Below are 50,979 nucleotides of genomic sequence, written 5' to 3'. Positions count from 1 at the left end.
CGAGCTGCCCGCACCGATCACGTTCAGCCGATCCGTCCACCTTGCGAGCTACGCCCACCGATCACGTTCAGCCCATCCGTCCACTCTGCGAGCTGCCCGCACCGATCACGACCACCCGATCCGTTCACCCTGTGAACTACCTCCGCTGATCACGCCCAGCCAGTCCGTCCACCTGACGAGCTACCACCCATCACGCCCACCCACCCCGTTCACCTTTACCCAAAGCTCAACCCGGACCGAGCCCTCGCCCGCCTCACGCCGTCGCCGAGGGGCTTGCGGCGCCGGAGGGGCGCTGGGGAAGGAGGGCCTTGCAGGTGGTGTAGGCCTTGGCGGTCTTGGGGTCGGAGGTGTTGAGGTTGCGGAGTGCGCCGAAGCCGCCGCCGGCGCGGTTGGTGGCGCCGGGGGACGCGGTCGGGAGGGTGACGCCGTGGTCCTTGAGGCAGCTGGCGAACGCCTGGAACGCGCTGCTGCCGCCGCCTCCGTCGCCCCCGCGGCCCTGGCCGTTGAACTGCGGCCGCAGCGACTTGCAGGCGTCGAGGGCCTTCTGGGTGGCCGCGTCGGGCGACGCGCCGCCGAAGCCGGGGAAGCCGCCGCCGCGGCCGCCGAAGCCGCCGCTCGGCCGGCCGCTGGGCTGCCCGCTGGGGCGGTCGCTCGGGCCGCCCTGGCCGGGGGAACCGCCGCGGAACGACGGCATGGTGACGCCGTGCTGCTGCAGGCACTGCCGGTACGCCTCCATCGACTGCGCGCCCTTGCCGGACGACGCGGGCGAGCCGGACGCCGTCCCGGAGGGCTTGGCGTCGGCGGAGCCGCCGGACGACGAGGAGGAGCAGGCGGTCAGCAGCAGCGCCCCCGACGCGGCGAGCGCGGCGACGGACACGCCCGCGCGCAGCGCGGCGGAGGGCCGGGTGGGGGTCCAGGTCATGTCCGAAGGTCTCCTCTGGAAGGGCGCCGTGGCCTGGGCCGCGGCGCGGTCAGGCACCGCCGTCCGCCCGCACCGGGCACGGCGGACGCACAGGCGACGCATGGACTGAACCGCACGCACGTGGGGACTGTCGGGGACCGGCCTGTGAGTTCCCGGGGAAACGCCACCCCCGGTGACCCGAGGGGCACCGCCCGCGCGGGTGGTTCGTCGGCGAACGTCCGGTTTTCCCGGCGCACGGGGGCGGCCCGGCGTGCCCCGGCTCCCAGCGAACTCCCAGGGTTCTCCCAGGGGTTCAAAGGCGTGTGCGGCGAGTATGCGCGGCATGAAGGTGCTTCCACGGCGGCGCAGGGCCGTCCTGATCAACTCGGTGCTCGGCGTGGTGGTCCTCGCGGGCGCCGGCGGTGCCTACGCGGCCGTGCACAACGGCGACAAGAGCTCCTCCGCGAGCAGCAGCGGAGCCCGCGTGGCGACCGTCACGAAGGGCACCGTTCTGGCCACGGTGTCGGGCTCGGGGTCGCTGACCTCGCCGAGTGACGCCGGGCTGAACTTCACGACCGGCGGCACCCTCACCGCGGTCTACGTCAAGCCGGGCGACACGGTGAAGAAGGGCCAGGTGCTGGCCAAGGTCGACCCGACGCAGGCGAAGGAGACGCTGCAGCAGGACCAGGCGTCGCTGACCGCCGCTCAGGCGAACCTGACGAAGGTGGAGGAGGGCGAGCTGCCCGCGTCCACCGGCTCCTCGAACTCCGGCTCCTCGGCCTCGGGTTCCGGCGGCTCGTCCGGCCGCGGCACCGTCGCGGCGACGCCCACGCCGACCCCCACCCCGACCGTGGACCCGGCGCAGCTCGCGCAGGCCCAGGCCCAGCTCACCCAGGCGCAGAACGCGGTGGACGCCGCGCAGCGCGCGGTGGACGGCTGCACGCTGACCGCCCCGGTGGCGGGCACGGTCGCCTCGGTGTCCTCCGCGAAGGGCGACTCGGTGTCCGGCACGTCCGGCAGCGGCTCGGGTTCCTCCGGCTCCGGCGGTTCGGGGTCCAGCGGTTCGGGTTCGAGCAGCAGTTCCTCGTCGTCCGGTTCGACGCCGTCCGGCTTCATCGTGCTGACCAACCCGTCGGGGATGCAGGTCAAGGCGGACTTCTCGGAGACCGACGCGCTGAAGATCAAGGCGGGCCAGGCGGCCACGGTCACGCTGAACGCCGAGTCCGGCACGGCCCTCAACGCCAAGGTGCTGTCGATCAGTTCGCTGCCGGTGAGCAGCTCCTCCGGTTCCGGCGGCGGCGGTTCGTCCGGCAGCGCGGTGCAGTACGAGGCGACGCTCACCATCACCAGCAGCACCGCGAACCTGCGGACCGGGCTCAGCGCCAGCATCCAGGTCGTGACCGGTGAGGCGTCCGGCGCGCTGAGCGTGCCGACCGCCGCGGTGTCCGGGACGGGCGCCAACCGCACCGTCCTGGTCGTCAACAAGGACGGCTCCACCACCCGGACCGACGTCACGGTCGGCGTGGAGGGCGACTCCGCGGACCAGATCACCAGCGGCCTCACCGAGGGCCAGCAGGTGCAGATCCCGACGGTCGCCTCCTCCAGCAACGGCGGCTTCCCGAGCGGTTCGTTCCCGGGCGGCATCGGCGGCGGCAGCCGGTTCGGCGGCGCGGGCGGCGGCGGCTTCCGCGGTGTCGGCGGCGGGGGTGGCCGCGGATGAGGCAGCTCCTGAAGGGGCTCGGCCGCGGCGGGGCGGGCGGCCACCGGGCCGCCGGTCCTGCCGCGGCGGCCGCGGAGGAGGAGAGCGTCTGGGGTCCCGCCCCGGTGATCGAGGTGCGGTCGCTGCTGAAGACGTACGGGCACGGCGACGCCGCGGTGCGTGCGCTCGGCGGCCCGCCCGACCCGGTCACCGGCGACTCGCCGGGCGTGGACCTGGTGGTCGAGCAGGGCGACATGATCGCGGTGATGGGCAGCTCTGGCTCCGGCAAGTCCACGCTGATGAACATCCTCGGCTGCCTGGACGTGCCGACCGCCGGCCGCTACCTGCTGGACGGCATCGACGTCGGCGGCCTCGACGAGCACCAGCTCTCGCTGGTCCGCAACCGCAAGATCGGCTTCGTCTTCCAGTCGTTCAACCTGGTGCCGCGCACTCCCGCGCTGGCCCAGGTCGAGCTGCCCCTGGCGTACGCCGGGGTGAAGACGTCCGAGCGGCGGCGGCGGGCGATGGCCGCGCTGGAGCTGGTGGGCCTGGGCGACCGGGTCAATCACCGGCCCAACGAGCTGTCCGGCGGCCAGCAGCAGCGCGTGGCGGTGGCCCGCGCGCTGGTCACCGCCCCGGCGATGCTGCTCGCCGACGAGCCGACCGGCAACCTCGACAGCCACAGCACCGAGGACGTGCTGGCCATCATCGACCGGCTCAACGCCTCGGGCCGCACCGTCGTGATCATCACGCACGAGGACGAGGTCGCCCGGCACGCCAAGCGGGTGCTGCGGCTGGTCGACGGCCAGATCGTCGCCGACATCCGGCAGGCGCCGGTCGACGGCCCGCCGCCGGCGCTGCGCGACCCCGCGGTGTTCGCGGCCCGCGCCCCGCACGCCCTGACGAGCGGAGGCTCCTGACCATGAACCCGTTCGAGACCCTGCGGTTCGCCTTCGGCGGGCTCGCGGCGAACAAGGTGCGGTCCGGGCTGACCATGCTCGGCGTGCTCATCGGCGTGGCCGCGGTGATCATCCTGCTGGCGGTCGGCAACGGCTCGTCGCAGGCGGTCAAGGACTCCATCGAGAAGCTCGGCACCAACGCGCTGACCGTCTCCTCCGGCGGCGGCTTCGGCGGCACGTCGACGGCGACCAGCACCAAGCCGCTGACCGTGGACGACGCCCGGGCGCTGGCCGATCCGGCGTCGGCGCCCGACGTGGAGTCGGTGGCCCCGGAGGTCACCACGTCGCAGAGCGCGCTGTACAACGGCACGTCGCACACCGTGAACCAGGTCGTCGGCACCTACCCGGCGTACTTCAAGGCGTCCAACAGCAAGGTCGCCAAGGGCGACTACTTCAGCGCCGACGACGTGCTCAACTCCCGCAAGGTGGCGGTGATCGGCTCGACCACGGCCACCGACCTGTTCGGGACGGCGAGCCCGGTCGGCAAGAAGATCGTCATCGGCGGCACCCCGTTCACCGTGGTCGGCGTGCTGGAGACCAAGGGCGGCACCGGGTTCCAGGACCCGGACGACACCGTGATCGCGCCGCTGCCGACCGTGCAGAACGCGTTCACCGGCTTCAGCGGCGGGATCAGCCAGATCCTGGTCGAGGCGAAGTCCGCGGGCGCCACCACGCCCGCGCAGAACGAGATCACCGAAGTGCTGATGAGCCAGCACGGCATCAAGGACTCCAGCGCGCTGGACTTCCGGGTCAGCAGCCAGGCGTCCCTGCTGGACACCCAGGCGTCCACGAACAAGACGTTCACCGTCCTGCTCGGCGCGGTCGCCGCGATCTCGCTGCTGGTCGGCGGGATCGGCATCACCAACATCATGCTCGTCACCGTCACCGAGCGGACCCGGGAGATCGGCATCCGCAAGGCGATCGGCGCCCCCAAGGGCGTCATCCTCGGGCAGTTCCTGGCGGAGTCGACGCTGCTGTCGCTGGTCGGCGGCGGGCTCGGGGTGGTGGGCGGGCTCATCGGCTCGCGCTTCACCATCGTCGGCATCAAACCGGTGATCATCCCGGAGTCGGTGGTCGGGGCGTTCGCCATCGCGGTCGCCATCGGCCTGTTCTTCGGCAGCTACCCGGCCAACCGCGCGGCGAGCCTGCGGCCCATCGAGGCCCTGCGGCACGAGTGAGAACGCCGACCGACATGCAGCACAGGCAGCACACGCGAGACACGCGAGAGACGGACAAGGGAGAAGCGGAGATGGCGCGACGCCGAGGCGAGCTGGTCAAGGCAGCCGCCGACACGGATCTGCTGGTCCCGGAAGCCGGCACGGTCGAGATCTTCGAGGGGCCCGGCGAGATCGTGCACGGCCCGGGCGGGGTGCCCGCCCAGCGGCCCGAGGACGTGCTGGCCGAGCCCCCGGACAGCCGGGACATCTCGGCGGAGCTGGCCGCGCCGCCGCGCCGCAAGCTGCCGTGGCTGACGCTGGTGCTCTCGGCGTGCGTGGTGGCGGCGGGGGCCTTCGCGGCCGGTGCGCTGGTGGAGAAGAACCACCTGAACGGCTCGTCCGGTGGGCGCGGCGCGGCCTTCCCGGCGGCAGCCGGCAACCGCACGGCCGGCGGCACGGGCAGCGGGCGGACGTTCGGCGGCTTCGGCGGTGCCGGCGGCACGGGCACCGGCAGGACCGGTGCGGGGACGGGCACGGGCACCGGGACCGGCGCCCAGCCCGGCGGCGGCACCGGGCTGCCCGGCGGCACGAGTGGCACCGGCGGCTCGGGCGTGACCATCGGCACGATCAAGCTGGTCGACGGCAACACCATCTACGTCACCGACGCCCAGGGCAACATCGTCAAGGTCACCACCGGCTCGTCCACCAAGGTCACGGAGAACAAGGACGGCAAGGTCTCCGACCTCCAGCCGGGCCAGAGCGTGACCATCCGCGGCGACGCCAAGTCCAACGGCGACATCGCCGCGACGACCGTCACCCAGGGCTCCGCCGGCGGCTTCGGCGGGTTCGGGGGCTTCGGCGGGGGCGGCACGGGCGGCGGTACCGGCGGGAACTGACACCGCCGGGCTTCACAGCAACAGGCCGTACCGTGCGCAGCGGGGGCCCCGTCCGGTAGCCGGGGCCCCCGCAGCTCTCCGCACACCTCTCCCCACCCGTACGGCCGCACCACCCTCGCAGGCCAGGAGGACGCCATGGACACGCCTGAGGCCAGCCTGCTGGTCGTGGACGACGAACCCAACATCCGCGAACTGCTGTCCGCGTCGCTGCGGTTCGTCGGCTTCAAGGTGGTCTCCGCAGCGACCGGCGCCGACGCGCTGGCCGCCGTCGCCCGCGAGCGGCCCGACCTGGTGGTGCTGGACGTGATGCTGCCGGACATGACCGGCTTCGCCGTCGTGAAGCGGCTGCGCGAGGAGACCGGCACGCACCCGCGGCCCGGCTCCGGCCCCGACGACCGGCTGCCCGTGCTGTTCCTCACCGCCAAGGACGGCGTCGAGGACAAGATCAGCGGTCTGACCGCGGGCGGCGACGACTACGTCACCAAGCCGTTCAGCCTGGAGGAGCTGATCGCCCGGATACGGGCGATCCTGCGCCGCACCGGCGGCCCCACCGGCGACGGCCGGCTGGTCGCGGGCGACCTGGAACTCGACCCGGTCGGCCACCAGGTGACCCGCGGCGGCCGCCCCGTCTCGCTGTCCCCCACCGAGTTCAAGCTGCTCGCCTACCTGATGGCCAACGCCGACCGGGTGGTGTCCAAGCTGCAGATCCTCGACCATGTGTGGGCGTACGACTTCGGCGGCGACCTGAGCATCGTCGAGTCCTACATCTCGTACGTGCGCCGCAAGGTGGACTCCGGGGCCGGCGGCGCGCCCAAGCTCATCCACACCGTGCGGGGCGTCGGCTACGTGCTGCGCCGGCCCGCGCCCGCACAGGGCTGAACCCCGGTGCGGCCCCCCGGCGCCCCGCGCGCCCTGCGCTCCGTGACCCTGTCGAAGGTGCTGTCGCGGCTGCGGTCGCTCAGGTCGCTGCGCCCGTCGGCGCTGTCGCTGCGCTCCCGGCTGGTGCTGCTGTCGCTGGCGCTCGTGCTGCTGGGCCTGGCGGTCAGCGACACCGTCGTGCTGGGCTCGGTGCGCAACCAGATGGTCAGCCGGGTCGACCAGCAGCTGGAGCGGTTCGGCGGGCCGCTCGCCCAGCGCCTGGACACCGAGGGCACGCCCCCGCCGCGCGCCGGCCGGCCCGGCAGCGGCAGCGGCGCGCGGGCCTGGCTGCCCAGCCAGTACGTGGTGGCGTTCGCCGCGCCCGACGGCACCGTCTCCGAGCAGTTCCGGCAGCCCGTCGCGGCCAACGACCCGCGCCCGCTGTGGCCGACGATGGACGCCGCCGCGCTGCGGTCGCACCTGAACAAGCCGTTCGACGTGGCCAGCGACCACGGCGGCGGCAGCTGGCGGGTGCTGATCGTCCCGGTCGGCGGCACGTCGCAGCCGACCGGGCAGGGCCGGACCGGCGCCGTGGCGACGCCGCAGCTGGCCGGCGTCGTGGTCGCCGCGTCCCTCGACGACGTGTCGACCACCACCGACCGGCTGAGCACCGGCTTCCTGCTGATCGGCGCGGTCGTCGCCGCGCTGCTGGGCGTGGCCGGCTGGTTCGCGGTCCGCGCGGGCCTGCGCCCGCTGCGCGGGATCGAGGCGACGGCGGCCGAGATCGCCGCCGGCCGCCCGCTGTCCCACCGCATGCCGCAGGCGTCGCCGCGCACGGAGGCCGGGCGGCTGGGCACCGCGCTGAACAGCATGCTCGCGCAGATCGAGTCGGCGTTCGCGGCGCGCGCCGAGTCCGAGGGCCAGATGCGGCGGTTCGTCGCCGACGCCAGCCACGAGCTGCGCACCCCGCTGGCCGGCATCCGGGGCTTCGCCGAGCTGTACCGGATGGGCGCGCTCGCCGACGACGCGGACGTCACCCGCACCATGGCCAGGATCGAGAGCGAGGCGATCCGCCTCGGCGGCATCGTGGAGGACCTGCTGACCCTGGTGCGGATGGACGAGCAACGCCCGGTGCAGGTGGCGCCGATGGACCTGCGCACTCTGGCCGTCGACGCGCTGCACGACACGACCGCGCTGGACCCGACCCGCAAGGTCACGCTCACCGGCCCCGGTGATCCGGCCGCCCCGCCGGGACCGGCGCCCGTGCTCGGCGACGAGGCCCGGCTGCGCCAGGTCGTCGCCAACCTCGTCGGCAACGCGGTCGCGCACACCCCGCCCGGCACCCCGGTGCGGATCGGCGTCGGCACCCGCGACGGCCACGGCGTCCTGGAGGTCTCCGACGACGGCCCCGGCCTCGCGCCCGAGCAGGCCGCCCGGGTCTTCGAGCGCTTCTACCGTGTCGACGCGTCCCGCAGCCGCCACCAGGGCGGCGGGGCCGGCCTCGGCCTGTCGATCGTGGCCGCCCTGGTCACCGCGCACCACGGCCACGTCGAACTCGACACCCTGCCCGGGAAGGGCGCCACCTTCCGCGTCCGCCTCCCGTCGCCCCGCCGGCCCTGACGGCCCGGCTCCGCCGGGCGGACAACGCATCGCCCCTGCGGGGCGGGAATCCGGGCTGCCTCCGGAGCCATGTTGCCGGGTGCGGCCCCGTTCCCCGATGGAGGGGACGCCCGGCCCGTGCCCTGTCCTCCCATCGTGGCCCGCGCGCCCGGCAAAGAACAAGACTGCGATTTTCCCCGCGAAACGGCCACCATCGAGGCATGACGTCGCCTGCAGAACGCCTCACGCACGTCCGATGGATCGCCGGCGGGACCGGGGCAGGCAAGAGCACCGTCGCCCGGTTGCTGGCCCGGCGCCACGGCCTCGCCGTCTACGACGGCGACCGCGCCGAGCACTCCTGGCTGCCCCGCACCACACCGCAGCGCCACCCGCACCTGTCCGCCGCGCGCAACCGGCCGCCGGGCGCCAACTGGCGGGACCGCACGCCCGAGGAGGTCTTCGCCACCATGGCGAGCCTGCACGGCGAGACGGTCGGCTTCCTCGTCGAGGACCTGCTCGCCCTCGCCGCCGACCGCATCACCCTGGTCGACTACTTCGGGATCCTGCCGCGCCACCTCGCGCCGCTGCTGATCGACCCCGCGCACGCGCTCTTCCTGTTCCCCACCCCCGACTTCCGCCGCCGGGTGCTCACCGCGCGCTATGCCGACCCCGACCGCGCCCGCGCCACCTGGGGCGACCTCGACCCGGCCGCTGTCCTCGCCAAACGCCTGTCCCGCGACGCCCTCTGGGACCAGGAGGTCCGCATCCAGGCCGACCGCCTGGGCCTGACCACCCTCGTCGTCGACGGATCCGTCCCGGCGCCCGCGCTCGCGGACGCCGTAGAACGGCACTTCGGCCTGATCAGATCGAACTGACCGTCTCCACAGGGCCGTTCCCGCCCGGGCCTTCCCTCTCGGGGAACGAGGCCGCCCCTACGGGAAGAACCGTCCCGAACTCGGGTGGTCCTGGGCCGCGTCGACGCACACGTTGGCGCCGCTGATGCCGCTCGCCCGGGGCGAGAGCACGAAGCACGCCGTGTCGGCGACCTCCGCCAGGGTGACCAGGTGCCCGCGGGGGAAGTCCTCCCGGGTGAACCGGGCGAACTCCTCGGGCCGGTTCTCCCGCACCCAGGCCCAGCCGCCCCCCTCGAACTCCACGGATCCTGGGCTCAGCGCGTTCACCCGGATGTTCCTCGGCCCCAACTCCTGTGCCAGCGTGGCCGCCAGATGGATCTCCGCGGCCTTCGCCACCGCGTAGGACGAACGGGGCCCGGCCTTCCAGCCGGTGATCGACGCGATGATCAACGCGGCACCTCCGCCGCGCCGTTCGAAGTGCGGTACGGCGCGGCGGATCGCGTGCGCCGCGTGCCCGGCGTTCAGCGCGAAGGTGTCCGCCCAGTCCCGCGGGGTGGACTCCAGCAGCCCGCCCCCGAACGACCCGCCCGCGTTCGCCACGAGCAGGTCGAGACCCCCGAGCCGCTTGGCCGCCTCGTCCACGGCCCGCCCGAGCTGCTCGGGGTCCTGGACGTCCGCCACCACACCCGGCACCCCGCACGCCGCCAGGCGCTCACGGTCCCGCCCGCACACCACGACCGAGGCACCCTCGGCCACCAGCGCCTCGGCGATCGCCAGCCCGATCCCGTGACTGCCGCCGGTGACGAACGCGGCCTTCCCCTCCAGCCCAAGATCCATGCGGCACACCGTCTCACCGACCCGCCCGCCGTTCAAGATCCGGCATGCCCCGTCCTCCTCGCCGGCCCGAAGCGCGCGCGGCATGATCACAGGCCATGCGGGGGCTACGCCGTTGCCGGCAGGGCCCGTGCGCGCCGCAGCATGTCCGCGTCGTCGAGCGCCACGGAGCCGGCGGTGACGTCCTCGACCAGCCGGCGCGCCCCACCACCGCCCCCACCAGAAACAATCACGCGTGCATTTTCCTCTGGTACACCCGCACACCTCCCGTCCCTCCCTCTAGCCTGACGCTCAGGAACGACCACGGACGGTCGTCAAGTGCGCACGTCTGGTGTGCGGTTGGCGGCTGCCCCGAACCACGACGAGGTGGTACGGCATGACGGAAGAAGGTCGGCTGGCCGGGGAGCCCGAAGAGGACGACGGCATGGAGTTGGACGACGACTCCGCGAACGGCCTGCTGCGCAGCTTCGGCCGCCAGGTCAAGGCCCTCCGCATCCGGGCGGGCATGTCGAAGGCCCAACTCGGCGCCGAACTCAACTACAGCGAGAGCCAGATCGGCTCGATCGAGATCGGCCGCCGCGTGATGCAGTCCGACGCGATCGACCGGTGCGACGAGGTACTGGACGCCGGCGGCGTGCTCGTCGCCATGAAGGAGCCGGTCGAACGGGCGGGCTTCCCCAAGTTCTTCCGCGACGCGCGGAGGTTCGAGGCTTCTGCGATTGAACTCCATGCGTACGACACGCACTTGATCAACGGACTGCTCCAGACCGAGGGTTACATGCGAACCGTGTTCCGGTTGGAGCGCCCTGAACTGGAGGACGACGTCATCGAGCAGCGGGTGGCGGCCCGACTGGCGCGGCAGTCGATCTTCGAGCGAAAGCCCGCTCCCAGCATGAGCTTTGTGATGGAGGAAGCCATTCTGCGACGCACACTCGGCGACCGGGAGATGATGCGCGAGCAGTGGGAGCGGCTGGCAACCGTGGGACTGAAGCGCCACGTTGAGGTCCAGGTCATGCTCACCGACTGCGCGGACCACGCCGGGCTGAACGGTCCGTTCAAGCTCATGGAGACCGACAAACAACGCATCGCCTACGTTGAGGTGCAGAACGTCAGCCGCCTCCATACCGCTCGGAAGCAGGTCCGGGAGCTGGAGCTAAAATATGGGATTATCCGCGCGCAGGCACTGTCGCCCCGCGCCTCGCTGGCCTTCATAGAGCAACTGCTAGGAGAACGATGAGCGTTGACCTGGCCCGGCTGCAGTGGTTCAAGAGCAGCTACAGCGGTGACGACGGCGGGCAGTGCGTCGAAGTAGCCCTCTCCTGGCACAAGTCGAGCTACAGCGGCGGCAACGGCGGGGACTGCGTCGAGGTCGCGACGTGCCCCGGCACGGTCCACGTGCGGGACTCGAAGGACCCGGAGGGCCCCGCCCTTTCCTTCACGGCCGAGGCGTGGACCGCGTTCGTCGGATGGGCGGGCACCTCCACGGAGAAGGGCTGACCTAGAGGTCGGTGATCTCGTCGGCGTAGACGCTGCTGAGGGGCTGCGGGCCCACGTACTGCTGGCAGTTGCAGGTGCCGGGCTCGAAGCGGACCGGCTTGCGGTCGGCGTCCCACGCGGACGGCACCTCGACGACCTCGTGGCACTTGCCCTGCTTGTCGTGCTTGGCGAGGTGGTGGGTGCAGCCGCAGATCGGCTCGGGCGGGCGGTTGGCCGCCTCCAGGGCCCTGCGGTCCTCGCGCTGGGCCTCCAGCAACTGCATCTTCCGCTTGTGGCGGTTGCGGAACGCGCCGCGGACCGTCTCCGTGATCGAGGAGAAGCCGCCCACCGCGAACAGGGCGATCAACCACCACATCCAGCCGCTCATCGGTCGTCTCCCCCTGCTCGTCGCACGTGTTGGCAGGGCCAGGGTAAACCGAGGATCCGCCGTCGCACCCCCAGGCTGCGGCGGCGGACCCTGGTCGGAGGGGCCGTGCGTGCGGGCTACGGCAGGGTGAGGATCTGGTACGAGTCGCCGTAGGTCTTCCACTTCAACGGCGGGTCGAGGTTGAGGTTGCCGGCCTTGAGGAAGACGCGCTGCTCGGTGTCGACGCGGCTGGTGTCGTCGTGCGCGTCCTCGGTCTTCATCGCGGCCTTGCGGGCGTCGAGGAAGGCGTTGAGGTACGTCGTCTCGTTGCCGCCCTGGGCCGGGGTCTTGGCCTTCTTCATCGCGGTCTTGCGGATGCCGCCGAAGCTCACCGGGTCGTCGCCGGGGCCGTGCATCACGATGGCGTCGTAGTAGATGAACTGGCCGAGGGTGCCGAGGCCGTCGGACTTGGCCTGGTTGACGGCGGGGTTGAAGTAGACGGAGTCCCGCTCGTCGTTCTGGGCCTGCTGGAAGACGGAGTCCTTGGCGGCGGTCTTCCACGCGCTGACGAAGGCGCTGCCGAGGCCGGAGTGCGAGTCGGAGCCGTTCACCCGTTCCAGCGCGGGCAGGTACTTGGCGAGGACGTTGCCGGGCTCCATGTCCGTGTAGTGCTGGACGAGTTCGAGCATGTCGCCGGTGCCGGAGCAGAAGCCGATGATGCCGGCGGTGTAGCCGCGGCCGTCGCCGATGTCCTCGATGTACTTGTACTGGGCCTTCCAGTCGAGGGAGGAATTCTCCGCGGAGGAGACCAGCTCCATCGCGATCTCCTTCTTGTGCGGGTCGGCGAGGCCCGCGGACGCCTTCGGGGCGACGGCCGCGGCCGCGTGGCCCGCGTGCGTCGCGCTCGCCGCGTTACCGGTGCCGGCCAGCGCGAGGGAGGCGCCGCCGGCCGCGAGGACGCCGGCCGCGGTGATCATGGCTATCCTGCGGCTGGGCCGGCGCCGGTGCGTCCGGGGCGGCGTGTGGGGGGAAGAGTGCACGTGCGTCTCCGTTTCCGGCCGTCGGTCACACGGCCACTGCGGCGTTGCGTTGCGCGATGCGTTAGGAAAGGTTCCTAACCAACGCGGAGTATTGAAGCACTGTGGGGTCCGCTCGCCAAGACCTCGCGCCACACTGGTCACATGTGCCGAAGCATCAAGACTCTGCGCCCTCCGATGACGCCTGAGGTCCACGACGAGGACATCAGGGCTGCCGCCCTCCAGTACGTCCGGAAGATCTCCGGGTTCCGGGCACCTGCCGCGCACAACCAGGAGGTGTTCGACGCGGCGGTGGACGCGGTGGCGGCGGCGACCTCCGATCTTCTCGCTGGGCTGAGGGTGCGGGGCGCCGCTTCCTGACTCCGTCAACGGTTCCAGGGCGCCCCTGACCCTGGGCCTGGGTTGCCCTCGGCTCCCGGGCTACCTCTCGCTGCGCGTGGCCGCCTGCCGGTCTCGTCGTGGCTGGTGGCGCAGTTCCTCGCGCCCCTTCGGGGTCCGGGCTGCCCCCGGGGGTGCTTTGCCGTCTGCCGCGCCGTCGTGGCTGGTCGCGCAGTTCCTCGCGCCCCTGGCGGTGCACGTTCGGTGGGTGGGGTCGGGGCCGCCACGGGAGTGTCTCCTCGGAACTGTGCGTGCGGCTTCTTCCATCGGCTTGCCCGGGCGTATGCACAGTTCCTGCGGGGACACTCCCGCACCGTCCCCTCCCAGCCCGGCCCCCGTCTGCGGGAGGAATTGACCCGGGCTCCCCTACTCACCGGGCGCACCCCAAGGGGCGCGGGGAACTGCGCGCCCAGCCACAATGCACGTCGCAGACGGCAAACCACCGGGCGGGGCTGCCCGGACCCCGAAGGGGCGCGGGGAACTGCGCGACCAGCCACAACGCACCGGGCACCCGGCAACGCGGGCCCGGGGGCACCCCGAACCCCCGCCCCGGAGGGGCGATGCTCCAGGGGCGCGGGGAACTGCGCGCCCAGCCACGACGCATGTCGCAGACGGCAGCGCAGCCCAGGGGGCACCCCCGGATGCCGAGGGGGCGGGGGGAACTGCGCGAGCGGGCACGGCGAACGGTGGGGCGGGAAGGGGCGCCAGGGGGAGCCGTCAAGGCTCAGGCGTTGTAACCACCATGGGCATCCAGCACCGCGCCCGTGACGTACGAAGCGGCGGGGCTCGCCAGAAAGGCGATCGCCGCGGCGATTTCTTCGGGGCGACCCATGCGCTGCAGAGACAGTGAGCCGACCAGGGTCTTGAGGGTCTCGGGGTCCGGCGTCTTCATGCCGCCCTCCATCAGCCCGGCCTCCACGACGTTGGCCGTGATGTTCCGGGGCCCGAGGTCCCGTGCGACCCCCATGGTGTACCTCTCGATCCCCGACTTGGTCGCCGCGTAGTCGGCGGCGCCCGGGGTGCCGACCCGGGAGCCCAGCCCGGAACTCACCGTGATGATGCGGCCGTTGGCGCGCAGCACTCGGGAGGCGGCCCGGATGACGGCGATCACGCCGAGGTAGTTGGTGGCGTGCATCCGGTCCAGCGCGGCGGTGTCGGCCTCCGGGTCGTCCACCGTGCGGCCCTCCCCGACCGCGATCGCCGCGTTGTTGACGAGGATGTCCAGGCCGCCGAAGTGCGCGACCACGTCGTCGATCAGCGCCGGCGCCCGACTCGTGTCCGCCTGGTCGGACTTGAGGGCGACGGCCTTCGCTCCCCTGCCCTGCACCTCGGCGACGACGGTCTGGGCCTGCTTCTCCGAGCTGACATAGGTGAAGGCGACGTCGGCGCCCTGCTCGGCCAGCAGCCGTACGGTCGCGGCTCCCAGCCCGCGCGACCCCCCGGTCACCAGGGCGACCTTGCCCGTGAGTGGCTTGCTCATTCTTCGCACCTCGTTGGTAGACGCTTCTCGGTAGTCGCAACGCTAATTGTTACGACAGCCCGTTGCAACCTTTGCTGTTACGACTGGGCTGTCGTAACATGAAGCGTTGCGGCTGGGAGGACGGATCATGAGTGCCAACAGCAGGTTGACCATTGCCGCCCACGCGCTGGCCTGGATCGGTCTTTACCAGCGCCAGGGCCATGAGGTCGCCACCTCCGAGCAGATCGCGACCAGCGCGAACACCAATCCCGTGGTGATCAGGCGGCTGCTCGGCGAGCTGCGCAGGGCCGGGCTCGTGGAGTCCCGGCGGGGTGTGGGCGCGGGCTGGTCGCTGGCGCGCGAGCTGGGGTCGATGACCCTGCTCGACGTGTACGAGGCAGTGGAACCCGGCCCGCTGTTCGCGATGCACCGCACCACCCCGGACCAGGGATGCGTGGTGGGTTACGGTATCCAGCCGGCGATGCAGGGCATCTACGAGGACATCGAGGAGACCCTGAGGCGCGAGCTCGCCCGTGTCACGCTCGAGAACGTACTCCAGGACGTCCTCGCGGCCCCTCGCTAGCCGCCCCGTCCCGCCGTCGCGGGGAGGGAGGCCGTTCCCGCGATGAAGTCGGCGCCCACCGGTGACCAGCCACAGCCGGTCCGCACCCGGCGACGCACCCTCGGGGGCAGCCCCGACCCCCGCCCCGGAGGGGCGATGCTCCCAGGAGTGCGGGGAACTCCGCGACCAGCCACCCATGCACGTCGCAGACGGCTAAGCAGGTCCGGGGGACCCCGGATGCCGCCAGGGTGCAAGGGAATTGCGGGGTGCGGGATGGTCGACGGCTGGGTGCCGCAGGGGGCAGGATCAGCGCTGAGGGTGCGGTCGGTGATCGCAGGGGTGGAGGGGGAGTGGGGATGGTTGTCGCGCAGATATGCCTCAGCTGCGTTGAGTTCGGCCTGTGGCTGTCCGTGCTCGGGCAGCTCCGGCGCGGGCTGGACTTTCGCGTGCTACCACTGGCGGTGGTCATGGCCGGAGCGGGGGTGGCGTTGCCGCGGGCCTATCCCGTAGGGAGTCCGACCTACTTCTCCGTCGGGGTGCAGGTCGTCGCCGCGGTCGTCCTGTTCGCGCTGTCGCGGTCCGAGAGCGTGGTCCGGTCAGGGGGTTCCGGGCGGCGGCGGTGGATCTAGTCACCGTCGGACGCCGCCTCGACCCGGCCAGGGGACCACGGCTCCGAAGGGGCCCTAGGACGATGGGCTGAGGGGCTCGCCCGATGTGGTGGGCCCGGGGGTGATGGTCGGATGGCTGCGTGAACGATCTTGCGAACGCACCCGAGCCGGCCGTCCTCAAGCGCCTGGCCGAGGAGAAGAACGTCTGGCTGTGCACCGTGAGGCCGGACGGGTCGGCGCACGTCACGCCGGTCTGGTTCGTCTACGAGGGGTCCCGGTGGTGGATCGGGTCGGACCACGGCTCGGTCAAGGTGAGGAACATCCAGAACGATCCGCGTGTCTCCCTCGCCCTGGAGGACGGCCGGTTCCCCGTCGTCGCCGAGGGGCACGCCTCGGTGATCCGCGAGGGGTTCCCCCGCGAGATCGTGGCCGCCTTCGCGGCGAAGTACGCATGGGACGTCACCGCCCCCACCCGCCCGGGCGGCAGCCGCGTCCTCTTCGAAGTGCGCGTGACTCGCTGGTTGCTGGCCGGCGTGGCCAAGTGACGCCGCCGGCGACGGCCTGACGCCGCCCCCGACCGACCTCCGTGTCAGGGTTCCTTGACATCCATCTGCCTGTCAGGGCACCCTGACAGGCATGGGAGCTGAGGACACACCGGCCTCACTGGCCGGACAGGTCACCAACAAGGACCCCGCCGTGGGACTCCAGGCCGTCGTCGCGCTGCGCCGTCTCCTGGAGGAGCTCGAACGGGTTCACGTCGACAATGCCCGCGACCAGGGCTGGTCGTGGCAGAGCATCGCCACGTCACTGAACGTCAGCAGGCAGTCGGTCCATGAGAAGCATGCGAGCCGGCGCAAGGCCACGGGCAAGGAGGAGTAGAGGTGTTCGAGTTCTTCACCGACCGCGCGAGGCGCGCCGTGGTGCTGTCCCAGGACGAGGCGATCGCCCTCGGGCACGACTTCATCGGTACGGAGCACATCCTCCTCGGCCTCGTCGGCACCGACCGGAGCACGGCTGGGGACGTGCTGCGCGAGCAGGGCGTCGAGCTGACGCGGGCCAGGGAGGAGACCGTACGGATCCTGGAGGCCGCCGGGGTCTCCACCGCGGGCGGGCAGCCCGCGAAGGACGCGCTGGCGTCCCTCGGTATCGACGTCGAGGAGATCCAGCGCCGGGCCGACGACACGTTCGGGCCGGGGGCCTTCCAGTACCCGAGGCCGGCCTACACGCCGGACGCGAAGAAGGCCCTGGAGCAGACCTTGCGGGAGGCGCGGGCGCTGGGGCACGAGAAGTTCGGGACGGAGCACATGCTGTTGGGCTTGCTGGCGGTGGGGGAGGGCCGCGGACTTGAGGTCCTCGCGGCCCTGGAGGTGGATCGCGCCTCCTTGCGTGAGGCGGTACTTGCCCGGGTGGGCCCCGAGGCTCCCTGACTTCGCCCGGGGCGCCTCCCCGTCCAACGGTCCGCCGTGGTTGCTCGCGCAGTTCCCCGCGCCCCTTCGGCAACTGGGCTGCCCCCGGGCGTGCGCTGCCGTCTGCGACGTGCGTCGTGGCTGGGCGCGGAGTTCCCCGCGCTCCTGGAGCATCGCCCCTCCGGGGCGGGGGCCCGGGCTGCCCCCTGGCCCACGTTCCCGGGTGCGGACCTGGTGTGGCTGGGCGCGGAGTTCCCCGCGCTCCTGGAGCATCGCCCCTCCGGGGCGGGGGTTCGGGGTGCCCCCCGGCCGCCGTTGCCGGGTGCGGACCGGCTGTGGCTGGTCGCGCAGTTCCCCGCGCCCCTATGAGTGGCCCCCGCCATATTGCTTCCCGCAGACGGGGGCCGGGCTGGGAGGGGACGGTGCGGGAGTGTCCCCGCAGGAACTGTGCATCCGCCCGGCCCACTTCGCGGAGGGAGCCGCACGCACAGTTCCGAGGAGATACTCCCGTGGCGGCCCCGACCCCACCCACCGAAGGTGCACCGCCAGGGGCGCGAGGAACTGCGCGACCAGCCACAACGGCGCGGCAGACGGCCACGCGCAGCGCGAGGCACCCCGGACGCCGGGGGCGCGACGAGACCAGCAGACGGCCACGCGCAGCGCGAGGCACCCCGGAAGCCGGGGGCAGCCCGGTCAGTGGTGGGCGTGGACCACCGCGTGGCCCCGGCCACGCCCGATCATCCAGCGGTTCACCGGCGTGGTGACCACGAACGCCAGGACCAGGGAAGCGGCCAGGGACACCCAGAAGAGAGCGTCGGCGAGCCCCGCGTCCATCGCCCCGGGTATCCCGACGATCACGGTGTTGTCGATCACTTCCATCACGGCGATGGACACGGTGTCCGCGGCCAGCGCGATCTTCAGCGCCTGCCGGGTGGACAGCCCGGTCCGGAGGACACCCCGCATGGTCAGCGCGTAACCGAACGCGAAGGCCAGCACGATGGACAGCGCGATCGTCGCACCGTTGGTGAGGCCCGCCGCCGTGCCGATGATCATGCCGAGCACCTCGCCGATGGCGCACCCGGTGAGGCAGTGCAGGGTGGCCTGCGCGGCCATCCGCCAGCTCGTCGCCCCGCGCCCGGCGGTATGCCCGTGAGTCGCGTGCCCGGTCGCGTGCCCGGTCGCGTGCCCGGCATGCCCGTGCGCTTCGTGCCCGTGCCCGGCATGCCCAGCGTGACCTGCGTGCTCATGGCCGGCCTGGCCATGTCCCGCTCCGTGCCCGTGGTCCGCGTGACCAACGCTGTGGGTCTCCATGACGCCCCTCCGTATCGTCGAAAAGCTCCGGACGGCTACCCCAACCATATACCCCCCGGGGGTATTCCCGCTCCCTCGATCGGCGCAACCGATCCCGGCGCCCGGTTGCGACCCCCTCCGCGCCGATCTTGACTCGAGTCGACCCATTCCGCCCCGGCGGTCGACCTAAGGAGCCACGCGATGCTGTCTCCCCGCAGCCTGTTCACGGAGATCCTGGACGACGACGACTCCTTCCGGCTCTTCTGCTCGATCGCCGCGAGCGGCGAGTCCCAGGGCGGATGGGAGAACGGGCGGATCTCCGCCCTCGTCCCGGAGTCGCAGCGCGACCTGGCCCCCAAGATCGCCCGGCACGGCGCCGACGAGGACAAGCACGGCCGGATCTTCAACGCCCTGATGCGCAAGCGCGGCCTGGAAGGCGTCCCGGTACCGCCGGACACCGACTACACGATGCTGCTGGAGCGCAACGGCATCGGCCTGGCCCACGCCCGCCTGCGCCAGGACGCCGCGCTGACCGAGGGCGACATCGTCACGTACCTGTCGCACAGCCGGGTGACCGAGCAGCGCGCCTCGGAGCAGATGGCCCTGCTCCTCAAGCACTTCGGCGGCCACCCCGAGATCGGCAAGGCGGTCAAGACGATCGCCCGCGACGAGGACAACCATCTCGCCTACTGCCACGAGGAGTTGCTGCGGCTGGCCGCGCTCGGCCACGGCCGCCGGATCCAGCGGATCCTGCGCGAGTGCGCGATGGCCGAGATCCGGATCTACCGCGACGTGAGCCTGGCGGTCATGACCCACATGGCACGCGTCCTGAACTGGCCCGCGCCCAAGCTCGCCGTGCTCAAGGCCGGCATCCACGGGGTGTACCTGTACGAGCGGGCCTTCGGCTGGCGCCGCATGGTCACCCTGTCCATGCCCGCCCACCGCGACGCGTTGGGCGGCCCCGCCGTCGCCATCGCTTAGGTCAGGGCTTAACCTCTCCCCCTGCGAACTGGCGGTATCGCCCGCCTGGTGCGTCGATAGGACGTAGGGGAAACGGGTGAGAGCCCGGCGGGAGGTGGCGCCAGTGCCCTCTGGCGGCGAGGAGTCCACGCGGTCCGCGGACGGCCCCGGCGCCGTGCCCGGCCCCTTCGACCTGCTGGAAGAGGCCGTCGAGTCGATCGGCACCACGCTCGACGAGCGGACGACCTGCGCCGAGCTGGCCCGCTTCGTGTGCCGGGAGAGTGCGACGCCGCCGCCGTCGACCTGCTCGCCGAGGACGTCCCCGCTCCAGTGCCCGCCCCCGGTCCCGCCCCCGGCGCCAACGGCAGCGCGAACGGCCGGGCCTCCCGCTCCGCCGCGCACCTGCCGCTGACCCGCCTGGCCGCCGCCGGCCGCACCTCGCTGCTGGACCCGTGGCCGCCGCCGGGCCCCGGAACCGGGCGGCCCGCCGCACGGGCGCTGGACGAGGGCCGGCCGGTCACCGTCGCCGCCGACCCCTCCGGCGGCGACCCCCGCAGCGTGACGTCCGTGCCGCTGATCGCCCACTCCCGCATGCACGGCGTGCTGCTCGCGGTGCGCACCGGGCCGCCGTTCACCGACCGGGAGACCGCGGCCCTGCGCTACGCGGCCCGCCTGGCGGCCGTCCACCTCGGCCACGACCGGCGGCACACGGCCGTCCAGAGCACCGCGATGAACCTGCAGCGCGCGCTGCTGGCCGAACCCGGCCGCCCCCACCCCAACCTCGACATCGCCACCCGCTACCTGCCCTCCGGCGGAGGGGTCCTGGTCGGCGGGGACTGGTTCGAGACGGTGCGGCTGCACTTCGGCCGCACCCTGCTGGTGATCGGCGACGTGATGGGCCACGGCCTGGACGCCGCCGCCGACATGAGCGCCTATCGCTCGATGCTGCGGTACGTCGCCTCCACCGACCTCCCGCCGAACCGGGTGCTGCGGCAACTCGACGCGGCCGTCGCCGAGGACGGATCGCGCCGCCCGGCCACCTGCCTGCTGGCGAGGGTGGACCCGGCCCGGGCAAGGATCTCGCTGGTCAGCGCGGGGCACCTGCCGCCGGTGGTGTTCGGGGCGGACGGCACCGGCACGCTGCTCGACCTGCCGGTGGGGCCGCCGCTGGGCACCGGCGTCGGCGGCTACGAGCAGCAGAACCTGAAGCTCGACCCCGGCGAGACGCTCGTCCTCTACACCGACGGGCTGGTGGAGCGGCGCCACGAGGACATCGACGCGTCGCTCGCCCGGCTGGCCGGGCTGCGCCTGCCGCCGGACGCGGAGGTCCCCGAGGTCCTGGACGAGGTGCTGCACCACCTCGACGCCTACCGCGCGGAGGACGACGTCGCCGTCCTCGCCGCACGCATCCAGCGGCGGCCCCACCGCGAGGCGCCGGACCCGCCCGGCCCGCCGGGCGCCGCCGGCCGGGCCGCGGTCCCGAAGCCGCCGCACGGTCCCGGGTCCGCGGCACGGCTCTTCTAGACGCCACCCCCGTGGGCGCCGGGACCGCCGGGCCGACTCGCCGCGGCCGGCGGCCCGTCCCGCGCCACCGCCGCGTCACGCCCCGCCGTTCGTCAGGGCAGCGACGCCAGGACCGCGCCCTGCGCGTCGTACACCGTGACCTGCACGTCGCCGAACGCCACCGGCGATCCCGCGCGCCCGGCGAGGGCCGAGGGGGCCCTGCCGTACCCGGTGGCGTAGCCCGGGCGGCCGGGCAGCGTCACGACCTGCAGCGGGTAGAGGTGCCCGCGGACGGTGACGCTCATCCGCGCGGGCGTGCCGCGGCCGATGTACAGCGGGGTGTACAGCGTGCCGTTCGCGTCCCCCTGGGACTGCAGGCTGACGGAGTCCGCCGCCTGGTTGCCGTCCGCGGTGTTCTTGCAGTCCCAGGTGCCGGAGGTGTCGAGGCAGCGGCGGTGCGCGTCCAGCCGCAGCCGCGTGCCCTTGCCGAGCACGACGACCTCGCCGGGCCGGACCACCTTCACCGCGGGCCAGTCGGCCGGCGGTGAGGCCGCCTGCCGGGAGTCGGGGATCGCGGTGTGCTCGGCCTGGCGCGTCTCGGGCCGGGTGGGCGTGGGGGTGGGCGCCGCGGGCGGCCCCGCCGGCTGCCCGGCCGGGGTCGCGTCGCCCGCGCGGTTCTGCGCCGCGACGATGCCGCCGCCGGCCGCGGCCACCACGGCGGCGGCCGACAGCGCGATCGTCAGCCGTCCGGTCCTGCGCCTGCGGCGGGCGCGCTCCAGCACCGCGCCGCCCGGCCAGGGCGACGGCCTGATGCCGGACGCCGCGTCCTGCAGGGCGTCGCGCAGCCGCTCGACGGCCAGGGCCTGGGCGGCGTCGGCGGCGCCCGGGGTGCCGTCCCCGAACTCGTCGTCCTGGTGCGTGCTCACCGTGCACCCCCTTCCCGTCCGCCCGCGCCGGCGTTGGCGCCCGCGCTCGTGCTCCTGCTGGTGACCGTCCGCTTGACCTCGTGCATGACCTCGCGCTGGGCGGTGGCGCCCCCGCCCGGGTCCGGGCCGGGGCCCGCGTCCGCCGGCGGACGCGGGGCAGCGCCCAGTTCGGCGAGGCCGGGATGCGAGCGGAGGCGGCGCAGGCCGCGGCTGGCCTGGCTCTTGACGTTGCCGACGGTGCAGCCGAGCACGTCGGCGACCTGCTGCTCGCTCAGGTCCTCCCAGTAGCGCAGCACCACCACCGCGCGCTGCCGCGGCGGCAGTTCGGCCAGCGCGGCCATCAGCGCGGCGCGGTCGTCGATCTGGCCGGTGGCGCTGTCCCGGGCCCGCTCCGGCAGCCGCGGCGTCAGCAGCTGGACGACGCGGCGCTTGCGGAACCGGCTGAGGTTGTTGTTGACCAGCGCGCGGTGCAGATAGGCGTCGGGCTCGCCGAGCCGGCTTATCCGCGGCCAGTTCAGGTACACCTTGGCGAGGGTCGCCTGCACCAGGTCCTCGGCCTCGTGGTGGTCGCCCGTGAGCAGGTAGGCGGTGCACACCAGCCGCGACCAGCGGACCGCCGCGTAGGCGGCGAAGTCGGGCGTCTCCTCCGCCGGCGGCGCCTGCGCGTCAGGGCGGTCCCCGGTGCGCACCGGCACGGTGAGCGACCAGCCGTCAGAGCCGGGCAAGGAGCCGGTCCCGCGCGTCGTACGCCACTTCCTCGGCTGTCGGCTGCGGCTGCGGGCCGTCCGGCGGCTTCGGCATGGGGTGCGCCTCCTCGTGTGTCCGGTCTCCAGTGTCCGGGCAGCGTGTGCCCGGGCGGCGACCGGGGTCCCTCCCCCCGGCCCACGGCGCAGGACACGCCTCCCCCCCCGGTATCACTCCCGTTCGGCCCGGGAGGTTGCACGTTCTCCGAAATCCGGGTGCGCGGGCCGCCGGCCCGGGCTGGGTCGGTCGGCGGCGCGCCGTGGCGTCGCGTCGGGGAGGCGGCGCGCGGCGGGAGCCGGACGCGCTGGCCCGGACGGCGGAAGCGGGCGGCCCGCCGGGCCCGATCAGACGGCTTCCGGATGCGGAACGGATACGGTGGGTGTTCAGATACGAACGCATAGTGAGGGGTGTGTGATCTGATGCGCTCCTCCCCCCGTATGACCGAAGGAGAAGTCGTGAAGCTGATGCACAAGACCGCCGCACTGGCCGTGCTGGCCGGCGGAATCATCCTCGCGTCCGGCGGCGCCGCGGTCGCGGACTCCGGTGCGACCGGTGCCGCGGTCGGCTCGCCGGGTGTGCTGTCCGGCAACGTCATCGAGGTCCCGATCGACATCCCGGTCAACGCCTGCGGCGACTCGGTGGATCTGATCGGTCTGCTCAACCCGACGGCCGGCGACACCTGCGTGAACGGCTAGCGGATCGCAGCTGCGTGCGGCCGGGGCTCCCCGTGGCGGGTGCCCCGGCCCGCGTGCGTCCGGCTCAGTCCCGTGCCGGCGGCGGGACGCCGAGGTGGCCGGCGAGGCGGTCGAGGAACGCGCGCTGCCCCTTGACGATCCTCCCCGCGGCCTCGGCCAGGCCGAACCAGGCGACCCTGTCCAGTTCGGGGAACTCCCGCAGCGTGCCGGAGCCCCGCGGCCACTCCATGGTGAACGTGCCGGGCACGACCGCGTCCGGGTCGAGGTCGCCCTCCAGCGCCCACACGGTGACGATCTTCCCGCCGGACTGCCGGACCTCGCCGAGCGGGACCGGAGCCCCGTCCGGCACCGGCAGGCCCAGTTCCTCGCGGAACTCCCGCCGGGCCGCGGCCTCCGGGCCCTCGTCCTCGTCGTACTCGCCCTTGACCACGGACCACGCGGCGGCGTCCCGGCGGGCCCAGAACGGCCCGCCCATGTGCCCGAGGAGCACCTGGGGCCCGCCGTCCTCGCCGCCGATCCCGTCCTCGCCGCCGGGCCGGCGGAACAGCAGGATCCCCGCACTGCGCTTGGCTGCCACGCCCCAAGTGTGCCCGCGGCCACCGATGAGTTCGCCGCGCCGCCCCGGTCTCATGGGGGACGATCACCACAGCCACGAAGGGACCCTCCGATGGCCACCGAGAACCCCCTGCCCGACTTCGGACCGGTGACGCGCGGCATCGTGCTGCTCGCCGCGAACGTCGGCGACGACCGGCTCGCGGGGCCCACGCCGTGCCCGGAGTACCAGGTGCGGAACCTGCTCGGGCACCTGCTCGGCCTGAGCGTCGCGTTCCGGGACGCGGCCCGCAAGGACCTCGGCCCGACCACCGGGACCGACCCGGGAACGCAGCTGCCGGACATCGACGACGACGGCCAGTGGCGGGCGCAGCTGCCCGAGCGGCTGGACGAGGTGGCCGCCGCCTGGCGGGACCCGGCCGCCTGGGAGGGCATGACGCAGGCCGGCGGCTTCACCTTCCCGGCCGCCGACGCGGGCCGGGTGGCGCTGAACGAACTCACCATCCACGGCTGGGACCTGGCCCGTGCCACCGGCCAGCCCTACGCGCCCGACCCGGTGGCCCTGGAGTCCTCGCTGGCGATGCTCGCCCCCGGCGCCCGCGACCGCCCCGCCGACGCGCCCTTCGGCCCCGCCGTGGACATCCCCGAGGGGTCTCCTCTCCTGGACCGCGTCATCGCCCTCAGCGGCCGCAACCCCGCCTGGACCCCCTGACCCGGCCCGCCCCGCTCAGCCCGGGTACGGGCTGAACGTGCGCTCGGGCGGGGTGAGTTCGCAGGAGAGGATCGGCGAGTCGATGTCCCCGGCGAGCAGGCCCGCCGCTCGACATCGGCCCAGTCGGTCGCCGGCGGCGCCTCGGGCGGCGGCGGGGCCAGGCGGAGGAGGCGCGTCAGCGGGGTGGTCACCTGGGGTCGGGCTCGAACGTATGGTCGGGCGGGGTGAGTTCGGAGGAGACGATCGGGGAGTCGATGTCCCCGGCCAGCAGGCCGGCGAGGAAGGCGGTGGCGGTGACGGGGTAGGGCTCCCAGACGTCGGCGTCGCGGTTGAGGACCATGACCGGCCACTTGTCGGGCTCGGTGCCGGGGCGGACCAGCCAGTTGAGGGTGTCGCCGTCCTTGGTGCGGGCCCAGACGACCAGGGTGGTGCCGTCCTCGTCCTCGATCTCCCCGGGGGCCTCCCCGTTCATCTCCCAGATGTCCTCGAGATCCTCGAAGTAGCCGTCGTTCATGGCGATCAGGCCGCGCCCGCCGCCCGCGCCCTCGGGCGCGCGCAGCCGCACGTGGCCGTCGAACTCCCCGGGCCCGTAGGTGTCGACGAGTTCCTTGTAGTCGGCGGGCAGCCCGTGCCCGAGCCGGCGCTCGGCGTCGGGCCAGTCGATCGGGGCCGGCCGGTCCGCGGGCGAGGCGAGCCTGGTCAGCTGCTCCAGGGGTGTGGTCATCAGGTCGGCCTTTCTGCCGCCGTCCGCTCGGTCGACCTCAGGATGGCACAGCGGTCGCCGCCTCCTCAGCGGCAGCTGTTGAGGATCGTGATGGTGTTGATGTCCGGGTTCTTGCGCCAGCCGCGGCGCGTCTTCTGGTCGCTGGAGTACGGGCTGAACTTGAAGCCCTGCGGGCTGGTGGCGTGGATCGTCAGGCCCACCGGGCGGAGGTCGTGAGGTCCCCGGTAGATCGGGGTGACGGTGTACGTCACCACGTGCCCGTGGTCGCGGACCGCCAGCTTGACCTGGTTCTCGTAGTGGCGCATGACCGGCGAGTTCGCGAACTCGTGGAAGGCCACGAAGTTCTCCGGGATGGTGTTGGAGCCGCCCAGCTGCGCGGCCAGCAGGTGCGTGCGCTCCAGGTCGTGGGTGTTGTCCCAGCCGGGCAGGCGGTTCGCGTTGATCTTCGGACCGGTGTTCTGCCCGAGCATGTCCTTGTGGATGACCGCGGTCATCGGGCCGGGCCGGCCGTGGCTGTCCAGCGGGCTGTAGGTGACCCGTCCGCCCCAGGTGACGTCCTTCGGTTCGCCGTTGTCCCAGCCCGGCAGGATCTTGTACTTGGGCTTCTTCAGGCCCAGCGGGTCGATCCACGCGAACGGGTTCGCCACGTAGGTCTGGGCGTTGGGGGCCGGGTCGAGGCCGAGCGGGTCGGGGGAGGCGTAGCGGGCGCTCTGCGGGTCGTAGTGCCGGAAGTAGTTGAAGTTCCAGCCGGTCTCGGCGTCCGCGTACTGCCCGGGGAAGCGCAGCGGGCAGTCGACGGTGTCGGCGTCCGGGTCGGTGACCGGCACGCCCCACAAGGTGGTGCGCTGCTGCCACGCCAACGTGCCGTCGAGCCCGACCAGCTCGGTGGGCCGGCCGGTCATGTCGGTGACGATCGCGTGGAAGCGGGCGCCGGTGCCGTCCCGGTCGTCCCGGTCGTCGTGGTCGAGCTGGGCGAGCGGGCGGTAGGTGCCGGGCAGGTACTCCCAGGTGGTCGTGCGGCCGTCGGCGGTGGTCTGCTCGGCGAGCTGCGTGCCGGCCCAGCTGAAGCGGACCTCCTCGGCGACGGTGCCGTCCGCGGCATGGCGCCGCTTGGCGATGCGACGGCCCGCGGGGTCGTACAGGTAGGTCCAGCGGGTGCCGTCGGGAGTGACCGTGGCGGTCAGCTGGTCGTGCGCGTTCCAGTCGAACGACCGCACCTGGCGCTGCCCGTTGAGCAGCCGGCGGATGCTGCGCACGATGCGGCCCTGTGCGTCGTACGCGTACCGGGTGCGCCCGGCACGCTGGAGCCGGCCGTCGCTGAACTCCCGTGCGGTGTCGTCGGGCCGGTCCAGGGGTGTGGCGGCGCGCGTGAGGTTGCCCAGCGCGTCGTAGGCGTAGTCCTCGGTCCAGCCGCGGGCCCGCACCGCGGTCACCCGGCCGGCCGTGTCGAGGTCGAACGTCCGGGTGCCGGTGGTGAGTTCGTGGAGTTCGGTGAGCAGGTCGTCGGCCCGGTAGCGGTAGCTGCGCTCCTGGACCGGGGCGCCGGGTCCGGCGGGGCCGAGCACCGTCTGGCCGGTGAGGCGCCCGGTGCCGTCCCACTCCTGGGTCAGGGTCACGCCGGGGCCGGCGCTGCGCAGGATCTCGCGGCCCAGCTCGTCGCGGCCGAACTCGGTGCGGTGGCCGCCCAGGCCCATGCTCTGCGGCAGGCCGGTGTCGTCGTAGGTCCAGGTGGAGACGATCCCGGTCGGGGTGGTGCGCGCCACGGGGCGGCCGAGCACGTCGTACGACCACGCGGTGCGGCGGCCGTTGACCGTCTCGGCGAGCACGCGCCCCATCAGGTCGTGCTCGTAAGTGATCTCCGCGTCGGCGTTGGCCGACCGCACCAGGTTGCCGGCCTCGTCGTAGGCGAACGCGGTGGTGCCGTCGGCGTCGGCGAAGGCCACCACGCGGCCGAGCACGTCGCGGGTGAAGACGACGCGCTCGCCGGCGCCGTTGCCGCGTTCGGTGAGCTGGCCCGCCGCGTCGTAGGCGTAGCTGAGGCTGCGCCCGGTGAAGTCGGTCTCGCCGACCAGCCGGCCCGCCGGGTCGTAGGTGTAGGTCCAGCTCTGCCCCTGCGGGTTGGTGACCGCGGTGAGCCGCTGCTCGGTGTCGTGGGTGAAGGCGTACGCGGCGCCGTCAGCGCCGGTGCTGTCCGCGGTCGTGCCGAAGCGGCCCGCGGTCTGCGAGGAGGTCCGGCCGGTGGCGTCGGTGTGGGAGAGCGCGTTGCCCTCGGCGTCGTACGTCCACTCCTCGCGCCGCCCGTCGGAACGCTCCAGCCACAGCACCTGCCCCTCGGTCGTGAAACCGAACCGGACCGTGCCGCCGAGCGCGTCGGTGCTCTCGGCGATCCGGCCGAAGGCGTCGCGGCGCGCGGTGGTGGTCCGGCCGAGCTGGTCGGTCACCGCGACCGGCAGGCCGGCGGCGTCGTGCACCAGCTCCTGCCGGGCGCCGAGCGGGTCGGTGACCGCGACCAGGTCGCCCTCGTCGTCGTAGGTGTAGGAGGTCCTGGCACCCATCGGGTCGGTCGAGGTGAGGACGTTGCCGGCCTCGTCGTACTCGGTGCGCCAGACGCGGCCCACCGGGTCGGTCATCTCCACCGGCCGGCCGTGCCGGTCGTAGGTGAAGGCGCTGCTGGTGCCGTCGGGGTAGGTGACCGAGGTGATGTTGTCGCCCGCGTCGTAGGTGTAGCGGCTGGTGCGGCCGAGCGGGTCGGTCGCCGAGGTGCGCAGCCGGCCGCCGGCGTCCCACTCCTGCACGCCGACCGCGCCGGTCGGGTCGGTGCTGCGCACCAGCCGCAGGGCCTCGTTGAACTCGAAGCGGGAGGTGTTGCCGAGCGCGTCGGTGAAGGTGGTGGTGCGGGTCTCGTCGTCGTAGGCGAAGGTGTTGGACAGGATGCCGTCGCTGCCCTCGGTGCGCACCACGCGTCCCGCGGTGTCGTAGGTGTAGGCGTACGCCGTGCCGTTGCGGTCGGTCCAGCCGGTGATGCGGTGGCTGTCGTCGTAGGTGAACCGGGCGGGCAGGCCGGAGGAGTTGATCACCTCGACCAGGTCGCCGCGCGCGTCGTAGCCGTAGCGGGCGAGCACGGTCGCGGTGCCGGGCCCGTCGGTGTCCAGCAGCCGGAAGCCGGTGATGCGTGGCAGGTCGGGGTGCCGGTCGACGGCCACCCGGTAGCCGCCGTGGTGGGTGATCAGCGCGGGCGCGTCGTCCTCCCCCCAGGCGATCTCGATCCGGCGGCCGTTGCGGTCCTCCACGCCGGTCAGCCGCAGGGTGACGCTGCCTTCCAGACCCGCGTTGCTGCGCGGGTGGTGGAACTCCAGCACCTGCCCGGTCGACGGATTCCTGATCTGCATGGGGTCGTTGGGGACGCCGCTCCACATCAGGCCGAGGTGCGGGCCGGTGTGCGGCAGCACGGCCACGCCCGGCCGCGGCGGCGGGTACTGCAGCCGCATGCCGTCGGCGGCGGCGAACACCACGCCGTCGGCGTCGAGTTGCAGGCGCTGGTCGAGGGTGGAGGCCCAGGTCGGCCCGAACCACACGCCGTTGCGGTACGACGACAGGTGGGTGCGTTCCAGCAGCAGCGGCAGCGCGCCCGGCAGGTACACGTCCGTGACCGGCAGGAGCATGTCGCCCGAAGCGGTGTCGACGGGGTCGCTCAGGCAGTGCCGGTGGTGCCCGGGGACGTCGTCGCCGGGCCCGTGGTGGGAGCGCAGGTCGCCGGCGCTCTGCTCGGCGTCCTTGACCGCGGTCGAGGCCGCCTTGCCGCTCCTGTCGGCCCCGGCCTTGGCGGCGGCCGCCGCGCCGGTGCCGCCGGCCACGTGCGGGTCGTGGTGGTGGCCACCGCTTCCGGGGTGGTGGCCCTTGGCCTTGCCGGCGAGGTCGCCCTCCACCTGGTCGAAGTGGTCGGCGGCCTTGTGCACGTGGTCGGCGATCCGGTGGTGGCCGTGGCCGAGGCCCTTGGGCACCTTCTGCGCGATGTGGTCGATGATCTCGACGACGGGCTTGGCGAGCTTGTTCGCGATGCTCAACGGCTCATCCCGTCTTGAAGGTCAGGCCGCCGACCTCGGAGTAGAAGGCGCGGCCGTGGGAGAGGTTCGCCTCCGCCTGGTCCTTGATGGTGTTGGCGTGGGTCCGCATCATCGCCGTGTCCAGTTTCAGGCCGGGTGCGGGGGCGCCGACGGCGACGTGGGCGACCTCCTCCAGCAGCAGCTGGGAGACGGCGTGTTCGATCCGCTCCTTGAGCGGGCCGATGGTCTTGTCGACGAGGATGCCGAGGACTTCCTGCTCGAAGCGCTTGAGGATGCCGTCCATGAGCTTGTTCTGCAGCTCGATCTCGGCGACCGCGGCGGCCTCGGACAGGCCGAGGGTGAACACCGCGGCGGCCTGGTCGCCGATCAGCTCACCGGCGGCGATGCCGAGTTGGACGATGCACTCGTCCTTCATCCCCTCCACGCCGAGCGCGGCGAGGTCCAGGGCGTCGGCGAGGATGTGGCAGCCCTCGATGAGGGTCTTCATGTGGCCCTGGGTCTGCGAGCCCCACACCTCGGCCAGCGCGGTGTACGACTGGGCCGCGTAGCTCTCCTGGAGGCCGCCGGTCACCACGCCGTGGGTGACGTCGTGCGAGCTCTGGCACGAATCGGCGTACCGGCGGAGGCCCTTGGCCGCGTCGCGCAGCTGGTCCTCGTCGATCTCGGGCCAGTTGAAGCCGAGGATGTTGACGACCTCGGCGAGCCAGTGCGGCAGGTTGATCGACACGGGTCTGCCCCCCATTCCCCTTTGCAGACACGAGCGGACGATGCAGGCACCGTTCGTCCTCAAGACGGTGAATCGGCGCCAACAGGTCTTCAAGAAGCGGTACGTGTCTGGCAAAGCCTGGACATGCCAGGACCCGGCGGGTGAGCGGTCCCCGCCGGGTCCTGTCCGCGGCCTGCGACGGCCGCGGGGTTGCTTACCGGTAGGACCTCAGGAAGTCCTCGGTCGGCGAGCCGACGCCGGTGGCGTTGTCGTAGCCGCGGACGGCGTTGAGCGAGGTGTCCTGGCCGAAGGCGACCAGGCGGACCCGCAGCGAGCCGCTGATGACGCCGAAGTCGGCGACGTTGCTCAGCGGGGTGCTGGTGCGCTGGGCCTGCTTGTCCACCACGTCACGGAACAGCTTGGTGCGGTCGTAGATGCCCGGGTTGGCGAACCCGAGGCCGCGACCGTGCCGCGCCTGGATGATGTCGGCCTGGACCGCGGCGAACTCCGGGCAGGAGACGCTGGTGCCGCCGTAGCCGGCCTCGCTGTAGTCGGCGCCGTCGCTGATGCCGACGAGCACCGAGGTGTACAGGTCGCCGTTCATGGAGACGTCGGGCGTCACGCGCTGGGCGGTCCTGCTGGTCGCCCCGGTCATCAGGGTGTGCGACAGCGAGTTCGGCACGACGCCGCGCTGGTACGCGGGCTGCGCGAAGTCCTCGCTGGTGCCGCCGCCACCGCCGAAGTAGAACGGCGCCGGCACGGCCGGCTCCCAGCTCTTGCCGTCGGCGGAGAGGTTGGAGCGCAGGGTGCCCATGTCGGTCTCGAAGCCGTAGGCGCCCTCCTTGCTCTTCAGGCCGAGCGCGGTGCCGCCGACCGAGGTCACCCACGGGTCGGAGTCCGGCCAGTTGGCCTGGGCACGGGAGGTGTCGGCCTGGCAGTTGGCACCGGTGGCCGCGGCCGTCGGGCTGCTGTCACCGCAGTCGCCCGCGGAGAAGCTGACGCCGATGCCCTCGGACGCGGCCTGCTTGAAGACCTGCTCGTAGGCGGCGATCTCCGAGGCGCTGACGTCCGCGTTGTCCGTGGTGTGCATGATCTCGCCCCACGAGTTCGAGATCACGTCCGCCAGGTGCTTGTCGACGACGGTGCTGATCGCGCCCAGCAGGTCGTCGTCGGTGCAGGAGTTGGCGCCGACGTAGACGACGTTGGCGTCCGGGGCGAGCCCGTGCACCATCTCGACGTCCAGCGCCTCCTCGGGCGCCCAGCCGTCCGGGCCGCCGCACAGGTCCTGGTTCTCCCACTTCGAGGAGTCCACGACCTCCTTGTACTGGCCGGACTTGAACGCCTTGTCACCGTGGTTGACGGCGTACTGGTTGGCGTCCGCCTCCATGGTGGAGCTGCCGTACGCGTCGATGATGGCGACCGTGGCGCCCTTGCCCGTCAGGCCGGAGGCGGTGATGCCGTAGGCCTTGCGCAGCTGCGACGGGTAGAACGAGCACTGGTCGAACGGCACGTCCTTGTTGGTGTAGCCGGCCGGCGCGCCCGTGGCGGTCTTCTGGCCCCAGTAGTCCGAGCACGTCGCGTCGGTGGGCAGGCCCGCGGCGGGCTTGGAGCCCTTGTCCGACGCGGCGTCGGTGCGGTGCGAGTCGGGCTTGGCCACGTTGGTGGCGCCGGTGGTCAGCCCGGTGACGCCGAGGATGGCGGACGACACCTTGGCCGGGACGACCACGTTGCCGGCCGGCGCGTGCCGCAGCTTGCCGGCCACCTTGTACTGGTGGATGCCGGTGCCGAACGCCTTGGTGATCGCGGTGTTGGTGCCGCGGACCTGGATGGCGTGGTCGGTGGTGCTGACGACGGTGAGCCCGGCGTCGCGGGCCCACTTCTGCACGGCGGCGATCTGGTCGGCGGTGGCGCCGAACCGCGCCTGGTACTCGGCCGGGGTCAGGTACTTGCCGTAGCTCGCGCTGGACGGGTCCGAGACGGCGGTCGCGTAGGCGGTGAGCCCCGCGGCGTCCTGGCCGGCCAGGTAGACCGTGCCGGTGACCTCGGTCGAGGACGGCACCGCGCCGGCGTCTGCGGCGGCGGTGGCCCAGGCCGGGTGGCTGCCGGCGATGGTCTTGGCTGCCGCCGCGGGCCCGGAGGCCTGCGACGGGACGGCGAGCAGCAGCGAACCGGAGACCAGGGCCAGCGAGGCCCCTGCGACCACGGCTACGCGGGCCCGCCGAGCACGGGGGTTGCGTATGTCGGTAATGACGACTCCAACGTGAAGGTCGGTGGGATACGTGAGGCGTGGGGGCCGTGTGTCAGCTGTGCAAGGGCGGACACACATGGCGTGCGCTGGGCTGTAGTGTGCCCGCCGCGAGATTCCGGTGGAATAGCCAACTGTCTCCGGGCGATCGGCCTTTACCTAAAGCAGAGACTTCTCCCCGTCCCAACTCCGCCCAGACCCGGGCGAGGTCCACGAGTCCGGCACCACCCCCGGGGGTGCCTCAACTCGTGCGTCAACTCGTGCCCGTTTCCTCCAGTTGATCCGATGCGTGGCGGGCGACCGCGATCTCCGCGTCCACGTCGATGGTGCGGGCGAGCCACCAGTAGAGGGCGCCCGAGACCGGCAGTCCGATGAAGAGGGAGATGTCCGCTCCGTTCAGCGCCTTGGCGGCGACCCCGGTGAAGAGCGTGCCGACCGAGAAGAACGGCACCATCGCGGCGAATCCCGCCAGGTACGCGGTGATCCCGCGCCAGCCCCAACGCCCGTAGATGCCATGCGGGTTGAAGATCTCGGCGATGGCGTAGCGGCCGCGGCGCACCACGTAGTAGTCCATCAGGTTCACCGCGGTCCACGGGATGAACAGGTAGAGCACCAGCAGCAGGAAGTTGTTGAAGTTCTCCAGGAAGTGCGAGGTCGCGGCGAGCGCGCCGGCCAGCGACAGGCCGGCGGTCACCACGAGCGTGGCGAGCCGGGCGCCGAGCGTCGGCCGGACCCGGCGCAGCGAGTCGGCGGCGCTGATCAGGGTGAGCGAACCGCCGTACATGTTCAGCGCGGTGACCGAGACGAGGCCGAGGGCGGCGAAGACCAGCACGACCGCGCCGAAGCCGGTGAACACCTTGTCGCCCGCGGTGTTGATCGACGCGATGGTGTCGAAGCCCTTGCCGGCCCACGCGGCGAGCAGCGCGCCGAGCACCATCAGCCAGGCGCCGCCGAGCGCGGATCCGAAGTAGGTCCAGTAGAAGGTGCGGCGGACGGTGACGTGCGGCGGCAGGTAGCGCGAGTAGTCCGAGACGTAGATCGCCCAGCTGATCTGGTAGCCGGCCACCACGCCGAACTGGGCCAGGAACGGCGTCCAGCGGAACGCGCCGAGGTCGAAGGAGCCGGCCGGGTAGTGCAGGGTGGCCAGCACCCCGACGGTGAAGACGCCGAAGACGGCCAGGAACGTGTAGGTGAGGACCTGTTCGGCACGGTGGATGACGTCGTAGCCGACGAGCGCGACTACCAGGGCGAGCACGGTGACCCCGGCCACCCACCACTTCACCCCGCCGTGGGCGGTGGTGTGCATCGCCTGCCCGGCCAGGATGGTGTTGAAGACGTTGAAGCCGGCGTACTGCACGTAGGCGAACAGCCACACCAGCAGTGCCCCGACGTAGCCGAACTGCGGGCGGGACTGGATCATCTGGGGCAGGCCGAGCTGCGGGCCCTGCGCGGAGTGGAACGCCATGAAGAACGTGCCCAGCACGGTCCCGGCCACGATCGCGATCAGCGACCAGACGAGGTTCCCGCCGCCCTCGACGCCGATCAGCCCCACCGCGAGCGTGGCGATCTGGGCGTTGGACATGAACCACAGCGGGCCGAGGTGCCAGAGCCTGCCGTGGCGTTCGCGCAGCGGGACGTAGTCGATCGAGCGGACCTCGACTCCTGGCCTCCGAGCCTGCGCTGCCGCCACGCCGCCTCCTGTGGGGGGGAGTTGCGCACCCGCCGGAGCGGGATACGCCGGAAGTCACATTGACGCGGTGGTCGCGGCCAAGGATCAACCCCCTGATTGGTCATGGACAGGTCATGGAGAAGTCATGGTCATGCCCGGTGGCAGTGGACGGACCCGCCGGTCACGGGTCATGGTGGGAGATCGCGGGCGCGGCGCAGGCCGCGCAGCACGGACAGGAGAGGCAGCACCACATGCAGACCCGCCGTATCGGAACCGTCCAGGTCAGCGCGATCGGGCTGGGCGGAATGCCCATGTCGATCGAGGGCCGGCCGGACGAGGCGCGCTCGGTCGCGACGATCCACGCGGCCCTGGACGCCGGCGTCACCCTGATCGACACCGCGGACGCCTACCACCTGCTGGCCGGCGAGGTGGGCCACAACGAGACGCTGATCGCCAAGGCGCTCGCCTCCCACCCGCGCGGCACCGACGTGCTGGTCGCCACCAAGGGCGGGCACCTGCGGCCCGGCGACGGCTCGTGGACGCTCGACGGCCGGCCGGAGTACCTCAAGGAGGCGTGCGAGGCGTCGCTGAAGCGGCTCGGCGTCGAGGCGATCGGCCTCTACCAGTTCCACCGGCCCGACCCGTCCGTCCCCTACGCCGAGTCGGTCGGCGCCCTCGCCGAGCTGCTGGACGAGGGCAAGATCGTGATGGCCGGCATCTCGAACGCGAACCCCGGGCAGATCCGCCAGGCCCAGGAGGTCCTCGGCGGGCGGCTGGTGTCGGTGCAGAACCAGTTCTCGCCCGCGTACCGCTCCAGCCAGCCGGAGCTGGAGCTGTGCGACGAGCTGGGCATCGCCTTCCTGCCCTGGAGCCCGCTCGGCGGCATCTCCGGCGCCGGCAGCCTCGGGTCCCGCTTCGCGCCCTTCGCCGAGGTCGCGCAGGCGCACGGGGTGAGCCCGCAGCGGGTGTGCCTGGCGTGGATGCTCGCGCTGTCCCCGGTCGTGGTCCCGATCCCCGGCTCCAGCCGGCCCGAGACCGTCCGCGACTCCGCGCAGGCCCCCGACCTGGTGCTGAGCCGCGAGGAGATCGCGCTGCTCGGCGCCGTCTGACAGGCGACGAGGCACGCCCTCCCGCGGACCTGCGGGAGGGCGCGCCTCGATGTCGCGGCGGGTGCGCTCAGGTGTTGTTGGCCAGGTTGCGCAGCCCGCTCATCGGGCCGTTGAAGTAGTCCTGGTCGCCGGGGAACGTCCCGGAGTCCGCGTGCTGCCAGAAGGTGTAGAACGGCCAGCCGGCCGGGAGCGTGCCGGCGGTCGAGGCGTAGCGGGCGACGAACAGCGGGTCGTGCGCGGCGAACGTCGCGGTGTTGCCGGTGCACGTCGTCCACCAGTTGGTGGTCGTGTAGATCGTCGCCCAGCGGCCGGTCCTGGTGTGGACGCGGTCGATGAACGCCTTGATCCAGCTGCGCATCGCGCTCTGGCTCAGGCCGTAGCAGGCGGCGCCGTCCGGGTACTCGATGTCCAGCAGCGGCGGCAGCGTCTGCCCGTCCTTGGACCAGCCGCCGCCGTGCGAGACGAAGAAGTCGGCCTGCGCGGTGCCGCTGGAGGTGTTCGGGGTGGCGAAGTGGTACGCGCCGCGGATGAAGCCGGCGTAGTACGAGTTGGTGTAGTTCGCGCTGAAGTAGGGGTCCTTGTAGGTGGTGCCCTCGGTGGCCTTGATGTAGGCGAACTTGGCGCCCTTGGCGTAGGCGGCCGGCCAGTCGATGGTGCCCTGCCAGTTGCTGACGTCGAAGCCCGGGGTCTGCGCGACGCGCTGGGAAGGCGTGTTCACCGCCTTGCCGGACCTGCCTTCGTGGGCGGCCACCGAGGAGCCCATCCAGTCGCGTTCCGGGTGGGGCAGCCGCTCGCCGTGCGTGGGCGCGGCGGTCGCGGACGTCGTCCCGGTGATACCGGTCAGCAGAGCCGTCAGGGCGATCAGTACGCCGCCGAGTCTCCGGAGCATGCGGGCCTCCAAGGGGCGGGGGAGCGGGCCAGATATGCGTCATTTGACCAGTTCGTCGGCTTAATGCGGCGGTGGACGCGCGGGCCGACCGGGTGCACTCGCTCGCGTTTGCGCGGGGCCGGTCGGGCCCCGGCGCGGGCCGGCCCGGGTCGCCGGTGCGCGACTGATCGGGCGCCGGTCATCGGCCTGCTCCCGCGCCCGGCAGCGGGCCTGCTCGCGGGCCTGGACAGGCGTGCCGGCGTCGGCCAGGCTTCTCGTCCATGACCGCCGACCCCGAGTCCGACCCCGAGTCCGACCCCGACCCCGAGCCCGCCGGCGCCCCCGCGCCCTCCGTCGGGCCGCCGCTGGCCGAGGCGGTCGGCGCGGTCGCCGACCGCATCGCCGCCCTCCTGCGCTCCTGCGGCGACGGCTCGGCGCCGATCCCGGGCGCGCGGTGGACGGTCGCCGAGGCCGCCGCGCACCTGGCCCTGGCGAACGAGCTGATGGCGGGTCTGGCCGCGGGCCGCGAGCTGCCCTACGGGGACGGCACGCCCGGGGGCCTGGCGGCGGCCAACGACGCGTCCCTGGCCGCGTTCCCCGAGCGGGACCCGGCGATCCTCGCCGAGGCCGTCGTCCGGCACACCGCCGCCTTCACCGAGGCGGCCGCCCTGCGGCCGGCCGGCGAGGAGGTCGTCGGCCCGCTGGGCGTGATGGACTCCGGGGTGCTCGGCAGCTACCTGCTCACCCACATGCTGGGCCACGGCTACGACATCGCCGTCGCCCTGCGCCGCCCGCACATGGTCGACGCCGGGCTGGTCGCCCTTGCCATGCCGTTCCTGCAGTGGGGCATGCCCCGGGTGGTGAACGCGGCGGCCGCCGGGCACAGCGGCTGCTACCTGCTGCGGATACGCGGCGGCGCCCGGTTCGCGGTGACCTTCACCGGCGGCGCGGTGCAGGTGAGCGCGGAACCGCCGCGCCGCCCGGACTGCACGATCCTGCTGGAGCCGGTGACGTTCTTCCTGATCGCGCTCGGGCGGCGCACCACTACCGCCGCCCTGGCCCGCGGCGGCGTCCTGGCATGGGGCCGCCGGCCCTGGCGCGCCCCCGCCTTCCCCGGCCTGTTCACCGCGCCCTGAGCCGGCCGGCCCGGGCGCGGTGCCGGGCGGTCGGCCGAGGTGCGCCCGCGGTCAGCCGACGTGCACCCGCGGCCGGCGCTTGGGGTCGTGCTCGGCCTCGCGCAGCACCTCGCGGGTGACCGGCGCGACCTCGCCGTGGCCGAAGAGGAAGAACCGCATGAAGTTGGCGAACGGGCTGCCCTCGGTCCACTCGAAGTAGATGTGCGGGATGCAGCCGGTGCTGTCCCGCACGTGCAGCAGCATCGCGGCCAGCGCGTTGGGCACCGAGGTGCCCTCCAGGGTCAGGACCCGGTAGCGGCCGTGCAGCACCTCGCCGCGGACGGTGACCGCGGACTCGAAGTCCGAGGCGTCCCGGACGGTGACCTCCACGAAGACGACGTCGTCCTCCGGCAGGAGGTCGTTGTCGGAGCGGATCTGTTGCGCCTTGTCCCGGTACTCGGCCGCGTCCCGGTTGTCGGGCTCGTTGGCGATGAACCGGATGCGGCGGCTGGCGATGTCGCGCACGAAGCGGGCCGCCATGTCGTCCATCTCCACGCCCGTCACCCGCAGCTCGAAGGCGCGGGCCAGCCGGGACAGCAGCGAGATCAGCACGATGCCGGCGATGAAGCAGGCACCGATCTTCACACCGTCGGGCCGCTCCAGCACGTTGACCACGGTCGTGTAGAGGAAGACGGCCGCGATGACGCCGAAGATGACGGTCCACCGCCGGTCGCGGCTGCGGCGGGCGGAGATGGTCACCGCGACCGCCGCCGAACTCATCAGCACCAGGACGCCGGTGGCGTAGGCGCCGCCCTGCTTGTCGACGTTGGCGTCGAAGATCCAGGTCACCAGGAACGCGACGAGGATGAAGACCAGCACCATCGGCCGCACGGCGCGCGCCCAGTGCGGCGCCATCCCGTACCGGGGCAGGTAGCGCGGCATCAGGTTGAGCAGGCCGGCCATCGCGGAGGCGCCGGCGAACCACAGGATCGCGATGGTGGAGAAGTCGTAGACCGTGCCGAACGCCGACCCGAGGTACTCGTGCGCCAGATAGGCCAGGGCGCGGCCGTTGGCCTGGCCGCCGGGCTGGAACTCCTGCTTGGGGATCAGCACCGTGGTGATGAAGCTGGTGGTGATCAGGAAGCAGCTCATGATCAGCGCGGCGGTGGTGAGCAGCTTCTTGGTGTCCCGGATCCGGCCGGTGGGCCGCTGCTCGGTGTCGTCCTGGTCGCCCTGGACGTGCGGCATCACCGCGACGCCGGTCTCGAAGCCGGACATGCCCAGCGCCAGCTTGGGGAAGATCAGCAGGGACACGCCGATCATCACGAAGACGTTGCCGCGCTCGGCGGTCAGCCCGCTCGTCCAGTCGGTGACCAGGTGCGCGGCGGTCAGCACGTGCCACAGGCCGTCGACCACCACGACCACGTTCAGCGCCAGGTAGATGCCGACGAGCACCACCGCGACGCCGATCGCCTCCAGGAAGCCCTTGAGGAACACCGCGCCGAGCAGCGCCAGCAGCAGCAGCGTGATCAGCATCTGGTGGCTGTGCAGGGCGCCCGAGAAGTGCGGGTTCTCCACCAGGTGGGTGGAGGCGTCGGCGGCCGACAGCGTCATCGTGATCAGGAAGTCGGTCGCCGCGAAGCCCAGCAGGGCCAGCACGAACAGCTTGCCCTTCCAGAACGACAGCAGCCGCTCCAGCATCGCGATCGAGCCCGCGCCGTGCGGGCTGTCCTCCGCCACCCGCCGGTAGACCGGCAGCGCGCCGGCCAGCGTCACCACGACCAGCACGATCGTGGCGATCGGCGACAGCAGCCCGGCGGCGAGCGCGGCGATGCCCGGCTGGTACCCCAGGGTGGAGAAGTAGTCGACGCCGGTCAGGCACATGACGCGGTACCACCGCTGGCCGCGGTGCGCCGGCTCCTGCTCCGCGCCGCCGCCCTGCTGGTGCTTGGCCATGTCGGCCAGGCCCTCCAGCAGCCACGCGCGGACCCGGCCCGGGTGCTCGTCCGCGGACGTGCCGGTGTGCTCTGCCGTGGCCATCCGTCATCTGCTCCTGTGTCTCGTACGGCGGAATCCGGCCATCGCGGTGCGCGGAATCAAGGGAAATCTGAGGTCAGCCTATGCGCGGCACCCCGCGGCGGCCCGCCGCCCGGGTGCCTGGGCACCGGCCGCTCCGCCACGCCGCGGATGGTCACCGGCGCGCCGCCACCGTCCACTTCGCGCCTCGGCCAGCGTGCGGGACCGCCGACCCCGCAGGTCCGCCCGGCCACGAGTCCATACGGATTCTTAACGCCCCTCTACGGTATTCCGTGCCGCGGCGCCCGGGGGCGAACCCTCCCATTACGCCATACGGGCAGCTTTTCGCATGAATCGGGTGTGGGGCGCGGCCCGGAACACGCACGGTCACCGCACGATGCCAGCGACGGCGTTCCGGCGGGGCCGGCGAACCGCCGCCCGCCGTCGCCGGCAGTCCACCGGCACCGACCCGCCGCCAGCGGCGGCACCCCCACCGGCCGGTACCGGCCGGCCACCACCGGCACCGACGACGAGAATCGAGCGCCGCATGCGTCTGCGTCCTGTCAGGTCCACCGCCGTCGCCGGCGGGCTCGGACTCGCCCTGCTGGCGGGCGCGGTCGCGGCGGCGCCCGCCCGGGCGGCCCTTCCCGCGGCCCCTCCCCGAGCCGGGGCGCCCGCCGCCTTCTCCACCGCGGCCGCCCGCGGCGTGGTGCGGCGGACGGTCCCGGCCTGGTCGTCCGGGATCGACCTCGGCACCCTCGCGCCCGACGCCTCGGGCCGGGAGCGCTACGCGATCGGCCGGCACGGCGGGCGGGTGCTGGTCTCCGGCAGCTCGCCGAGCGCCCTGCTGACCGGGGTCGGCGCCTACCTCATGTACACCGCGCACGTGGACGTCTCGTGGTCCTCGGACGCGTCCGCCGAACCGATCGCGGTCACCGGCCGCCCGCCGCTGCCGTCCGCGCCCGTGGTCCGCACCGCGAACGTGCCGCGGCGGGTGCTGTCCAACGACACCGCCGACGGCTACACCAACGCCTACTGGGACTGGACCCGCTGGCAGCGCGAGATCGACGTGGCCGCCCTGCACGGCATCAACGCGTTCTTCCTGCCGGTGGGCATGGAGGCGGTGTACCAGCGGACGCTGCAGGGCTTCGGCTACACCGCCGACGAGGTGCGCGCCTGGATCCCGCTGCCCGCCCACCAGCCGTGGTGGCTGCTGCAGAACATGTCCAACCTCGGCGCCGACCAGGAGAGCCAGGCGCTCATCGACCGGCGGGCGGCCCTCGGCCGCCGGATCGCCGACCGGATGCGCGCGCTGGGCATCGACCCGATCCTCCCCGGCTACTACGGCACGGTGCCCGGCGGCTTCACCGCGCGCAACCCCGGCGCGGCGGTCGTCCCGCAGGGCACCTGGAGCGGCACGGCGCGGCCCGACTGGCTCGACCCGCGCACGCCCGTGTTCGGCCGGCTCGCCGCCGCGTTCTACCGCACACAGGCCCGACTGCTCGGCCCCAGCGGCGCGTTCAAGATGGACCTGCTGCACGAGGGCGGCAACCCCGGCAGTGTGCCGGTCCCCGCCGCGGCCCAGGCGGTGCAGTCCGCACTGGAGGCCGCACACCCCGGCGCGACCTGGGTCATCCTCGGCTGGCAGCGCAACCCGACCGCGGAACTGCTGTCGGGCGTCGACCGGTCGCGGATGCTCGTCATCGACGGGCTCACCGACCGCTATCCCGACACCGACCCGTCCTCCGACCCCGCCACCCGCTTCGCCGGAACGCCGTACGCCTTCGGCGCGATCTGGAACTTCGGCGGGCACACCACGATCGGCGCGAACGCCGCCGTGTGGAACACCCGCTTCTTCGCCCAACTGGCCGCGCCCGCGAGCCCCTTGACGGGCATCGCGGTACTGCCCGAGGCCGACGACACCGACGACGCGGCGTTCGCGTTCCTCACCGAACTGGCCTGGCAGCCCGCCCGGCCCGACTTCGCCGGCTGGTTCCGCCGGTACGCCGACGCCCGCTACGGCACCGCCGACCCGCACGCCGAGGCCGCCTGGCGGATCCTCGCGCGGACCGCCTACGCGATGCCCGCCGACGGCTGGAGCGAGGCGCCGGACGGGCTGTTCGCCGCGCGGCCGAGCCTGACCGCCGTCCACGCCTCCCCGACCTCGCCCGGCAGGACCCGCTACGACACGGCCGCCTTCGACGGCGCGCTCGACGAACTCCTCAAGGCCGCACCGCGGTTGCGCGGCAGCGCGCTGTACCGCTTCGACCTGGTCGACGTCGCCCGCCAGGTGCTGTCCAACCGCAGCCGGTCCTGGCTGCCGCGGATCAGGGCCGCGTACACCGCCGAGGACCGGCCGCTGTTCCGGGAGTTGTCCGGGCAGTGGCTCGGCGCGATGCGCGGCCTGGACGCGCTGCTCGCCTCGCGCCCGGAGTTCCTGCTGGGCCGCTGGCTGCGGTACGGCAGCGAGGCCGCCGGAACCGCGGCCGACCGGGCCGCGGTACAGCGCGACCTGCGGTCGCTGATCACCACCTGGGGCGACACGCCCGCGGTCGCCGGCCGGCTCTCCGACTACGCCAACCGCGAGTGGTCGGGCCTGGTCGGCGGCTACTACCTCGACCGGTGGCAGCGGTACTTCGGGTCGCTGGACACCGCGCTCGCGCAGGGCGGTGCGCCCGCGCCGATCGACTGGTACGCGATCGGGCGGGCGTGGACCGGGGCGGCTACCCGCTTCCCGGTCACACCGACCGGCGACCCGGTGGCGCTGGCGGCCGCCGCCCGCGCCACCCTGACCGCCCCCGCGGCCGCCGCGGGCTGAACGGGGGCGCCACGGACGGGCGTTCGGCGCGGATGAGGCGCCGGATGCCGGGCGCCAGGAGCCCGCAGCGCGCGAGGCGCCGGGCGCTGCGGCGTCAGGTGTCCGTCCGGCGTCAGGCGTCCGAGTCGGGCTTGGTGCCCGCGGCGGCGTACGCCTGGCCCGGGGTCATCGGCACGCCGTTGATCTCGACCGTCTTGTAGTGGCTGACCTTGGCGCAGGTGCCGGACTCGTCGGCGGTCTGCGAGTGGGCGTTGTTGAGCGCGGCCTGCGTGTCCGCGGGGGCCGGCTTACCCGTCCCGCCGGGGAAGGTGGTGCCGCTCTGCCAGTCCTGGCCGACCACCAGCGTCAGGCCCCGGTAGGTGCCCTGCTTCAGGTGCGAGGCCGGCAGCCCCAGGGAGGCGGCGACGCTCTGCGCCTCCTCTTTCTGGCCCGGCCCGTAGGTCAGGGTCGACTGGGCGGCGTGCGCGGGGGCGTTGCCGGCGCTGACGGCCTGGGTGAAGCCCTTGCCGACCAGTGCGGTGGCGACGCCCGAGGCGCGCCCCGGCAGGCCGTTGCCGTTCTCCACCCGGACCGCGATCTGCGACGCCGGCACCGGGGTCGCCGTCGGCGAGGCGGTCGCCGAGGCCGCGGTGGACTTGCCGCCGGACGCGGTCGTCAGCGACTGGTCGTTGGCGATCGTGGAGAACAGGGTGGCGGCGCCCGCGCCGACGATCACCCGGTTCGCGTCGGCCGGGTCGGTCTGGGTCTGCATGGTGGTGAACGTGATCCGCTTGGACGGCACCTTGTTGAGGTCGTCGGCCAGGCCGATGAGCTTGCTGACGCTGCCGAGGCCGGTGTCGACGGTCAGCGCCTTGGTGGCGGCGTCCGCGAGGTCGTAGAGGGCCTTGGGGTTGGTCAGGGTGCCGGCGCTCTTGAACTTGCGGATCATCGAGCTGAGGTAGAGGTGCTGGGCGTAGGTGCGGCCCAGGTCGCTGCCGTCGCCAAAGCCGTGCCGCGAGCGCAGGAACTCCAGTGCCGCCACGCCCTTGAGGGTGTGGTTGCCCTGGGAGAGCTTCAGGTGCGAGTAGGTGTCGTAGACGTTGCCGTCGACGCACACCGGCACGCCGCCGACCGCGTCGGACATCTGGACCACGCCGGAGAAGTCGACCTGGATGAAGTGGTCGATGGGTATGCCGGTCAGCTTGTGGACGGCGGCGACCTGGCACGCCTGGCCGTAGCTCAGCGCGCTGTTGATCATGCCGTGGTAACCGGCCGTGGACGTGCGGGTCTTGGGGTTGGTGCAGGCCGGGATGTCGGTGACGGTGTCGCGCGGGATGCTCATCACGGTCGCGTTGGAGCGGTCCGCGGAGATGTGCACGACCATCTCGACGTCGGCGTGCTCGCCGGTCTGCACGCCGGTCTTCGCGCACCCGCCGCCCAGCTTGCAGTCCTCGGCGGTGGTGCGGCCGTCGCTGCCCATCACCAGGAGGTTGATCGGGGTGCGGCCGAAGGCGTCGGCCTTCTCGTGGCCCGCGCTGTCCTTCCCGGCGCCGTCGGTCAGCGAGACGGCGGTGATGTTGCCGTTCAGGTGCTGGTAGAGCCAGTAGCCCGCGCCGGCGGTGGCCAGCAGCAGCACCGCGCAGCAGATCGCCGCGATGCGCAGGAACTTGCGCAGGCCCGGGCGGCTGCCGCGCTTCCCGGCCTTGCGGCGGGCGGCCCGGCCACCGGGTATCGGCCCGTCGCCCGCGCTGGGACTGTGGCCGTCGGAGCCGTAGCCGCCGCCCTGCTCGTCCTGGTCGCCGTCGTCGGGACCGCCGTAGCCGCCGCCCTGCCTCGGGACGCCGAAGCCGGCGTCGTCCGGGCCGGTACGCGGGCGCGGCGTGCGAGGGGCCTGGTCATGCGGTGCCCGCCCGGCGGGGCCGCCCCAGGGTTCCGTCATCTCCACTCCCTTGCCCGGGCAGCCCGTGTGAGGCGTGCCAGTCGTACGGCGGGCGAAGCGGTGGCTCCGCCCCCTGAGGTCACACTTGCGCGACGGCGCAAGAGTAGGTCATGCCGCTGTGGGCACCCTGAGAGTCGGCCGGGCCGCAGGGGCCCGGCGACTACAGTCGCGTAGACGGGCGAGCGGACTCGATGGTTCCCGGATTACGCAACCTCTAAAGTGTTCGCCATGTCCGAAGCACTGGAGCAAGCAGGGGGACTGTCGGTGGCCTGGGAGACGGCTGAGCTGGAGGGCGGACCGGCCGACGGCACCCGGATCAGGGTGTCGGGACGGCCGCGCGTGCTCCAGGTCACGGCCGCGTGCCCCCTGGAGGAGCCGGGTCAGGACGTGCAGGTCGCGGCGGTCTACGTCTACCGCCGCAAGCACGGAGAGCCGCCGCTGCGGTACGCCTGGGACTGGGCGAGCCCCTGAGACGGATGCCCCACCGCTGATGTGGGGCATCTCACAGATCGTCTTCCGCCGGGTCCGCCCTGCGGTCAGCGGGCGGACGCGGACGAGCCGCCGTCGGCCGGGCTGCTGAAGCCCGGGCTGGTGTAGCCGAGCTTGGGGCGCTGGCGCACCAGGCTCACGCCGCCACCGGAGGAGCCGAACCCGGGGCTGGTGTAGCCGAGCTTGGGGCGCTTGCGGACCAGGCTGACGCCCGCGCTGGGCAGCGGCCGGCCCGCGGCGCGGGCGTCCTCGTCCAGGCAGGCGCGCAGGTACGGCAGCACGCCCTCGGTGAGCAGCGCCTGCCGCCACGCGGTGCGGGCCGCGGTGACCTCCAGCGCGGTGCGGGCCGCGGCGGCGTCCCGGCGGGCGGTGAGCACCAGCCCGGCCAGGCCGACCAGCAGCGAGACCCCGAACACCCCGCCCATGGTGAAGCCGACGCCGGTCAGCGACGTGGTGACGCGGTGGCCGCTGCCGGCCGCCCGCAGCACGAACCCCAGCGTGAGGAACGCCACAGCGGCGATGCCGCTGAGCATGGGCACCAGGACGGCGAGCGTCGCGGTGATCCCCGGCCCCGCCGACCCCTCGCGTCCGCCGCCCGCGCGCCCGCGCACGTCCCCCCGGCGGCCGGCCCGCTGCGCGTCCCGCAGCGCGGCGTACCGCGCGTAGGCGCCGGCCGCGGTCCCGGCGATGTCGTCGGCGGCCGCCAGCGCGCGCGCCCGCAGCAGCTCCGTGCCCGGCCCCGCCGGTTCCCCGGTGACCCCCTCGGCGAGCCGCAGTGCCCGCCTGATCTCCTCGGTGTGCAGGGCCTCGTCGAGGACCGCGGCGTACTCGGTCCGGTAAGTGGTGTCCTGGTGACCGTCGTTCACGTCCGCCCCCGATACGCTGATCGACAGACCGTGGCGGGCATGCCGTCGCCCGCCCCGGTGCGCCCACCATAGTGAGTCGAGTTGCGTGATTGCTGAAGCATGCAACTCTGTGGCGGAATCAGAACCTCACTGCGACGCCGTGACGAAACCGCGGCCGGGCCGCGGGCGCCGTGGAGGGGGGAGACCGCCTCGAGCGGGGGTGCGTACCCTGGTCCCTGACAAGGCGGCGCCCCAGGGGAGGTTCACGTGACGAGGTCGGCCGAACGGCTCGGCGACCCCAGTGCGGAGGTGCTCCAGGGCGCGGCCGCCGCCTTCGGGCTCCTGGCCTCCCCGATGCGGCTGCACATCGTGTGGATCCTCGCCCAGGGCGACTGCGACGTGACCGGGCTCGCCGAGCGCGTCGGCGCCACGCTGCCCGCGGTGAGCCAGCACCTGGCGAAGCTGAAGCTGGCCGGGCTGGTGCACGCCCGCCGCGAGGGCCGGCGCCAGGTCTACCTCGTCGACGACCCGGACGTGGTGACGGTGGTGCGGGTGATGGTGGCTCAACTCGCCGGCGACGAGACCGCCCAGGGCACCCTCGCCCGGCCCCGGGTGTCACGGGACGCCCGTGGCCTGGGCGCCTGAGGGTCCCACCGCGGAGCACAGCCCGGAGGCAGGCGGCCCCCGGGTGCTCCCGCACGCCGCCGCCCTCGCCGGGCAGGACCTGGCGGACGCCAGTGCCCTTGAGGTGCTGCGCAGGCTCGGCACCGGACCGCGCGGGCTGACCGAGTCCGAGGCCGAGGAACGGCTCGCCCTGTACGGCGAGAACACCGTTCCCGGGCAGCGCCCCGCGTCCTGGCCGCGCCGTTTCGCGGCCACCGTGCGCGACCCGTTCACCGCGGTCCTGCTGTGCCTGGGCGTGGCCTCCTCGCTGGTCGGCTCGTGGGCCATGGCGTGCGTGATCACCGTGCTGGTGCTGGTCAGCTGCGTGCTGCGCACCCGCGCCGAGCACCGGGCCGACCGCTCGGCCGCGGCCCTGCGGCAGCTCGTCGCGGCGACCGCGTCGGTCCAGCGAAGGGCCGCGCCGGGGTCCGCGCCGCGGCTGCGCGAGGTGCCGGTGGCGCTGCTGGTGCCCGGCGACGTGATCCGGCTCGGGCCCGGCGACGTGGTGCCCGCCGACGCCAGGCTGCTGCGCGCCCACCATCTGACCGTGCGCCAGGCCGCGTTGACCGGCGAGTCGGCGGAGGTCGCCAAGGCGCCCGTGCAGGAGCCGCTCACGCTGCCCGCCGCCGGGGACGCCGAGCGCCCGCACCTGTGCTTCCAGGGCAGCAGCGTCGTCTCGGGCAGCGGCACCGCCGTCGTCACCTCGACCGGCCCGCACACCCTGCTCGCCCGCGCCCACGGCCGCCGCGGAGAGCGCGGCGGTCGGCGGGAGTCGGCGTTCGACCGCGCGGTGAACGGCATCGCGTGGATCCTCGTGCGCTTCATGCTGCTCACCCCGCCGCTGGTGCTGATCGCCAACGCGGCGGTACGCGGGCGGGGTTTGGAGACGCTGCCGTTCGCGGTGGCGGTGGCGGTCGGGCTGACCCCGGAGATGCTGCCGGTGGTCGTCACCACGGTGCTGGCCCGCCGGGCGGCCGCGCTGGCCCGCGACCACGGGGTGATCGTGCGGTGGCTGCCGGCCCTGCACAACCTCGGCGCGATGGACGTCCTGTGCACCGACAAGACCGGCACCCTCACCCTGGACCGGCCGGTCGTCGAGGCCGCCTGGGACCCCGGCGGGCAGGACGACCCGGAGGTGCTGCGCTGGGCCGCCGTCAACAGCCTGTGGACACTGCACCTCGCGGACCTGCCCGCCCCCGACACCCTGGACGAGGCCATCCTCGACGCCGCGGCCGGCGGCCGCGAGGACGCCGGGCACGAGCCGGACGCGGCCGCCGCGGGGGAGCCGGACCCGTCGGCGCCGTGGGAGGTCATCACGGGCGAGGCGGGCGCGTGGCCACCGGACACCGGTGACTGGGAGGGCGTCGCCGCGCTGCCCTTCGACCCGGCCCGGCGGCTGTCCACCGCGGTGGTCCACCGGCCGGGCCACCGCGGCCGCCACACCCTGGTGGTCAAGGGCGCGGTGGAGGCGGTCCTCGACCGCTGCACCCGGGTCAGGACGCCGCAGCCGGACGGCATGCACGGCGCCGCGGCCGACCGCGCCCTGGACGCCGACGAGCGGAACCGGCTGTCCGCGCTGGCCGCGACCCGCGCCGAGGAGGGGCTGCGGCTGCTCGCCGTCGCCGTGGACGAGCGGCCCGCGCGCCTCGGCGGCTACCGCGCCGCCGACGAACAAGGCCTGGTCCTCGTCGGGTTCGTCGCCCTGCGCGACACCCTCGCCCCCACCGCCGCCGCGGCGCTGGCCGGCCTGGCCGAGCACGGCGTCGCGGTGAAGGTCGTCACCGGCGACCACCCGGGAACGGCCGCGCGCGTCTGCCGCGACCTCGGCTTCGACCCGGGCGAGGTGGTCAGCGCCGGCCGCATCGACGCCCTCTCCGACGACCAGCTCACCGAACTCGCCGGGCATACCGCGGTGTTCGCCCGCTGCACCCCCGAGCACAAGGCGCGCATCGTGCACGCCCTGCGCCGGGCCGGACACGTCACCGGCTTCCTCGGCGACGGCGTCAACGACCTGCCCGCGCTGCACGCCTCGGACGTGGGCCTGTGCCCGAGCGACGCGGTCGACGTCACCAGGGACGCGGCCGACACCGTGCTGGCGGAGAAGGACCTGACCGCCATCGACCACGCGATCGCCGCCGGGCGCCACTGCACCGCCACCATCGGCACCTACCTGCGGATCGTGCTGTCCTCGAACCTCGGCAACGTCATCGCGATGCTCGCGGCCGGGCTGCTGCTGCCGTTCCTGCCGATGCTGCCCGCGCAGGTGCTGCTGCAGAACCTGTGCTTCGACGCGGCCCAGCTCGCCTTCGCCGCCGACCGCCCCGAGCCCGGTGCGCTGCGCCGCCCCGCCGCACTGCGGCCGCCGGACTTCCTGCGCTTCATCACCGCCTTCGGGGTCCTGAACGCCGCCGCCGACCTGACGATCTTCGCCGTCCTGCTGACCACCGTCCCCGCGGCGCACCACAGCAGCGGCCAGGCAGCCTTCCACGCCGGCTGGTTCACCGAGAACCTGATCACGCAGGCGCTGGTGATGCTGCTGCTGCGCCCGGGCCGCGGCCGGAAGGCGGACGCCCGGGGCCGGGCCCCGGTGGCGATCCGGGCCGCCTCCGCCGCCCTGGCCGGGCTCGGCGTGCTCCTGCCCCTCTCACCCCTCGCACCCGTGCTCGGCATGACGGTCCTGCCGCCCGCCTACTACGTACTGCTCGCCGCTGTCCTGGCCCTGTACGCGGCCGCCCTGCACGTCGCGGGCCGGGCGGCGTACGCCCGCCGCGGATACCGGGCGACCCGGGTCCGCGAAGCCGTCTAGGCCGCCGGCCTCAGGGGGCAGGGGGTGCCGCCCGGCGCGCCGCCTGCCGCGCGGCGTGGTGGTCGAGCACGGTCCTCAGCAGGGCGGCGAACTGCTCGCGCTCGTCCGGGGCCAGCGGGGCGAGCAGGTCGTCCTGGGCGGAGTCGACGAGCCGGTCGAGCCGCCGCAGGTGGCGGCGACCCTGCGCGGTGAGCGTGATGACGTTGCGGCGGCGGTCCGCGGGGTCGGCGGTGCGCTCGACGTGTCCCTGGTCGGCGAGTTCGTTGACGACCGCGACCATGTCGCTGCGGTAGACGCCGGTCCGCGCGCTGAGCTCCGACTGGCTGGCCGGTCCGCCCTCGCGCAGCGCCACCAGCACCCCGTAGTGCCACTTGCGGGCGCCGGCCCCGCCCAGCGCCTCACCCACCAGCCGGTCGGCGTGCACCGAGGCGCGCCCCAGCATCCGGCTGGGCAGCCCGCGCAGCCTCTCCGGTGCCGCCTGCTCGTCCCAGCTGCCGTCCATCGCCTCGCCCATGCCGGCCATCGTACCCGGTTGCGTTAGTCGCACTAACGACCTAGATTCGTAAGTGGCACGAACGTTAGTGAGACCAACGTTTATCCGTCCCGCGAAAGGACGTGGATCCGCCATGCCTACCGTCGACGTGCTCGACTCGACCATGAACTACCGGGAGACCGGCAGCGGCACCCCGATCGTGCTGCTGCACGGCAACCCCGGCTCCTCCCATGTGTGGCGCAACGTGATGCCCGGCCTCGGCCCCGGCCGGCTGCTGGCACCCGACCTCATCGGCATGGGCGGCTCCGGCAAACCCGCCCTCGACCACACCTTCGCCGACCACGCCCGCTACCTCGACGCCTGGTTCGACGCCCTCGGACTGGACCGGGTCATCCTCGTCGGCCACGACTGGGGCGGCACCCTCGCCCTCGACTGGGCCGCACGCCACCCCGAGCGGGTGCTCGGCATCGTGTTCCTGGAGGCCATCGTCAAGCCCATGACCTGGGCGGAACTCTCCCCGAACGCGCAGCAGCGCTCCCGCACCGTCCGCTCGCCCGAAGCCGAGGAGACGCTCCTGGGCACCGACGCCCTGGTCCGGACGGCCTTCACCGGCGGCGGCGTCCGCACCCCCGTCAGCGACGACGACCTGGCCGCCTACCTCGCCCCCTACCCCGACCGCGAGAGCCGCCGCCCCCTGCTCGCCTGGGCCCGGCAGATCCCCCTCGACGGCGAACCCGCCGAACTCGTCACGCGCATGCGGGAGTTCGGCACATGGATGGCCACCAGCCCGGACGTCCCCAAACTGCTCCTGACCTTCGACGGCGGCGCGGGCTCGCTGCTCATCGACGCCACGATGACCGCGTGGTGCCGCTCCCACATCGCCGCCCTCGACGTCACCCCCTGCGGCCCCGCCGCCCACCACGCCCCCGAAGACCGCCCCACCGAAATCGCCGCAGCCATCAGAACCTGGACCGCCCAGCACGGACTGGTTGGGGCGGGGGAGGTGGGGGTGCACGTGAGGGGTTGAACTAGCTTGTCAGGTGAACGGATCGGCTGGGCGTGATCGGTGCGGGTAGCTCGCAAGGTGGACGAGATCGGGTGAAGGTGATCGGTGCGGGTAGCTCGCAAGGTGGACGGATCGGCTGGACGTGATCGGTTACCCGAGTCCGCAGAGTGAACGTCCTGGCCCCTTTTTTTGCCGGCCTCTCGCCGCCGGGCCCTTAAGTCCGGTGTCTGCCGGTCGATCGTGCTCGCCCCCCTCGTACCTCGGGGGCCTGCGCGCGTTCTCCCTCTAGACACCGGCGGGCCCTTTGGCTCGATGCCTACACGGGGGCACCCGGGAGAATTGGTGCGGGCCTCTGGGGCACCCCAGACAGGTAGTCCAGGGTCACCCTGACAGCGAACCCGGGGACGTTCTGCATGTGCAGCCTCACCCGTTTTTGGGGCTAGCTCCGCTGGTCAGGTCCGCCTGGGACGTCCACCTTGTGGGCCGGGTTCGCTGAGAGGTGGTCGTCGGGGGCGTCTGCGGGGTGGTCGCCGGAGGCGTCGGTCGCGGGTTCCGGTTCGAGGAAGACCGCGGGCTCGGTGACGGCGTCCGGGGCGGCAGCCGGGGGCAGGTGATCGGGGGGTGGCGTGTGCCCGCCGCGCCACGGGATGTCCACGAGCCGGGTCGACACGTCCCTGGTGTCCGCGTCCTCCCGCAACTGCTCGTCCTCGGGATGGTGAAGGGTGCCCGCCCGCTGCTGGGAGGCCTGCCTGGTCAAGATCCAAATGAAGAACACGCACGTCACAGCGATCGCGGCGATCGCGAGCCAGGTGTCCATGAGCGACCTCCTCGGTCTTCCACGGTACTGCGGGGTCCCGAGAGCGGCCCTTTTTGAGGGGGAGGGGGTGATCGGTTGAATGTGCTGCCTCACCCGTTTTTGTAGCGCCCGAGCCGAAGGGCCCGCCGGTGTCTAGAGGGAGAACGCGCGCAGGCCCCGAGGTACGAGGGGGCGAG

At 73.2% G+C, this 50,979-nt stretch carries 46 protein-coding genes and 1 pseudogene; 26 read left to right on the top strand and 21 right to left on the bottom strand.

The window, feature by feature from the left end; all coding sequences use genetic code 11:
- Positions 1-253: 253 nt before the first annotated feature.
- Positions 254-922 carry a hypothetical protein gene (locus ACH4TG_RS04140; RefSeq protein ID WP_398240579.1) on the bottom strand — a complete coding sequence of 223 codons (669 nt, stop codon included), beginning with the start codon at positions 920-922 and terminating at the stop codon, positions 254-256.
- Positions 923-1,244: 322 nt separating this feature from the next.
- Here ACH4TG_RS04140 and ACH4TG_RS04135 point away from each other — a divergent pair, with 322 nt between their 5' ends.
- The 7 genes from ACH4TG_RS04135 to ACH4TG_RS04105 all read left to right on the top strand — a co-directional run bounded on the left by ACH4TG_RS04135 (position 1,245) and on the right by ACH4TG_RS04105 (position 8,944).
- The gene (locus ACH4TG_RS04135; RefSeq protein WP_398240578.1) at positions 1,245-2,621 is read left to right on the top strand and encodes an efflux RND transporter periplasmic adaptor subunit; all 1,377 of its coding nucleotides are present in this window, start codon (positions 1,245-1,247) and stop codon (positions 2,619-2,621) included.
- Entirely contained in the window at positions 2,618-3,520 is a 903-nt protein-coding gene (locus tag ACH4TG_RS04130; RefSeq protein ID WP_398240576.1) for an ABC transporter ATP-binding protein, read from the top strand. Before ACH4TG_RS04135 ends, ACH4TG_RS04130 begins: the two co-directional genes overlap by 4 nt.
- A gap of 2 nt (positions 3,521-3,522) precedes the next feature.
- Positions 3,523-4,737: an ABC transporter permease gene (locus tag ACH4TG_RS04125; protein WP_398240574.1), complete on the top strand. Its 1,215-nt coding sequence runs from the start codon at positions 3,523-3,525 to the stop codon at positions 4,735-4,737.
- A gap of 71 nt (positions 4,738-4,808) precedes the next feature.
- Positions 4,809-5,612, top strand: coding sequence for a hypothetical protein (locus ACH4TG_RS04120; protein ID WP_398240573.1), 804 nt, complete (start codon positions 4,809-4,811; stop codon positions 5,610-5,612).
- 135 nt (positions 5,613-5,747) lie between these two features.
- Positions 5,748-6,491, top strand: coding sequence for a response regulator transcription factor (locus ACH4TG_RS04115; RefSeq protein WP_398240571.1), 744 nt, complete (start codon positions 5,748-5,750; stop codon positions 6,489-6,491).
- A 42-nt stretch (positions 6,492-6,533) separates the two neighbouring features.
- On the top strand, positions 6,534-8,090 hold the full coding sequence (locus ACH4TG_RS04110) for a sensor histidine kinase (RefSeq protein ID WP_398240569.1): 1,557 nt from the start codon (positions 6,534-6,536) through the stop codon (positions 8,088-8,090).
- Positions 8,091-8,290: 200 nt separating this feature from the next.
- On the top strand, positions 8,291-8,944 hold the full coding sequence (locus ACH4TG_RS04105) for a hypothetical protein (protein WP_398240567.1): 654 nt from the start codon (positions 8,291-8,293) through the stop codon (positions 8,942-8,944).
- 57 nt (positions 8,945-9,001) lie between these two features.
- Here the strand turns inward: ACH4TG_RS04105 and ACH4TG_RS04100 are convergent, their stop codons facing one another.
- Together ACH4TG_RS04100 and ACH4TG_RS04095 are read right to left on the bottom strand one after the other, a co-directional pair.
- Positions 9,002-9,760 carry an SDR family NAD(P)-dependent oxidoreductase gene (locus tag ACH4TG_RS04100; RefSeq protein ID WP_398240566.1) on the bottom strand — a complete coding sequence of 253 codons (759 nt, stop codon included), beginning with the start codon at positions 9,758-9,760 and terminating at the stop codon, positions 9,002-9,004.
- A gap of 104 nt (positions 9,761-9,864) precedes the next feature.
- Entirely contained in the window at positions 9,865-9,990 is a 126-nt protein-coding gene (locus ACH4TG_RS04095) for a hypothetical protein (protein ID WP_398240564.1), read from the bottom strand.
- Between the two features lie 143 nt (positions 9,991-10,133).
- On the opposite strand from ACH4TG_RS04095, the gene ACH4TG_RS04090 reads away from it, so the two are divergent.
- Together ACH4TG_RS04090 and ACH4TG_RS04085 are read left to right on the top strand one after the other, a co-directional pair.
- Positions 10,134-10,994: a helix-turn-helix domain-containing protein gene (locus ACH4TG_RS04090; RefSeq protein WP_398240562.1), complete on the top strand. Its 861-nt coding sequence runs from the start codon at positions 10,134-10,136 to the stop codon at positions 10,992-10,994.
- A complete protein-coding gene (locus ACH4TG_RS04085) occupies positions 10,991-11,254 on the top strand; it encodes a DUF397 domain-containing protein (protein ID WP_398240560.1) in 264 nt (87 codons plus the stop codon). Before ACH4TG_RS04090 ends, ACH4TG_RS04085 begins: the two co-directional genes overlap by 4 nt.
- 1 nt (position 11,255) lies before the next feature.
- Here ACH4TG_RS04085 and ACH4TG_RS04080 read toward each other — a convergent pair whose 3' ends face one another.
- Positions 11,256-11,621, bottom strand: coding sequence for a hypothetical protein (locus tag ACH4TG_RS04080; protein WP_398240558.1), 366 nt, complete (start codon positions 11,619-11,621; stop codon positions 11,256-11,258).
- 116 nt (positions 11,622-11,737) lie between these two features.
- Entirely contained in the window at positions 11,738-12,577 is an 840-nt protein-coding gene (locus ACH4TG_RS04075) for a chitosanase (RefSeq protein ID WP_398240556.1), read from the bottom strand.
- Between the two features lie 204 nt (positions 12,578-12,781).
- On the opposite strand from ACH4TG_RS04075, the gene ACH4TG_RS04070 reads away from it, so the two are divergent.
- On the top strand, positions 12,782-12,997 hold the full coding sequence (locus tag ACH4TG_RS04070) for a DUF2277 domain-containing protein (protein ID WP_398240554.1): 216 nt from the start codon (positions 12,782-12,784) through the stop codon (positions 12,995-12,997).
- A gap of 742 nt (positions 12,998-13,739) precedes the next feature.
- Here the strand turns inward: ACH4TG_RS04070 and ACH4TG_RS04065 are convergent.
- Positions 13,740-14,495 carry an SDR family NAD(P)-dependent oxidoreductase gene (locus ACH4TG_RS04065; RefSeq protein ID WP_398240552.1) on the bottom strand — a complete coding sequence of 252 codons (756 nt, stop codon included), beginning with the start codon at positions 14,493-14,495 and terminating at the stop codon, positions 13,740-13,742.
- Between the two features lie 127 nt (positions 14,496-14,622).
- On the opposite strand from ACH4TG_RS04065, the gene ACH4TG_RS04060 reads away from it, so the two are divergent.
- The 5 genes from ACH4TG_RS04060 (at position 14,623) to ACH4TG_RS04040 (ending at position 17,071) form a co-directional block, all read left to right on the top strand.
- The gene (locus ACH4TG_RS04060; RefSeq protein WP_398240551.1) at positions 14,623-15,057 is read left to right on the top strand and encodes an Rrf2 family transcriptional regulator; all 435 of its coding nucleotides are present in this window, start codon (positions 14,623-14,625) and stop codon (positions 15,055-15,057) included.
- A gap of 335 nt (positions 15,058-15,392) precedes the next feature.
- Positions 15,393-15,665: a hypothetical protein gene (locus ACH4TG_RS04055; RefSeq protein WP_398240549.1), complete on the top strand. Its 273-nt coding sequence runs from the start codon at positions 15,393-15,395 to the stop codon at positions 15,663-15,665.
- A gap of 119 nt (positions 15,666-15,784) precedes the next feature.
- The gene (locus ACH4TG_RS04050; protein ID WP_398240547.1) at positions 15,785-16,189 is read left to right on the top strand and encodes a nitroreductase/quinone reductase family protein; all 405 of its coding nucleotides are present in this window, start codon (positions 15,785-15,787) and stop codon (positions 16,187-16,189) included.
- A gap of 91 nt (positions 16,190-16,280) precedes the next feature.
- Positions 16,281-16,523 carry a hypothetical protein gene (locus tag ACH4TG_RS04045; protein ID WP_189304925.1) on the top strand — a complete coding sequence of 81 codons (243 nt, stop codon included), beginning with the start codon at positions 16,281-16,283 and terminating at the stop codon, positions 16,521-16,523.
- A gap of 2 nt (positions 16,524-16,525) precedes the next feature.
- Entirely contained in the window at positions 16,526-17,071 is a 546-nt protein-coding gene (locus ACH4TG_RS04040; RefSeq protein ID WP_398240545.1) for a Clp protease N-terminal domain-containing protein, read from the top strand.
- Positions 17,072-17,743: 672 nt separating this feature from the next.
- Here the strand turns inward: ACH4TG_RS04040 and ACH4TG_RS04035 are convergent.
- Positions 17,744-18,163 carry a DUF4396 domain-containing protein gene (locus ACH4TG_RS04035; RefSeq protein ID WP_398240543.1) on the bottom strand — a complete coding sequence of 140 codons (420 nt, stop codon included), beginning with the start codon at positions 18,161-18,163 and terminating at the stop codon, positions 17,744-17,746.
- 378 nt (positions 18,164-18,541) lie between these two features.
- Here ACH4TG_RS04035 and ACH4TG_RS04030 point away from each other — a divergent pair, with 378 nt between their 5' ends.
- On the top strand, positions 18,542-19,321 hold the full coding sequence (locus ACH4TG_RS04030; RefSeq protein WP_398240541.1) for a ferritin-like domain-containing protein: 780 nt from the start codon (positions 18,542-18,544) through the stop codon (positions 19,319-19,321).
- Positions 19,322-19,570: 249 nt separating this feature from the next.
- Positions 19,571-20,824 carry a PP2C family protein-serine/threonine phosphatase gene (locus tag ACH4TG_RS04025; RefSeq protein ID WP_398240540.1) on the top strand — a complete coding sequence of 418 codons (1,254 nt, stop codon included), beginning with the start codon at positions 19,571-19,573 and terminating at the stop codon, positions 20,822-20,824.
- A gap of 92 nt (positions 20,825-20,916) precedes the next feature.
- Here ACH4TG_RS04025 and ACH4TG_RS04020 read toward each other — a convergent pair whose 3' ends face one another.
- Entirely contained in the window at positions 20,917-21,729 is an 813-nt protein-coding gene (locus ACH4TG_RS04020) for a hypothetical protein (protein WP_398240538.1), read from the bottom strand.
- 128 nt (positions 21,730-21,857) lie between these two features.
- Positions 21,858-22,418 (bottom strand): annotated as a pseudogene (locus tag ACH4TG_RS04015) (SigE family RNA polymerase sigma factor); the annotation flags it as partial.
- Between the two features lie 516 nt (positions 22,419-22,934).
- Here ACH4TG_RS04015 and ACH4TG_RS04010 point away from each other — a divergent pair.
- Positions 22,935-23,168 (top strand): chaplin, encoded by a 234-nt coding sequence (locus ACH4TG_RS04010; RefSeq protein ID WP_398241173.1) that lies wholly within the window; start codon positions 22,935-22,937, stop codon positions 23,166-23,168.
- 64 nt (positions 23,169-23,232) lie between these two features.
- On the opposite strand, the gene ACH4TG_RS04005 is transcribed toward ACH4TG_RS04010, so the two are convergent.
- Complete coding sequence (locus ACH4TG_RS04005; protein ID WP_398240536.1) at positions 23,233-23,745, bottom strand: NUDIX domain-containing protein; 513 nt, start codon at positions 23,743-23,745, stop codon at positions 23,233-23,235.
- 90 nt (positions 23,746-23,835) lie between these two features.
- On the opposite strand from ACH4TG_RS04005, the gene ACH4TG_RS04000 reads away from it, so the two are divergent.
- Positions 23,836-24,432, top strand: coding sequence for a TIGR03086 family metal-binding protein (locus tag ACH4TG_RS04000; protein ID WP_398240534.1), 597 nt, complete (start codon positions 23,836-23,838; stop codon positions 24,430-24,432).
- Between the two features lie 187 nt (positions 24,433-24,619).
- On the opposite strand, the gene ACH4TG_RS03995 is transcribed toward ACH4TG_RS04000, so the two are convergent.
- The 5 genes from ACH4TG_RS03995 to ACH4TG_RS03975 form a co-directional block, all read right to left on the bottom strand.
- The gene (locus ACH4TG_RS03995) at positions 24,620-25,156 is read right to left on the bottom strand and encodes an SMI1/KNR4 family protein (protein WP_398240533.1); all 537 of its coding nucleotides are present in this window, start codon (positions 25,154-25,156) and stop codon (positions 24,620-24,622) included.
- Positions 25,157-25,221: 65 nt separating this feature from the next.
- The gene (locus tag ACH4TG_RS03990) at positions 25,222-29,220 is read right to left on the bottom strand and encodes a DUF6531 domain-containing protein (RefSeq protein WP_398240531.1); all 3,999 of its coding nucleotides are present in this window, start codon (positions 29,218-29,220) and stop codon (positions 25,222-25,224) included.
- A gap of 4 nt (positions 29,221-29,224) precedes the next feature.
- Positions 29,225-29,947 (bottom strand): hypothetical protein, encoded by a 723-nt coding sequence (locus ACH4TG_RS03985; RefSeq protein ID WP_398240529.1) that lies wholly within the window; start codon positions 29,945-29,947, stop codon positions 29,225-29,227.
- Positions 29,948-30,140: 193 nt separating this feature from the next.
- A complete protein-coding gene (locus ACH4TG_RS03980) occupies positions 30,141-32,129 on the bottom strand; it encodes a protease pro-enzyme activation domain-containing protein (protein WP_398240527.1) in 1,989 nt (662 codons plus the stop codon).
- Positions 32,130-32,424: 295 nt separating this feature from the next.
- A complete protein-coding gene (locus ACH4TG_RS03975; protein ID WP_398240526.1) occupies positions 32,425-33,861 on the bottom strand; it encodes a purine-cytosine permease family protein in 1,437 nt (478 codons plus the stop codon).
- A 230-nt stretch (positions 33,862-34,091) separates the two neighbouring features.
- Here ACH4TG_RS03975 and ACH4TG_RS03970 point away from each other — a divergent pair, with 230 nt between their 5' ends.
- Positions 34,092-34,949 carry an aldo/keto reductase gene (locus ACH4TG_RS03970; RefSeq protein ID WP_398240524.1) on the top strand — a complete coding sequence of 286 codons (858 nt, stop codon included), beginning with the start codon at positions 34,092-34,094 and terminating at the stop codon, positions 34,947-34,949.
- A 67-nt stretch (positions 34,950-35,016) separates the two neighbouring features.
- Here ACH4TG_RS03970 and ACH4TG_RS03965 read toward each other — a convergent pair whose 3' ends face one another.
- Positions 35,017-35,838: a GH25 family lysozyme gene (locus ACH4TG_RS03965; protein WP_398240522.1), complete on the bottom strand. Its 822-nt coding sequence runs from the start codon at positions 35,836-35,838 to the stop codon at positions 35,017-35,019.
- 260 nt (positions 35,839-36,098) lie between these two features.
- On the opposite strand from ACH4TG_RS03965, the gene ACH4TG_RS03960 reads away from it, so the two are divergent.
- Positions 36,099-36,953 (top strand): maleylpyruvate isomerase family mycothiol-dependent enzyme, encoded by an 855-nt coding sequence (locus ACH4TG_RS03960; RefSeq protein WP_398240520.1) that lies wholly within the window; start codon positions 36,099-36,101, stop codon positions 36,951-36,953.
- A 51-nt stretch (positions 36,954-37,004) separates the two neighbouring features.
- Here the strand turns inward: ACH4TG_RS03960 and ACH4TG_RS03955 are convergent, their stop codons facing one another.
- Positions 37,005-38,972: an amino acid transporter gene (locus ACH4TG_RS03955; RefSeq protein ID WP_398240518.1), complete on the bottom strand. Its 1,968-nt coding sequence runs from the start codon at positions 38,970-38,972 to the stop codon at positions 37,005-37,007.
- Between the two features lie 523 nt (positions 38,973-39,495).
- Between ACH4TG_RS03955 and ACH4TG_RS03950 the strand changes: the two genes are divergently transcribed.
- Positions 39,496-41,766, top strand: a complete 2,271-nt coding sequence (locus ACH4TG_RS03950; protein ID WP_398240517.1) for an alpha-N-acetylglucosaminidase — start codon at positions 39,496-39,498, stop codon at positions 41,764-41,766.
- A gap of 112 nt (positions 41,767-41,878) precedes the next feature.
- On the opposite strand, the gene ACH4TG_RS03945 is transcribed toward ACH4TG_RS03950, so the two are convergent.
- Entirely contained in the window at positions 41,879-43,684 is a 1,806-nt protein-coding gene (locus tag ACH4TG_RS03945; protein WP_398240515.1) for an LCP family protein, read from the bottom strand.
- 228 nt (positions 43,685-43,912) lie between these two features.
- Between ACH4TG_RS03945 and ACH4TG_RS03940 the strand changes: the two genes are divergently transcribed.
- Entirely contained in the window at positions 43,913-44,155 is a 243-nt protein-coding gene (locus ACH4TG_RS03940; protein ID WP_398240513.1) for a hypothetical protein, read from the top strand.
- A gap of 65 nt (positions 44,156-44,220) precedes the next feature.
- Here ACH4TG_RS03940 and ACH4TG_RS03935 read toward each other — a convergent pair whose 3' ends face one another.
- Positions 44,221-45,039, bottom strand: a complete 819-nt coding sequence (locus ACH4TG_RS03935) for a hypothetical protein (protein ID WP_398240512.1) — start codon at positions 45,037-45,039, stop codon at positions 44,221-44,223.
- A gap of 246 nt (positions 45,040-45,285) precedes the next feature.
- Here ACH4TG_RS03935 and ACH4TG_RS03930 point away from each other — a divergent pair, with 246 nt between their 5' ends.
- Together ACH4TG_RS03930 and ACH4TG_RS03925 are read left to right on the top strand one after the other, a co-directional pair.
- Positions 45,286-45,663, top strand: coding sequence for an ArsR/SmtB family transcription factor (locus ACH4TG_RS03930; RefSeq protein WP_398240511.1), 378 nt, complete (start codon positions 45,286-45,288; stop codon positions 45,661-45,663).
- Positions 45,647-48,487 carry a cation-translocating P-type ATPase gene (locus ACH4TG_RS03925; RefSeq protein ID WP_398240509.1) on the top strand — a complete coding sequence of 947 codons (2,841 nt, stop codon included), beginning with the start codon at positions 45,647-45,649 and terminating at the stop codon, positions 48,485-48,487. Before ACH4TG_RS03930 ends, ACH4TG_RS03925 begins: the two co-directional genes overlap by 17 nt.
- Positions 48,488-48,497: 10 nt before the next feature.
- Here the strand turns inward: ACH4TG_RS03925 and ACH4TG_RS03920 are convergent, their stop codons facing one another.
- The gene (locus ACH4TG_RS03920) at positions 48,498-49,001 is read right to left on the bottom strand and encodes a MarR family winged helix-turn-helix transcriptional regulator (protein WP_398240507.1); all 504 of its coding nucleotides are present in this window, start codon (positions 48,999-49,001) and stop codon (positions 48,498-48,500) included.
- A gap of 112 nt (positions 49,002-49,113) precedes the next feature.
- On the opposite strand from ACH4TG_RS03920, the gene ACH4TG_RS03915 reads away from it, so the two are divergent.
- Positions 49,114-50,007 (top strand): haloalkane dehalogenase, encoded by an 894-nt coding sequence (locus ACH4TG_RS03915; RefSeq protein ID WP_398240505.1) that lies wholly within the window; start codon positions 49,114-49,116, stop codon positions 50,005-50,007.
- A gap of 418 nt (positions 50,008-50,425) precedes the next feature.
- Here the strand turns inward: ACH4TG_RS03915 and ACH4TG_RS03910 are convergent, their stop codons facing one another.
- A complete protein-coding gene (locus tag ACH4TG_RS03910; RefSeq protein ID WP_398240504.1) occupies positions 50,426-50,803 on the bottom strand; it encodes a hypothetical protein in 378 nt (125 codons plus the stop codon).
- Positions 50,804-50,979 lie beyond the last annotated feature (176 nt).

The organism is Streptomyces sp. NPDC020917, from assembly GCF_044333795.1.
In the GTDB taxonomy this organism is placed as follows: domain Bacteria; phylum Actinomycetota; class Actinomycetes; order Streptomycetales; family Streptomycetaceae; genus Actinacidiphila.
This window is presented reverse-complemented; position numbering and strand designations above follow the sequence as displayed.

What these genes read in the sequence shown, in the direction of transcription:
- ACH4TG_RS04140 (WP_398240579.1), bottom strand. Translation starts at nt 922, where the DNA reads ATGACCTGGACCCCCACCCGGCCCTCCGCCGCGCTGCGCGCGGGCGTG.
- ACH4TG_RS04135 (WP_398240578.1), top strand. Translation starts at nt 1,245, where the DNA reads ATGAAGGTGCTTCCACGGCGGCGCAGGGCCGTCCTGATCAACTCGGTG.
- ACH4TG_RS04130 (WP_398240576.1), top strand. Translation starts at nt 2,618, where the DNA reads ATGAGGCAGCTCCTGAAGGGGCTCGGCCGCGGCGGGGCGGGCGGCCAC.
- ACH4TG_RS04125 (WP_398240574.1), top strand. Translation starts at nt 3,523, where the DNA reads ATGAACCCGTTCGAGACCCTGCGGTTCGCCTTCGGCGGGCTCGCGGCG.
- ACH4TG_RS04120 (WP_398240573.1), top strand. Translation starts at nt 4,809, where the DNA reads ATGGCGCGACGCCGAGGCGAGCTGGTCAAGGCAGCCGCCGACACGGAT.
- ACH4TG_RS04115 (WP_398240571.1), top strand. Translation starts at nt 5,748, where the DNA reads ATGGACACGCCTGAGGCCAGCCTGCTGGTCGTGGACGACGAACCCAAC.
- ACH4TG_RS04105 (WP_398240567.1), top strand. Translation starts at nt 8,291, where the DNA reads ATGACGTCGCCTGCAGAACGCCTCACGCACGTCCGATGGATCGCCGGC.
- ACH4TG_RS04100 (WP_398240566.1), bottom strand. Translation starts at nt 9,760, where the DNA reads ATGGATCTTGGGCTGGAGGGGAAGGCCGCGTTCGTCACCGGCGGCAGT.
- ACH4TG_RS04090 (WP_398240562.1), top strand. Translation starts at nt 10,134, where the DNA reads ATGACGGAAGAAGGTCGGCTGGCCGGGGAGCCCGAAGAGGACGACGGC.
- ACH4TG_RS04085 (WP_398240560.1), top strand. Translation starts at nt 10,991, where the DNA reads ATGAGCGTTGACCTGGCCCGGCTGCAGTGGTTCAAGAGCAGCTACAGC.
- ACH4TG_RS04080 (WP_398240558.1), bottom strand. Translation starts at nt 11,621, where the DNA reads ATGAGCGGCTGGATGTGGTGGTTGATCGCCCTGTTCGCGGTGGGCGGC.
- ACH4TG_RS04075 (WP_398240556.1), bottom strand. Translation starts at nt 12,577, where the DNA reads ATGATCACCGCGGCCGGCGTCCTCGCGGCCGGCGGCGCCTCCCTCGCG.
- ACH4TG_RS04070 (WP_398240554.1), top strand. Translation starts at nt 12,782, where the DNA reads ATGTGCCGAAGCATCAAGACTCTGCGCCCTCCGATGACGCCTGAGGTC.
- ACH4TG_RS04065 (WP_398240552.1), bottom strand. Translation starts at nt 14,495, where the DNA reads ATGAGCAAGCCACTCACGGGCAAGGTCGCCCTGGTGACCGGGGGGTCG.
- ACH4TG_RS04060 (WP_398240551.1), top strand. Translation starts at nt 14,623, where the DNA reads ATGAGTGCCAACAGCAGGTTGACCATTGCCGCCCACGCGCTGGCCTGG.
- ACH4TG_RS04055 (WP_398240549.1), top strand. Translation starts at nt 15,393, where the DNA reads ATGGTTGTCGCGCAGATATGCCTCAGCTGCGTTGAGTTCGGCCTGTGG.
- ACH4TG_RS04045 (WP_189304925.1), top strand. Translation starts at nt 16,281, where the DNA reads ATGGGAGCTGAGGACACACCGGCCTCACTGGCCGGACAGGTCACCAAC.
- ACH4TG_RS04035 (WP_398240543.1), bottom strand. Translation starts at nt 18,163, where the DNA reads ATGGCCGCGCAGGCCACCCTGCACTGCCTCACCGGGTGCGCCATCGGC.
- ACH4TG_RS04030 (WP_398240541.1), top strand. Translation starts at nt 18,542, where the DNA reads ATGCTGTCTCCCCGCAGCCTGTTCACGGAGATCCTGGACGACGACGAC.
- ACH4TG_RS04000 (WP_398240534.1), top strand. Translation starts at nt 23,836, where the DNA reads ATGGCCACCGAGAACCCCCTGCCCGACTTCGGACCGGTGACGCGCGGC.
- ACH4TG_RS03995 (WP_398240533.1), bottom strand. Translation starts at nt 25,156, where the DNA reads ATGACCACACCCCTGGAGCAGCTGACCAGGCTCGCCTCGCCCGCGGAC.
- ACH4TG_RS03970 (WP_398240524.1), top strand. Translation starts at nt 34,092, where the DNA reads ATGCAGACCCGCCGTATCGGAACCGTCCAGGTCAGCGCGATCGGGCTG.
- ACH4TG_RS03965 (WP_398240522.1), bottom strand. Translation starts at nt 35,838, where the DNA reads ATGCTCCGGAGACTCGGCGGCGTACTGATCGCCCTGACGGCTCTGCTG.
- ACH4TG_RS03960 (WP_398240520.1), top strand. Translation starts at nt 36,099, where the DNA reads ATGACCGCCGACCCCGAGTCCGACCCCGAGTCCGACCCCGACCCCGAG.
- ACH4TG_RS03955 (WP_398240518.1), bottom strand. Translation starts at nt 38,972, where the DNA reads ATGGCCACGGCAGAGCACACCGGCACGTCCGCGGACGAGCACCCGGGC.
- ACH4TG_RS03950 (WP_398240517.1), top strand. Translation starts at nt 39,496, where the DNA reads ATGCGTCTGCGTCCTGTCAGGTCCACCGCCGTCGCCGGCGGGCTCGGA.
- ACH4TG_RS03945 (WP_398240515.1), bottom strand. Translation starts at nt 43,684, where the DNA reads ATGACGGAACCCTGGGGCGGCCCCGCCGGGCGGGCACCGCATGACCAG.
- ACH4TG_RS03940 (WP_398240513.1), top strand. Translation starts at nt 43,913, where the DNA reads ATGTCCGAAGCACTGGAGCAAGCAGGGGGACTGTCGGTGGCCTGGGAG.
- ACH4TG_RS03920 (WP_398240507.1), bottom strand. Translation starts at nt 49,001, where the DNA reads ATGGGCGAGGCGATGGACGGCAGCTGGGACGAGCAGGCGGCACCGGAG.
- ACH4TG_RS03915 (WP_398240505.1), top strand. Translation starts at nt 49,114, where the DNA reads ATGCCTACCGTCGACGTGCTCGACTCGACCATGAACTACCGGGAGACC.
- ACH4TG_RS03910 (WP_398240504.1), bottom strand. Translation starts at nt 50,803, where the DNA reads ATGGACACCTGGCTCGCGATCGCCGCGATCGCTGTGACGTGCGTGTTC.